The sequence below is a fragment of the Hafnia psychrotolerans genome (assembly GCF_014639435.1).
GTDB classification, from domain to species: Bacteria; Pseudomonadota; Gammaproteobacteria; order Enterobacterales; family Enterobacteriaceae; genus Ewingella; species Ewingella psychrotolerans.
Map to the genome: position 1 here is coordinate 1 of NZ_BMFZ01000015.1, position 57,671 is coordinate 57,671.

The 57,671-nt window shown below is 52.3% G+C and carries 50 protein-coding genes, 1 other RNA gene and 2 pseudogenes (1 of these 53 running past the window's edge); 42 read left to right on the forward strand and 11 right to left on the reverse strand.

Going from position 1 to position 57,671, the window contains the following annotated elements; all coding sequences use genetic code 11:
* The first annotated feature begins 44 nt into the window (after positions 1-44).
* The 4 genes and pseudogenes from IEV89_RS20205 (at position 45) to IEV89_RS20220 (ending at position 5,625) form a co-directional block, all read left to right on the forward strand.
* Positions 45-2,888 (forward strand): annotated as a pseudogene (locus IEV89_RS20205) (beta-galactosidase).
* A gap of 216 nt (positions 2,889-3,104) precedes the next feature.
* Positions 3,105-3,992, forward strand: a complete 888-nt coding sequence (gene mscS / locus IEV89_RS20210) for a small-conductance mechanosensitive channel MscS (RefSeq protein ID WP_188475316.1) — start codon at positions 3,105-3,107, stop codon at positions 3,990-3,992.
* 196 nt (positions 3,993-4,188) lie between these two features.
* On the forward strand, positions 4,189-4,806 hold the full coding sequence (gene argO / locus IEV89_RS20215) for an arginine exporter ArgO (RefSeq protein WP_188475317.1): 618 nt from the start codon (positions 4,189-4,191) through the stop codon (positions 4,804-4,806).
* Positions 4,807-4,905: 99 nt separating this feature from the next.
* Positions 4,906-5,625: an oxidative stress defense protein gene (locus tag IEV89_RS20220; RefSeq protein ID WP_188475318.1), complete on the forward strand. Its 720-nt coding sequence runs from the start codon at positions 4,906-4,908 to the stop codon at positions 5,623-5,625.
* Positions 5,626-5,691: 66 nt separating this feature from the next.
* On the opposite strand, the gene IEV89_RS20225 is transcribed toward IEV89_RS20220, so the two are convergent.
* The gene (locus IEV89_RS20225) at positions 5,692-6,594 is read right to left on the reverse strand and encodes a LysR family transcriptional regulator ArgP (RefSeq protein WP_188475319.1); all 903 of its coding nucleotides are present in this window, start codon (positions 6,592-6,594) and stop codon (positions 5,692-5,694) included.
* A 213-nt stretch (positions 6,595-6,807) separates the two neighbouring features.
* Here IEV89_RS20225 and rpiA point away from each other — a divergent pair, with 213 nt between their 5' ends.
* Entirely contained in the window at positions 6,808-7,470 is a 663-nt protein-coding gene (gene rpiA, locus IEV89_RS20230; protein WP_188475364.1) for a ribose-5-phosphate isomerase RpiA, read from the forward strand.
* Positions 7,471-7,866: 396 nt separating this feature from the next.
* Positions 7,867-9,105, forward strand: coding sequence for a phosphoglycerate dehydrogenase (serA, locus tag IEV89_RS20235; RefSeq protein ID WP_188475320.1), 1,239 nt, complete (start codon positions 7,867-7,869; stop codon positions 9,103-9,105).
* A gap of 144 nt (positions 9,106-9,249) precedes the next feature.
* Here serA and IEV89_RS20240 read toward each other — a convergent pair whose 3' ends face one another.
* The 3 genes from IEV89_RS20240 to zapA all read right to left on the reverse strand — a co-directional run bounded on the left by IEV89_RS20240 (position 9,250) and on the right by zapA (position 10,464).
* Positions 9,250-9,846, reverse strand: a complete 597-nt coding sequence (locus tag IEV89_RS20240) for a 5-formyltetrahydrofolate cyclo-ligase (RefSeq protein WP_188475321.1) — start codon at positions 9,844-9,846, stop codon at positions 9,250-9,252.
* 39 nt (positions 9,847-9,885) lie between these two features.
* Positions 9,886-10,069, reverse strand: a non-coding RNA gene (gene ssrS / locus IEV89_RS20245) — 6S RNA.
* A 65-nt stretch (positions 10,070-10,134) separates the two neighbouring features.
* On the reverse strand, positions 10,135-10,464 hold the full coding sequence (gene zapA / locus IEV89_RS20250) for a cell division protein ZapA (RefSeq protein WP_034793021.1): 330 nt from the start codon (positions 10,462-10,464) through the stop codon (positions 10,135-10,137).
* Positions 10,465-10,725: 261 nt separating this feature from the next.
* Here zapA and IEV89_RS20255 point away from each other — a divergent pair, with 261 nt between their 5' ends.
* From IEV89_RS20255 to gcvP, 7 genes are all read left to right on the forward strand, one after another.
* Positions 10,726-11,298, forward strand: a complete 573-nt coding sequence (locus tag IEV89_RS20255) for a YecA/YgfB family protein (protein WP_188475322.1) — start codon at positions 10,726-10,728, stop codon at positions 11,296-11,298.
* A gap of 56 nt (positions 11,299-11,354) precedes the next feature.
* On the forward strand, positions 11,355-12,671 hold the full coding sequence (gene pepP / locus IEV89_RS20260; protein ID WP_188475323.1) for a Xaa-Pro aminopeptidase: 1,317 nt from the start codon (positions 11,355-11,357) through the stop codon (positions 12,669-12,671).
* A gap of 1 nt (position 12,672) precedes the next feature.
* Positions 12,673-13,851, forward strand: a complete 1,179-nt coding sequence (gene ubiH / locus IEV89_RS20265) for a 2-octaprenyl-6-methoxyphenyl hydroxylase (protein ID WP_188475324.1) — start codon at positions 12,673-12,675, stop codon at positions 13,849-13,851.
* 27 nt (positions 13,852-13,878) lie between these two features.
* Positions 13,879-15,105, forward strand: coding sequence for an FAD-dependent 2-octaprenylphenol hydroxylase (ubiI, locus tag IEV89_RS20270; RefSeq protein WP_188475325.1), 1,227 nt, complete (start codon positions 13,879-13,881; stop codon positions 15,103-15,105).
* A 452-nt stretch (positions 15,106-15,557) separates the two neighbouring features.
* Complete coding sequence (gcvT, locus tag IEV89_RS20275; RefSeq protein WP_188475326.1) at positions 15,558-16,655, forward strand: glycine cleavage system aminomethyltransferase GcvT; 1,098 nt, start codon at positions 15,558-15,560, stop codon at positions 16,653-16,655.
* A gap of 91 nt (positions 16,656-16,746) precedes the next feature.
* Positions 16,747-17,133, forward strand: a complete 387-nt coding sequence (gene gcvH / locus IEV89_RS20280; RefSeq protein WP_188475327.1) for a glycine cleavage system protein GcvH — start codon at positions 16,747-16,749, stop codon at positions 17,131-17,133.
* Positions 17,134-17,241: 108 nt separating this feature from the next.
* Positions 17,242-20,115: an aminomethyl-transferring glycine dehydrogenase gene (gene gcvP, locus IEV89_RS20285; protein WP_188475328.1), complete on the forward strand. Its 2,874-nt coding sequence runs from the start codon at positions 17,242-17,244 to the stop codon at positions 20,113-20,115.
* 868 nt (positions 20,116-20,983) lie between these two features.
* Here gcvP and IEV89_RS20290 read toward each other — a convergent pair.
* Positions 20,984-21,169, reverse strand: coding sequence for a hypothetical protein (locus tag IEV89_RS20290; RefSeq protein WP_188475329.1), 186 nt, complete (start codon positions 21,167-21,169; stop codon positions 20,984-20,986).
* Between IEV89_RS20290 and IEV89_RS20295 the strand changes: the two genes are divergently transcribed.
* From IEV89_RS20295 to IEV89_RS20350, 12 genes are all read left to right on the forward strand, one after another.
* Complete coding sequence (locus IEV89_RS20295; RefSeq protein WP_188475330.1) at positions 21,168-21,914, forward strand: SDR family oxidoreductase; 747 nt, start codon at positions 21,168-21,170, stop codon at positions 21,912-21,914. The two genes, IEV89_RS20290 and IEV89_RS20295, sit on opposite strands and share 2 nt — an antisense overlap.
* A 332-nt stretch (positions 21,915-22,246) precedes the next feature.
* Positions 22,247-23,104, forward strand: coding sequence for a DeoR/GlpR family DNA-binding transcription regulator (locus IEV89_RS20300; protein ID WP_188475331.1), 858 nt, complete (start codon positions 22,247-22,249; stop codon positions 23,102-23,104).
* 19 nt (positions 23,105-23,123) lie between these two features.
* The gene (locus tag IEV89_RS20305) at positions 23,124-24,110 is read left to right on the forward strand and encodes a substrate-binding domain-containing protein (RefSeq protein ID WP_373283430.1); all 987 of its coding nucleotides are present in this window, start codon (positions 23,124-23,126) and stop codon (positions 24,108-24,110) included.
* 2 nt (positions 24,111-24,112) lie between these two features.
* Positions 24,113-25,645, forward strand: a complete 1,533-nt coding sequence (locus tag IEV89_RS20310) for a sugar ABC transporter ATP-binding protein (protein WP_188475332.1) — start codon at positions 24,113-24,115, stop codon at positions 25,643-25,645.
* Complete coding sequence (locus tag IEV89_RS20315) at positions 25,638-26,627, forward strand: ABC transporter permease (protein ID WP_188475366.1); 990 nt, start codon at positions 25,638-25,640, stop codon at positions 26,625-26,627. The genes IEV89_RS20310 and IEV89_RS20315 overlap by 8 nt, the downstream gene beginning before the upstream one ends.
* 11 nt (positions 26,628-26,638) lie before the next feature.
* Positions 26,639-27,724, forward strand: a complete 1,086-nt coding sequence (locus IEV89_RS20320; protein ID WP_188475333.1) for an ABC transporter permease — start codon at positions 26,639-26,641, stop codon at positions 27,722-27,724.
* A gap of 41 nt (positions 27,725-27,765) precedes the next feature.
* Positions 27,766-28,446 (forward strand): D-allulose 6-phosphate 3-epimerase, encoded by a 681-nt coding sequence (gene alsE / locus IEV89_RS20325; protein ID WP_188475334.1) that lies wholly within the window; start codon positions 27,766-27,768, stop codon positions 28,444-28,446.
* Positions 28,447-28,461: 15 nt separating this feature from the next.
* Entirely contained in the window at positions 28,462-29,406 is a 945-nt protein-coding gene (gene alsK, locus IEV89_RS20330; RefSeq protein ID WP_188475335.1) for an allose kinase, read from the forward strand.
* Positions 29,403-30,335 carry a ribokinase gene (gene rbsK / locus IEV89_RS20335; protein WP_188475336.1) on the forward strand — a complete coding sequence of 311 codons (933 nt, stop codon included), beginning with the start codon at positions 29,403-29,405 and terminating at the stop codon, positions 30,333-30,335. Before alsK ends, rbsK begins: the two co-directional genes overlap by 4 nt.
* 343 nt (positions 30,336-30,678) lie before the next feature.
* Positions 30,679-31,164 carry an Hcp family type VI secretion system effector gene (locus IEV89_RS20340; protein ID WP_188475337.1) on the forward strand — a complete coding sequence of 162 codons (486 nt, stop codon included), beginning with the start codon at positions 30,679-30,681 and terminating at the stop codon, positions 31,162-31,164.
* A gap of 3 nt (positions 31,165-31,167) precedes the next feature.
* A complete protein-coding gene (locus IEV89_RS20345; protein ID WP_188475338.1) occupies positions 31,168-31,584 on the forward strand; it encodes a polymorphic toxin type 44 domain-containing protein in 417 nt (138 codons plus the stop codon).
* On the forward strand, positions 31,562-31,963 hold the full coding sequence (locus IEV89_RS20350) for a hypothetical protein (RefSeq protein ID WP_188475339.1): 402 nt from the start codon (positions 31,562-31,564) through the stop codon (positions 31,961-31,963). The genes IEV89_RS20345 and IEV89_RS20350 overlap by 23 nt, the downstream gene beginning before the upstream one ends.
* A 348-nt stretch (positions 31,964-32,311) precedes the next feature.
* On the opposite strand, the pseudogene IEV89_RS21835 reads toward IEV89_RS20350, so the two are convergent.
* Positions 32,312-33,442: pseudogene (locus IEV89_RS21835) on the reverse strand (restriction endonuclease); the annotation flags it as partial.
* 283 nt (positions 33,443-33,725) lie between these two features.
* Here IEV89_RS21835 and hsdR point away from each other — a divergent pair.
* The 4 genes from hsdR to IEV89_RS20380 all read left to right on the forward strand — a co-directional run bounded on the left by hsdR (position 33,726) and on the right by IEV89_RS20380 (position 41,094).
* Positions 33,726-37,241, forward strand: coding sequence for a type I restriction-modification system endonuclease (gene hsdR, locus IEV89_RS20365; RefSeq protein ID WP_188475342.1), 3,516 nt, complete (start codon positions 33,726-33,728; stop codon positions 37,239-37,241).
* A 134-nt stretch (positions 37,242-37,375) separates the two neighbouring features.
* Positions 37,376-38,962 carry an N-6 DNA methylase gene (locus tag IEV89_RS20370; protein WP_188475343.1) on the forward strand — a complete coding sequence of 529 codons (1,587 nt, stop codon included), beginning with the start codon at positions 37,376-37,378 and terminating at the stop codon, positions 38,960-38,962.
* Positions 38,962-40,419, forward strand: a complete 1,458-nt coding sequence (locus IEV89_RS20375) for a restriction endonuclease subunit S (protein WP_188475344.1) — start codon at positions 38,962-38,964, stop codon at positions 40,417-40,419. The genes IEV89_RS20370 and IEV89_RS20375 overlap by 1 nt, the downstream gene beginning before the upstream one ends.
* A 354-nt stretch (positions 40,420-40,773) precedes the next feature.
* Positions 40,774-41,094, forward strand: a complete 321-nt coding sequence (locus tag IEV89_RS20380) for a hypothetical protein (RefSeq protein WP_188475345.1) — start codon at positions 40,774-40,776, stop codon at positions 41,092-41,094.
* Between the two features lie 76 nt (positions 41,095-41,170).
* On the opposite strand, the gene IEV89_RS20385 is transcribed toward IEV89_RS20380, so the two are convergent.
* Together IEV89_RS20385 and IEV89_RS20390 are read right to left on the reverse strand one after the other, a co-directional pair.
* Complete coding sequence (locus tag IEV89_RS20385; protein ID WP_188475346.1) at positions 41,171-42,094, reverse strand: nucleotidyl transferase AbiEii/AbiGii toxin family protein; 924 nt, start codon at positions 42,092-42,094, stop codon at positions 41,171-41,173.
* Positions 42,081-42,860 carry a type IV toxin-antitoxin system AbiEi family antitoxin domain-containing protein gene (locus tag IEV89_RS20390; RefSeq protein ID WP_188475347.1) on the reverse strand — a complete coding sequence of 260 codons (780 nt, stop codon included), beginning with the start codon at positions 42,858-42,860 and terminating at the stop codon, positions 42,081-42,083. Before IEV89_RS20390 ends, IEV89_RS20385 begins: the two co-directional genes overlap by 14 nt.
* A gap of 328 nt (positions 42,861-43,188) precedes the next feature.
* Here IEV89_RS20390 and IEV89_RS20395 point away from each other — a divergent pair, with 328 nt between their 5' ends.
* Genes IEV89_RS20395 through IEV89_RS20415 form a run of 5 tightly spaced genes read left to right on the forward strand, consistent with a single transcriptional unit; the run spans position 43,189 to position 48,224 of the window.
* A complete protein-coding gene (locus tag IEV89_RS20395) occupies positions 43,189-44,061 on the forward strand; it encodes a carbohydrate ABC transporter permease (RefSeq protein ID WP_188475348.1) in 873 nt (290 codons plus the stop codon).
* The gene (locus tag IEV89_RS20400; RefSeq protein WP_188475349.1) at positions 44,051-44,941 is read left to right on the forward strand and encodes a carbohydrate ABC transporter permease; all 891 of its coding nucleotides are present in this window, start codon (positions 44,051-44,053) and stop codon (positions 44,939-44,941) included. The genes IEV89_RS20395 and IEV89_RS20400 overlap by 11 nt, the downstream gene beginning before the upstream one ends.
* 26 nt (positions 44,942-44,967) lie before the next feature.
* On the forward strand, positions 44,968-45,792 hold the full coding sequence (gene gpdQ, locus IEV89_RS20405; RefSeq protein WP_188475350.1) for a glycerophosphodiester phosphodiesterase GpdQ: 825 nt from the start codon (positions 44,968-44,970) through the stop codon (positions 45,790-45,792).
* 4 nt (positions 45,793-45,796) lie between these two features.
* Positions 45,797-46,924 carry an ABC transporter ATP-binding protein gene (locus tag IEV89_RS20410; RefSeq protein WP_188475351.1) on the forward strand — a complete coding sequence of 376 codons (1,128 nt, stop codon included), beginning with the start codon at positions 45,797-45,799 and terminating at the stop codon, positions 46,922-46,924.
* A complete protein-coding gene (locus tag IEV89_RS20415) occupies positions 46,902-48,224 on the forward strand; it encodes an ABC transporter substrate-binding protein (RefSeq protein WP_188475352.1) in 1,323 nt (440 codons plus the stop codon). Before IEV89_RS20410 ends, IEV89_RS20415 begins: the two co-directional genes overlap by 23 nt.
* 91 nt (positions 48,225-48,315) lie before the next feature.
* Here the strand turns inward: IEV89_RS20415 and IEV89_RS20420 are convergent, their stop codons facing one another.
* A complete protein-coding gene (locus IEV89_RS20420; RefSeq protein WP_188475353.1) occupies positions 48,316-48,924 on the reverse strand; it encodes an HD domain-containing protein in 609 nt (202 codons plus the stop codon).
* Between the two features lie 336 nt (positions 48,925-49,260).
* Between IEV89_RS20420 and trhA the strand changes: the two genes are divergently transcribed.
* Positions 49,261-49,905 (forward strand): PAQR family membrane homeostasis protein TrhA, encoded by a 645-nt coding sequence (gene trhA / locus IEV89_RS20425; protein WP_188475354.1) that lies wholly within the window; start codon positions 49,261-49,263, stop codon positions 49,903-49,905.
* 46 nt (positions 49,906-49,951) lie between these two features.
* Here the strand turns inward: trhA and ygfZ are convergent, their stop codons facing one another.
* Complete coding sequence (ygfZ, locus tag IEV89_RS20430) at positions 49,952-50,944, reverse strand: tRNA-modifying protein YgfZ (RefSeq protein ID WP_188475355.1); 993 nt, start codon at positions 50,942-50,944, stop codon at positions 49,952-49,954.
* 281 nt (positions 50,945-51,225) lie between these two features.
* Between ygfZ and sdhE the strand changes: the two genes are divergently transcribed.
* Positions 51,226-51,492 carry an FAD assembly factor SdhE gene (gene sdhE / locus IEV89_RS20435; protein WP_188475367.1) on the forward strand — a complete coding sequence of 89 codons (267 nt, stop codon included), beginning with the start codon at positions 51,226-51,228 and terminating at the stop codon, positions 51,490-51,492.
* Positions 51,473-51,919, forward strand: a complete 447-nt coding sequence (locus tag IEV89_RS20440; RefSeq protein WP_188475356.1) for a protein YgfX — start codon at positions 51,473-51,475, stop codon at positions 51,917-51,919. Before sdhE ends, IEV89_RS20440 begins: the two co-directional genes overlap by 20 nt.
* Positions 51,920-51,926: 7 nt before the next feature.
* Here IEV89_RS20440 and fldB read toward each other — a convergent pair whose 3' ends face one another.
* Positions 51,927-52,448 carry a flavodoxin FldB gene (gene fldB, locus IEV89_RS20445; RefSeq protein WP_188475357.1) on the reverse strand — a complete coding sequence of 174 codons (522 nt, stop codon included), beginning with the start codon at positions 52,446-52,448 and terminating at the stop codon, positions 51,927-51,929.
* Positions 52,449-52,533: 85 nt separating this feature from the next.
* Between fldB and xerD the strand changes: the two genes are divergently transcribed.
* From xerD to lysS, 5 genes are all read left to right on the forward strand, one after another.
* Positions 52,534-53,439 carry a site-specific tyrosine recombinase XerD gene (gene xerD, locus IEV89_RS20450; protein WP_188475358.1) on the forward strand — a complete coding sequence of 302 codons (906 nt, stop codon included), beginning with the start codon at positions 52,534-52,536 and terminating at the stop codon, positions 53,437-53,439.
* 25 nt (positions 53,440-53,464) lie between these two features.
* The gene (gene dsbC, locus IEV89_RS20455; RefSeq protein WP_188475359.1) at positions 53,465-54,181 is read left to right on the forward strand and encodes a bifunctional protein-disulfide isomerase/oxidoreductase DsbC; all 717 of its coding nucleotides are present in this window, start codon (positions 53,465-53,467) and stop codon (positions 54,179-54,181) included.
* Positions 54,182-54,187: 6 nt separating this feature from the next.
* Positions 54,188-55,921, forward strand: coding sequence for a single-stranded-DNA-specific exonuclease RecJ (gene recJ / locus IEV89_RS20460; RefSeq protein ID WP_188475360.1), 1,734 nt, complete (start codon positions 54,188-54,190; stop codon positions 55,919-55,921).
* A gap of 142 nt (positions 55,922-56,063) precedes the next feature.
* Positions 56,064-57,162 (forward strand): peptide chain release factor 2 gene (gene prfB / locus IEV89_RS20465; RefSeq protein ID WP_188475361.1). Its coding sequence is split into 2 segments (ribosomal slippage): positions 56,064-56,138 and positions 56,140-57,162, totalling 1,098 coding nucleotides; the frame shifts between segments, so codons are not numbered across the junction.
* 9 nt (positions 57,163-57,171) lie between these two features.
* Positions 57,172-57,671, forward strand: partial view of a lysine--tRNA ligase gene (lysS, locus tag IEV89_RS20470; protein WP_188475362.1) — the start only. The gene runs 1,030 nt beyond the window's last position; 500 of the gene's 1,530 nt are visible here — the first part of the coding sequence; the start codon lies at positions 57,172-57,174; its stop codon lies beyond the right edge, outside the window.

Consider the following 57,671-nt stretch of genomic DNA (forward strand, 5'->3'; position numbering starts at 1 on the left):
GTTCATTCTTATTGTGAGCGCATAACAATTTAAGGGGATAAATCATGAGTACATCAAAGGATGAGAAACTGTCATCGCTGGCTGTGGTTCTGGCCCGTCGTGACTGGGAAAAACCGGCATCGACGCAGGTCAACCGCCTCGTGGCGCATCCGCCTTTCAATAGCTGGCGCGATACCGCCGAAGCCAAACAGAATCAGCCCTCCTCATGTCTTCGCTCCCTGAACGGCGAGTGGGGATTCAGCTATTTTACCCGACCAGAAGCTGTGCCTGAACAGTGGCTGCAACAGGATCTTCCTGATGCTGACCCGGTTCAGGTGCCATCAAACTGGCAGTTGGCAGGGTACGACGCACCGATTTATACCAATGTTCAGTACCCGATCCCCATCAACCCACCATTTGTACCGGAAGAAAATCCTACCGGATGTTACTCGCTCACAGTTGATGTGGATAAGACATGGCTGAGCCGCGGTCAGACGCGTATTGTGTTCAACGGCGTCAATTCAGCATTTTATCTGTGGTGCAACGGTCAGTGGATGGGGTATTCGCAGGATAGCCGATTACCGGCAGAATTCGACCTCAGCGGTGTGTTGGATCTTCCGCGACGTCGTTCTGATGCACAAACCGGCGGAGCAGATCACCGATTATCAGGTCCGCACGCACCTGTTCCACGATTTCACGCAAGCCGAACTGGAAGTGCAGGTCAGCGCCGCCGTACCGCAGGAAACGGCCAGAGATTATCAGGTACATGTCCAGCTGTGGTTGGGAGATGAATTTATCGCGGAGCACCAGCAAGCGCTCGGTAGTGAGATCATCGATGAACGCGGCCATGCGTTCGACAAAACCACCGTGCGTCTGCCGGTCAGCCATCCCGCGTTATGGAGCGCCGAGCAGCCTGCGCTATACCGCGTGGTGATTTCCCTGATTTCGCCGACCGGTGAATTGATCGAAGCTGAAGCTTGCGACGTCGGATTCCGGCAGGTGGAAATCAGCAACGGGCTGTTGAAAGTGAACGGCCAGCCGGTATTGATTCGCGGCACTAACCGCCATGAGCATCATCCTGAAAACGGCCAGGTGATGGACGAAGCCACCATGCGTCGTGACATCGTGAATATGGTCTATACGTGGTGGATGAAGCCAATATCGAAACTCACGGTATGCAACCGATGAACCGTTTATCGGACGATCCTGTCTGGTTCAACGCTTTCAGTGAACGTGTTACCCGCATGGTTCAGCGCGACCGTAATCATCCTTGTATCATCATCTGGTCGCTGGGCAATGAGTCCGGTCACGGCGCGAACCATGACGCCATGTACCGCTGGATCAAGTCTGTCGATCCGACCCGTCCGGTGCAGTACGAAGGCGGCGGCGCAAACAGTGCCGCGACCGATATCATCTGCCCGATGTATTCCCGCGTAGAACAGGATCAGCCGTTCCCGGCGGTACCCAAATGGTCGATCAAAAAATGGATCAGCATGCCAGATGAAATGCGCCCACTGATCCTCTGCGAATACGCCCATGCGATGGGCAACAGCTTCGGCGGTTTCGATCAATACTGGAAAGCCTTCCGCCAGTTCCCGCGTTTGCAGGGCGGTTTTGTCTGGGACTGGGTCGATCAAAGTTTGTTGCGCACCGGCGAAGGCGGCGAACGTTATATGTCGCTGTTCGAAGCGCAACGCGCCCAGCAGTTCTTCCAGTTTTCACTGGTCAGCACTGCGCCACTGACACTGCACATTCAGAGCGAATACCTGTTCCGCCACAGCGATAACGAGCAACTGGTCTGGCGCATCGAGCGCGATGGCGACGTGATTGCACAGGGCGAGGTCGCGCTGAAGATCGCGCCGAACGGCACGCAAACGCTGGAACTGGGGCAGATCCCGCAGGCGCAAGGGGATTTATGGCTGAACGTTGCTGTGCATCAGCCGCAAGCGACGGCGTGGTCAGAAGCTGGGCATCGCAGCGCGTGGGATCAATGGCAGTTGCCACAGGCGTTGAGCCTGCCGGTACCGAAGAAAGTCACCGCAGATGCACCGGTTCTCGACATACAGGGCGATAAGATTTTCGTTGCACACGGCAAGCAGCGCTGGCAGTTCAGCCAGCAGACCGGTTTGCTGGAACAGTGGTTTGATGGCAAAACGCCGCGCCTGCTTTCTGCGCTACGAGACCAGTTTGTGCGTGCGCCGGTGGATAACGATATCGGCGTCAGCGAAGTCACTCGCATCGACCCGAATGCGTGGGTGGAACGTTGGAAAGCCGCCGGGATGTATCAGTTGGAATCCCGCACGCTGAGTGTGATGGCCGATCAGTTACAAGATCGCGTGGTCATTGTTGCCAGACACGCCTTCCTCGCCGGAGATGAAACCCGCGTGCTGAGCAGCAAGGTTTACCGCATCGACAATCAGGGTGAACTGCATATCGACGTGGATGTGCGCGTCGCGTCGAACGTGCCGTCGCCGGGCCGCATCGGCATGACCTGCCAGTTGGCGGATACCGCAGAAAACGCAAGCTGGTTAGGGCTGGGGCCCCATGAAAACTATCCGGATCGCCGTCTGGCCGCACAACATGGTCGCTGGACGTTACCGCTGGCGGCGCTTTATACGCCGTATGTCTTCCCGACGGAAAGCGGTCTGCGCGGTGGCACCCGTGAACTGGATTATGCCGGATGGCAGCTGCGTGGCAATTTTCACTTCGGTCTGAGCCGCTACAGCCTGCAACAGCTGATGGACACCCGCCATCGTCACTTATTACGTGAAGAGCCGGGCACCTGGCTGAACATTGACGGCTTCCATATGGGCGTCGGCGGCGATGATTCGTGGAGCCCGAGTGTCAGCCCGGACTTCCTGCTGACCGCCGGTCATTACCACTACGCCTTCACCTGGAAACGCGTCTGACATCCCGCGCAGCGGTATTTATCCGCTGCGCGGGCGTTTCTCAATATCCGAGCGGTTAAAAAAACAGCCGTTCAGGTTCCCGATTTGATAGAGATCTTACCTGGGATGTTGGAACTTCATCGCATTGTTCGTTAATCTTAATGCACACTTGCTCCCCGTATATTGGGCAGCTTTGGTTTATTGCAGCCCGTCAGGGTACTATTTTGGAATAATTAAATGGATGATTTGAACGTTGTGGGTAGCATTAACAATGCTGGCAATTGGCTGGTGCGAAACCAGGATTTACTGCTGCATTATGCCGTGAACGTAGTGGCCGCTATTGCCATTCTGGTCATCGGTTTGATCATTGCACGCATACTCTCTGGCACCGTCAGCCGGGTAATGAAGCTGCGTGGCATTGACATGACCGTCTCCGATTTCCTGGCCGCCCTGGTGCGTTATGCGATTATTGCTTTCACCCTGATCGCGGTATTGGGACGTATTGGCGTACAAACCACGTCGGTGATTGCTGTTATCGGTGCCGCGGGTTTGGCGGTTGGCTTGGCGCTACAAGGGTCACTGTCGAACTTTGCCGCAGGTGTGCTTCTGGTTATTTTTCGTCCGTTCCGCGCTGGCGAATATGTCGATCTCGGCGGCGTGGCGGGGACTGTGACGCAGGTGCAGATTTTTTCCACCACCTTGCGGACGCCGGACGACAAAATAATTGTGGTGCCGAATGGTAAGATCATTGCTGGCAACATCATCAATAATTCACGAGAGCCTAACCGCCGTACCGAAATCATCGTCGGTGTGGGTTATGACTCTGATATCGACGTGGTGAAAAAAGTTCTCGGTGACATCATTGCTGCCGATAAACGTATTCAGCATGAGAAGGGCGTTACCGTCCGGTTGAACGAAATGGCGGCATCAACGCTTAACTTTGTGGTACGCGTCTGGACAACCAATGGTGATGCGATAGAAGTTAACTGGGATCTGCTTGAAGCCTTCAAACGTGCGTTGGATAAAAATAATATCAACATTGCTTATCCGCAGATGGATGTGCATTTATACCGCGTGGCTGATGCGGTAGGCAGCCAGCAGGAAGCGCAACGTTCAGTCGAATAGAAAGAGACGGTGTAATAACCTTGCCGTCTCTACATAGACATCAAGCGCCTGCGGGCGCTTTTTTTGTGGTTGTATCAGGCGAATAGGATTATTAGAAATCCTAATGAAGGATTAGAATTATCAATTTCCGCTAATGTAAAAGCTCACCTACACTGCACGTTATTATTCACCTGATTAACTGTTTAAGGATAACCACGTGCTGGCAATATTTCTGCAGGGACTGGCAATGAGCGCCGCGATGATTTTACCCATTGGGCCGCAGAATGCGTTCGTCATGAATCAGGGCATCCGCAAGCAATATCACTTGATGATCGCCACCCTCTGCGCCCTCAGCGATGCAGTGCTTATTTGTGCTGGAATATTTGGCGGTAGCGCCTTGCTGGACCAATCGCCGACGCTCTTAGCGATAGTCAGTTGGGGCGGCGTGATCTTTTTACTGTGGTACGGCTGGGGCGCATTTCGCACGGCATTGAGCAAAAATCCTGAACTGGCGCAGGCTCAAATGGTGAAGCAAAGCCGCTGGAAAATTATGCTCAGTATGCTCGCTGTCACCTGGCTGAATCCGCATGTCTATCTTGATACCTTCGTGGTGCTGGGCAGTCTGGGCGGTAGCCTCAGCAGCGATGAGCGTTCATGGTTTGCGCTCGGTGCGGTTTCGGGGTCGGGACTGTGGTTCTTCGGGCTGGCGATCCTCGCGGCGACCCTCTCACCCTGGCTTAATACCGGGAAAGTACAGCGCATCATCAATTTTCTCGTTGGGACGATCATGTGGGGTATCGCCTTGCAACTCGCCCGGCAAACCCGCCTTTTTTAAGGTTTTGTCACTAATCTTAGTTCTTGATGCCATCGAATATGCTACGGTTTTGCCGTTAATAAACGTAATGCCATATCTTAAATGATTAAAGGAGGCACTGTGAAATTGAAAGCATTGGCTATGGCCGCAATGTTGGGGTTAGGAACGTTACCTGCGGTACTTCAGGCTGCTGAAGTACCTGAAGGTCCACATGTGGTCACGTCAGGGACCGCCAGTGTTGATGCAACGCCGGACATTGCAACGCTGGCTATTGAGGTCAACGTTTCCGCCAAGGATGCTGCGTCAGCCAAAAAACAAGCTGACCAGCGGGTGGCCGAATATTTTGCCTTCCTGCAAAAAAACGGCATTGAGAAGAAAGACATTAACGCCGCTAATTTACGTACTCAGCCAGAATATAACTACCTGAAAGATGGCAGTAGCGAGCTGAAAGGCTACCGCGCCGTGCGCCAGGTTCAGGTAACGCTACGTCAGCTCGACAAACTGAATGATCTGCTGGACGGCGCATTAAGCTCCGGTCTGAATGAGATCCGTGCCGTTGAACTGGGGGTTGCTAACCCGGACAGCTTCCGCGATCAGGCGCGTCAGAAAGCCATCGACAACGCCATACAGCAGGCTAAATCACTGGCGGAAGGTTTCCACGCAAAACTCGGCCCGGTGTACAGCATCCGTTACCACGTGGCGAACTATCAGCCAATGCCGGTAGCGCGTATGTATAAAACGGCGGAAGCCGCAGGTCAGAGCTCCGCTGCCCAGACCTACGAGCAGCAGAGCATTCACTTCGATGATCAGGTTGATGTCGTGTTCGAAATCCAGCGCTAATACCCGTCTGGATGCCTAAAAAAACCCGCTACGGCGGGTTTTTTTAGGCTGATATGTCACGGGCAATCAGTCCTGACGCAACACCTTGTGGCCATGCGCCAGCAATGCGTCGGTGACTTTGCGCATCATGCGGCTTTCCGGCGCGAAGCGATGCCAGAACAGCATCCGGCGCTGGAACAGGCCTGGTGTGAGGTCGATCAGTTCGCCGCTTTCCAGCTCTTTTTCAATTTGCAGATGGGGAATCATACAGCAGGTGGTGCCCTGGCGAGCCAGCTGCACGAAGGCTTCTGACGAGCTAACGATATGGCACGGTACGCTGCCCGGCGACAGATCAAAGTTCTGCTGCAGGAAAGCCTGATGCATGTCGTCGAGATGGTCAAAGGCGACGGCGGGCGCTTTCAGCAGCGCACTACGGGTAACACCATTGGGGAAATAGCGGTCTGCAAAGGGTTTTGATCCAATGAACAGATAGTCCAGCGCGCCCAGTTGGTCCACCAGACAACTCGGCAGAGGTTGGGGCTGAATACTTACCGCACCCACGACTTCACCACGACGCAAGCGTTCTTGCGTACGTGTTTCATCTTCTACCTGCAAATTGAGGCGGATAGGCGAGTCAACCAGTACAGATTTCAGCGCTGGCAGCAGCCAGGTTGCCAGGCTGTCGGCGTTAACCGCCAGCGACAGCAGCAAAGGCGTGTCATTGCTGTCGGTACCGCTGTCATTACCCAGCCACTCCTCTTCCAGCAGTTCTACCTGATGCAGCAGCGCCAGCAATTTCTGTCCCTGTTCTGTCGGGCGGGGCGGCACTGTGCGGACCAGCAATGGTTGGCCGAATAAATTCTCGAGCTGCTTAATGCGTTGAGATACCGCCGATTGAGTGATGCAAAGTTTCTGCGCCGCGCGCTCGAAACCGCGCTCGCGGATCACTGCGTCCAGTGCTTGCAGCGTTCTATAGTCTGGGCGTTTCATCGGAGTTCTGTCTCCTGGATTTAATTTATCCGAATACTATGCCATAGATTTACGGCTTTAGTGGCGGACAAAATCTTCAGGGTGAACCGATCAATGAGATGATAAGTGTGATCTGGCGCGGATCCAGATGACCCAATTTTAGAGGACATGCATTATAATCACTGGCATTGTCATCTCCACGAAATCACCCGATCAGAGAGCAGAGAAGCCATGATGAATCAGGAAGAATTAAAGAAAGCTGTCGGTTGGGCCGCTTTGGATTATGTTACCCCCGGCACTATTGTTGGCGTTGGCACCGGCTCCACGGCGGCTCATTTTATTGATGCATTAGGCTCGATAAAACATCAGATTGAAGGTGCGGTATCCAGCTCAGATGCGTCCACCGCGAAACTGAAAAGCCTCGGCATTCACGTTTTTGACAGCAATGAAGTGGACCAGCTCGACGTATATGTTGATGGCGCCGACGAAATCAACGGACAGATGCAGATGATCAAAGGCGGTGGCGCGGCGCTGACCCGCGAAAAAATCATTGCAGCCATTAGCAAAAAATTTATCTGTATTGTCGATGCTTCCAAACAGGTCGGTGTGTTGGGTAAATTCCCGCTTCCGGTGGAAGTGATCCCAATGGCACGCTCCTACGTGGCTCGTGAACTGGTTAAGCTGGGTGGCCTGCCGGAGTACCGTCAGAATGTGCTGACAGACAACGGCAATATCATTCTGGATGTGCATAATCTCTCAATTCTCGATGCCATCGCGCTGGAAAATAAGATTAACAATATTGCGGGTGTGGTGACTGTGGGTCTTTTCGCCAATCGTGGCGCCGATGTCGCGCTGGTGGGCACTGCTGAAGGCGTAAAAACCGTCACCTTGAAATAATTGATGCTCAGGCCGTTTTTAATCTAACGAATGATAAGCAGAAGATCTGGCTGTGTGACTTCTGACGCAGCCAGTGGCTATGCGGTCATAACACTATGTTATGAAGATGATAATTTTCCTGTTGAATCATCTTTTCTTCAAAAGCTTAAATTTGGTGACTTATGTCACATTTCCCCTTCATACCTTGGTATCATCCGGTTTGGTTTTTCTTACCCAGCATTAAATTCTAAAATCCCCTGCGCTGATTGAGCCTTCTGCTGGGTGCCAGGCAATCGTTTGTATTGATGCTGGCGAATTTTTTGTTATGTTGACTGTGCTGCGGCCTTTAGGTCGCCACGTCAGCCGTAATAAATCGTCGGTCGAAAACATCGTCAGTCAGAAAAATAGGGTCGGGAAATGGCAAAAGTATCACTCGAGAAAGACAAGATTAAATTTTTGTTAGTGGAAGGCGTCCACCAAAGTGCGGTGGATTCACTCCGCGCAGCGGGTTACACCAATATTGAATTTCATAAAGGTGCTTTAGACACTGAATCGCTGAAAAAATCGATTCGTGATGCGCACTTTGTTGGACTCCGATCGCGTACCCAATTGACTGAAGATGTCTTTGCTGTGGCTGAAAAGCTGATTGCCGTGGGGTGTTTCTGCATCGGTACTAACCAGGTTGCTCTGGATTCTGCTACCCGTCGTGGGATCCCGGTATTCAACGCGCCCTTCTCCAATACCCGTTCCGTCGCTGAAATGGTGCTCGGTGAAATGTTGCTGATGATCCGCGGCATTCCCTCTGCCAACGCCAAAGCCCACCGTGGAGTGTGGCATAAGCTGGCGGTTGGCTCATTTGAAGCGCGCGGTAAACGTCTGGGGATCATTGGTTACGGCCATATCGGTACACAGCTCGGTATCCTGGCGGAAGGCTTGGGTATGCAGGTGTTCTACTATGATATTGAAAGCAAGTTACCACTCGGTAATGCGCAGCCGATTGCTAGTCTGAATGAGCTACTGAATACCAGCGACGTAATAACGCTTCACGTACCGGAAACGGCAAATACCAAAGACATGATTGGCGCGGACCAGTTGGCGCAGATGAAACCCGGCGCATTGCTGATTAACGCCTCTCGCGGCACGGTGATTGATATCCCTGCTCTGTGTGATGCGCTGCGCAGCAAACATATTTCCGGCGCGGCTATCGACGTGTTCCCGGAAGAACCGGCCACCAACAGCGACCCGTTCCTGTCGCCACTGTGTGAGTTTGATAACGTGATCCTGACGCCGCATATCGGTGGTTCCACTATGGAAGCGCAGGAAGGCATCGGTCTGGAAGTGGCGGGAAAACTGGCAAAATACTCTGACAACGGTTCAACGCTGTCAGCGGTTAACTTCCCAGAAGCATCACTGCCAGCGCATGGTGCCAATGCCAGCCGTTTATTGCATATCCACGAAAATCGTCCGGGCGTGCTGACCAGTATCAACCAGATTTTCGCCGAGAAAGGTATCAATATCTCCGCCCAGTATTTGCAGACCAGTCCGCAAATTGGTTATGTGGTGATCGACGCCGAGACAGACGTCGCGACGCTGACCAACGCACTGCAATTGATGAAGGCGATACCGGGAACCATCCGTGCGCGTCTTCTGTACTAATATGCTTGTCATCCTTCGCGCTACAGCTTCGTTAGTGCATTCGGAGAACCGAATCACTGGCTTAAGCCAGCTCGAATGATTGAGGGCATTAGCGTCAAAAGTTCTCGCCAAGGCGCCTACGGGCGCCTTTTTGCTGTATTTTATTCACCACTTCCACACTCTGCTTGGGGTAATAACCTCCGGCAGCGGTACGTCCCACTCTTCCACTGGCAAGTCGCTGACCTGCTGGCAATCATGCGCCAATCCTATCGGATAGGGACCACCGTGTTGCCAGTTTTCCAGCGTGCGGTCGTAGAAGCCGCCACCCATTCCCAGGCGTTGTCCGTGCTGATCAAATGCCACCAGCGGTGTCAGGATAATATCCAACTGCGAAAGTGGGACGACCTGGGTGACGTCTAACTGCGGCTCGAGGATTTTTAGCCGATTGCGGACGAGTCTGGTCTCTGGCGTATAACGCAGAAATAACAAGTTTCCGGGGATGAAGGGGTGCAGTACCGGCAAGCAAAGCTGTTTGCCGTCTTGCCACAGACGTAAGAGCAGCGGTGCGGTATCGAGTTCGCCATCAAAAGAGAGAAAGACTGAAATCGCTGAAGATGCCTGAATTTGCGGGTGTGAGGCAACGCGTTCAGCAGCCCGATGAGCAAAATTGGATTGCTGTTCGGGGGTAAGATTTTTTCTGCGTTGGCGGATTTCAGTTCGAAGAATTTGTCTGATTAAAGCATGTTGAGGAGTGTGCGACATAGATACAAGAACCAAAATGGATTGTACCGGAAGAAAGGGGGGATCTCCGAGATGCCGTCGCAGGCTGTAACCCTTGAACCCATGGTTCAAGGTGAACGCGCTGTCGCAGTCTTTAGGCTTCTCGGACGGGCCGAGCATGCGCACCGATTACGGATCATCACATTCTGTTGGTACTAATTATCGGCTCAGGGGACGGGCCCGCTGGCGAACATCTCAGAGAATTCTTTTACTCGTTGCTGACTGCCTGTGACAAGCGAATCAACCCCTTAAGTTATTCGTAAATTACCGTTATTCGAAAGGTGCCCCTTCACGTTCAGAGATCTTACCTTGCTCGAGCAATGCCTGCTCGATGGTTTGTTGCAGCATCCGAATACGTTGTTCCATATTGGAGGCATAGTCACGGGTTTTCAACCGTTCTTGAGCAAGTTCGTGACATACATTCAATGCCGCGATAAAAACTAATTGCTCTGTATTGGTGACTCTAGTGCGTACTTTTAGATCTTGCAACCGCTGATTAAGATCTTCAGCAGCCATGTTCAACGCTTCTTGTTGTTCTGGCGGACAATTCACTCGTAACGAGCGGCCAAAAATTTGAATATCTACTGGTTGTGCAGACATGCCACCTTCCTGCCTTCTTTGTACGCCGCCCCAACCTGAGCACTGTGTCTCGACACAGGATGTTGGAAGCGACATCACTATAACTATCTCAATACCAGGTTACAACCCTATCACGAACTGACTGCTGGATATTTGTCCAGTGCATTTGCCGGCCAAGGTAAGGCTTAACAACTGCCGTTCGCTGGTCTGCTAATCTGGTACTACGACTGACCTTGGTGGTAGCATAACACGAACTTAACTGGCCAACGATGGCGAATACGCATGTCTATTGATAATACTTATCCTACTTATGATTCGTTGGAAAACGCACTGAAACAACAATCAGTCGCCTTGACGGCAGCAGAAATGCACGGACTGATCAGCGGCTTACTCTGTGGCGGTAACCGTGACGGCAGTTGGCTGACGCTGGTCCATGATCTGACCAACGAAGGCATAGCGTTCCCGCATACGCTGGCTGACTTGCTGCAACAACTGCGAAAGATCACGGCAGATACGCTGGAAGATGACAGCTTTGAATTCAAAATGCTGATGCCTGATGATGAAAAACCGATCTTCGAACGCGCCGATGCGCTTGCCGGATGGGTCAACCATTACCTGCTCGGTTTAGGCATGATGCAACCGAAGCTTGCCAAAGTGAAAGGCGAAGTCGGCGAAGCGATTGACGACCTGCGCAGCATCGCGCAGCTTGGATATGAAGAAGATGAAGATCAGGAGCAACTGGCCTCGTCGCTCGAAGAAGTGGTCGAATATGTCCGCGTTGCCGCGATTCTGTGCTTTGGCGAATTCAGCCACAGCCATCCGCTCGCACCCGAAAGTCCACGCACATTGCATTAAGTACTTCATCAATGGCTTTATAACCATGAACTAAAACGGTTTCAGGAGAAGGTGAGATGACTTTGCACGAATACCAGAATCGTCGTCAGGCGCTGTTAGCCAAGATGGCACCGGGCAGCGCAGCCATTATTTTCGCCGCGCCAGAAGCAACACGTAATGCTGATAGTGAATATCCTTTCCGTCAAAGCAGCGATTTCTGGTATCTGACCGGTTTTAATGAACCAGAAGCAGTGCTGATCCTGGTGAAGAGTGATGAAAACCATAACCACAGTGTCCTTTTTAACCGCGTGCGCGATCTGACGGCGGAAATCTGGTTTGGTCGCCGTCTGGGTCAGGATGCGGCTCCGGTAAAACTGGGCGTCGATAAAGCCCTGCCTTTTGACGACATCAACGAGCACTTGCCCCTTCTGCTGAACGGCCTTGACGTGCTGTACCACGCACAGGGTTATTACGCCTATGCGGACGAGATTGTAAACCGTGCGTTGGAAACCCTGCGTAACGGTTTTCGTAAGAATCTGGCCGCGCCGGACACCCTCATCGACTGGCGTCCCATTGTGCATGAAATGCGTCTGTTCAAATCGCCGGCGGAGATTGCCATTATGCGCCGCGCCGGTGAGATCACGGCCAAAGCCCATACCCGCGCAATGGAAAAATGCCGTGCAGGTCTGTTTGAATACCATCTCGAAGGCGAAATTCATCATGAATTCAACCGCCACGGTGCGCGTTATCCTTCCTATAACACGATCGTCGGCAGCGGTGAAAACGGCTGTATTTTGCATTACACCGAAAATGAGTCCGAACTGCGCGAGGGTGACTTAGTACTGATTGATGCCGGTTGTGAATATCAGGGTTATGCGGGTGATATCACTCGTACCTTCCCGGTCAGTGGCAAATTCAGTAAAGAGCAGCGTGAAATTTATGACATCGTACTGGCGTCTGAATATAAAGCGTTGGATGTCCTGCGCCCAGGCAGCAGCATTCAGGAAGCCACCGAAGCTGCGATTCGCGTGATGATCGCAGGGTTGGTGAAGTTGGGGATCCTCAGCGGCGACGTCGAGACGCTGTTCAACCAGCAGGCGCATCGCCCGTTCTTTATGCATGGTTTATCTCACTGGCTGGGGATGGATGTGCATGATGTCGGCCATTATGGCACCGCCGATCGCAGCCGTACGCTGGAGCCCGGCATGGTCTTGACCGTTGAGCCGGGCCTGTATATCGCGCCAGATGCCGATGTGCCAGAAGCCTATCGCGGCATTGGTATCCGTATCGAGGACGACATTCTGATCACCGCCACGGGGATTGAGATCTTCACTGGCAACGTCGTTAAAGAAGCCGATGATATTGAAGCGCTAATGGCGGCGGCACGGAAATAATATGAGCATCATTATTGTCGGCGGCGGAATGACCGGCGCCACTCTGGCACTGGCGATTTCCACGCTGACGCAGGGTCGTCTGCCAGTGCATCTGGTGGAAGCTACAGCGCCAGAACATCATGGGCATCCGGGTTTTGATGCCCGCTCGATCGCACTGGCGCAGGGGACTTGTCAGCAACTGGCGCGTGTCGGCATCTGGCCAGCGCTGGCGAAAATCGCCACGCCGATCCGAGATATCCACGTCAGCGATCGCGGCCATGCGGCCTTTGTGCATCTCAATGCTGCCCATTACGGCGTCGAAGCCTTGGGTCAGGTGGTTGAGTTACATCAAGTCGGCAAGCGTCTGTTTACACTGCTGAACGAAGCGCCGGGCATCACGCTGCATTGTCCGGCGAAAGTCATTGATGTCGCGCGTACAGTGGATTCCGCCACCGTGACGCTGGACACCGGAGAAACGCTGACCGCGCCACTGCTGGTCGCCGCCGACGGTTCGCACTCTTCGCTGGCGAAGGCCTGCAATATTGGCTGGCAGCGGGAAGACTATGGTCAGATCGCGGTCATCGCCAATGTCGCGACTTCCGAACCGCATCATGGCCGCGCGTTCGAACGCTTTACACAACACGGACCGCTGGCCTTATTGCCAATGTCCGACGGGCGCAGCTCGCTGGTGTGGTGCCATCCGCGTGACGCTAAAGCGGAAATCGATGGCTGGAGTGAAGCGCAATTTCTCAGCGAACTGCAAAAAGCCTTCGGCTGGCGACTCGGCACCCTGAAACAGGCCGGCACGCGCTTTAATTATCCGCTGCAATTACAGAAAGCCAACAGTCATATTAGCCACCGTCTGGCGCTGGTCGGTAATGCGGCGCAAACGCTGCATCCGATCGCTGGACAGGGTTTTAATCTGGGCTTGCGTGACGTGATGACGCTGGCAGAAACGCTGGCCAGCGCTGTTGCACACGGAACCGACATCGGCAGTTATCGCGTGCTGAGTGAATACCAGCAGCGCCGTCAGCCCGATCAACAGGCTACCATTGGCGTTACCGATGGCCTGATCCACTTATTCGCCAATCGCTGGCTGCCACTCATGGTCGGACGTAATCTCGGTTTACTGGCAATGGAAGGTATTACGCCCTTACGCGATGCCTTCACTCGCAGAACGCTAGGATGGGTTGACCGTTGAGTATGCTCAAGCCTTACAGGAATTATTATGCAATCTTTTGATGTGGTTATCGCGGGTGGCGGCATGGTTGGCTTAGCGCTGGCTTGTGGATTACAAGGCAGCGGGTTGCGTGTTGCAGTACTGGAGAGCCAGCAGCCGGATCTCGCCTCGACCTTACCTGAACAGCCTGGCCTGCGCGTATCGGCGATCAACGCCGCCAGCGAACGCCTGCTTAAATACGTTGGCGCATGGGAAAATATCATGGCGCAGCGGGCGAATGCTTATCAGGGTATGGAAGTCTGGGACCGCGACAGTTTCGGAAAAATTGCTTTCCGCAGCGAGGAATATGGCTTCAGTCATCTGGGCCATATCATTGAAAACCAGGTGATTCATCGCGCTCTGTGGCAGAAAGCGGAGCAGTCGTCAGACATAACTTTGCTGGCTCCCGCGACGCTGAAAAATGTCGCCTGGGGCGAGAACGAGGTCTTTATCACGCTGACTGATGGTCGCCAGCTTAGTGCCCGTTTGGTGGTGGGCGCGGATGGTGCTCAGTCATGGTTGCGCCAGCATGTCGACATCCCGCTAACCTTCTGGGATTACGGCCATCATGCGCTGGTTGCAACTATCCGCACCGCAGAGCCGCATCAATCAGTGGCGCGTCAGGTATTTCATGGCGAGGGTATTTTGGCGTTTCTGCCGCTGGCTGATGCCCATCTGTCGTCTATCGTCTGGTCAGTCTCACCGGATGAAGCACAGCGTCTGACCGCCTTGTCGGAGGACGCGTTCAACAAAATACTCGCCACGACTTTTGACCTACGCCTTGGTGTTTGTCAGGTGGAAAGTGAGCGTCAGGCCTTCCCGCTGATGGGGCGCTATGCGCGCAGCTTTGCGGCGCAACGGCTGGCACTGGTGGGCGACGCTGCCCATACCGTGCATCCGCTGGCCGGTCAGGGCGTCAATCTTGGCTTTATGGATGCCGCCGAACTGGCATCTGAAATTAAACGTCTGCAACGTGAAGGCAAGGATTTCGGTCAACATATGTATTTGCGCCGCTACGAGCGCCGTCGCAAACACAGCGCTGCGCTGATGCTGGCCAGTATGCAGGGCTTCCGTGAATTATTCAGTGGCGAGCATCCAGCCAAAAAATTGCTACGCGATATCGGCCTGACGTTGGCCGACTCCCTGCCGGGCGTGAAGCCAACGCTGGTTCGTCAGGCGATGGGCCTGAATGATTTACCAGAATGGTTGCAGGAAGATGCGCTTCGATTGAAATAATCTAATTTTAGGCACATTTTTGCATTACATTTTTTAATGCGAGGCCAGAAATCTAATTCTGCAAATGGTGAGAAATCTGGTCTCCGCGTTATATAACATCGATATTTTGGTCGTCCATTTGTAGGTTTTGCGCTACAAACCCCATTTTCCCAGTCAAAAACTCTGCACAATCCCTCAGCTCATTCACTGTCATTCCCTTTGCTCTGCATATTTTAACTTATGGTTAGTGAGCTTATTCAGTGGTAAGTTCAAGCAAGGGTATCGTTTGCGCCACCACGCAAAATCCCGTCATCATTCGAGCTATCTCCGCGTTGGCTTCCTTCGCGAACCCCGGTCACATACTTATGTATGCTCCCGGGGATTCACTCAGTTGCCGCCTTGATCTAACACGAATGATTTTGGGTTTTTACGTGGTGTGCCGTTTATGCATTTGTATTCAAATGAGGAATAAGATGGTTAAGCAGACTCAGCTTTTTGAACAACACGTCGCGTGCGGTGCGCGTATGGTCGATTTCCACGGCTGGATGATGCCGTTGCACTATGGTTCACAGCTGGATGAACATCATGCGGTGCGTCAGGATGCCGGTATGTTTGATGTCTCGCACATGACCATCGTCGATTTGCACGGTGCCCGTACCCGTGAATTCCTGCGTTATCTGGTGGCCAACGATGTTGCCAAACTGACCGTCCCCGGCAAAGCGCTTTACACCGGCATGCTCAATGCCTCCGGCGGTGTGATTGATGACCTGATCATCTACTTCCTGACGGAAGACTATTTCCGCCTGGTGGTGAACTCCGCCACCCGCGAGAAAGATCTGGCATGGATTTCGCAACAAGCACAGGCCTACCACATCGAATTGACCGTTCGTGACGATCTGGCGTTGATCGCCGTTCAGGGACCGCAGGCCAAAACGAAAGCTGAAACCCTGTTTACTGACGCGCAAAAAACCGCCATTGCAGGTATGAAGCCGTTCTTCGGTGTGCAGGCGGGTGACTTGTTTATCGCCACCACCGGTTATACCGGCGAAGCAGGCTATGAAATTGCCTTGCCACAAGAACAGGCGGCGGTTTTTTGGCAAAAATTACTGGCGGCGGGCGTGAAACCTGCCGGTCTGGGCGCACGCGACACGCTGCGTCTCGAAGCAGGCATGAACCTGTATGGTCAGGAAATGGACGAAAGCATTTCCCCGCTGGCGGCTAATATGGGATGGACCATCGCCTGGTTACCTGAAGATCGTGATTTTATTGGCCGTGCTGCGTTGGAAAGACAGCGTGAGCAAGGCACAGAACAGCTGGTTGGCTTGGCCATGACCGAAAAAGGCGTATTACGTAATGAGCTGCCGGTGCGTTTCACTGATGCAGCAGGTAACGTGCAGGAAGGCATTATTACCAGCGGATCATTCTCGCCGACGCTGGGTTATAGCATTGCACTGGCTCGCGTTCCGGCCGGTATCGGCGAAGACGCCGTGGTGCAAATCCGTAACCGTGAGATGCCGGTGAAGGTCACCAAACCCGGTTTTGTGCGTAACGGAAAACCGCTGGCGCAGTAACGAATTTATCATCGGCAATGAGCCAACAAACACTTATTTCAATACCCGGCGTCATTCTAAGCAAAGGATGAACGGGATTTAGGAGAAAATCATGAGCAACGTTCCAGCAGAATTGAAATACGCCGCATCACACGAATGGGTGCGTTCAGAAGGCAACGGTGTCTATACCGTGGGTATTACCGAGCACGCACAGGAATTACTGGGCGACATGGTGTTTGTTGACCTGCCAGAAGTCGGCCGCGAAGTGGCTGCTGGTGAAGACTGTGCCGTGGCTGAATCCGTCAAAGCGGCTTCTGACATTTATTCACCAATCAGCGGTGAAATCATTGCTATCAACAGTGAGCTGGAAGGTTCTCCTGAATTGGTCAACAGTGCGCCTTACGGTGACGGCTTCCTGTTCCAGATTAAAGCTTCAGACGAAACTGAGATCGCCAAACTGCTTGATGCAGAGGCATACGCCGCTTCTGTAGACGAATAAGCAACATGGCACGGCCGCCCCGCAACCTATTCGCGGGGCATATTCAAGACCCGTCGCTTTTGTCAGTACCCCAAGACACCTCCAGCAGATTTCAGGAATGCGTAGCAAATGACTCAGACTCTCAGCCAACTCGAACACAGCGAAGCCTTTATCGGCCGTCACATTGGTCCCTCTTCTCAGCAGCAACAGCAAATGCTGGAGACGGTCGGTGCCGGCTCGCTAGATGCCCTGATCCAGCAAATTGTGCCAGTCGATATCCAATTGCCGGGGCCACCCGCGGTCGGTGATGCGGTAACAGAACATCAGGCACTGGCTGAGTTGAAAGCCATTGCCAGTCAGAACCAACGCTACAAATCCTATATTGGTATGGGATACACCGCCGTGTTGATGCCACCGGTTATCCAGCGCAACATGCTGGAAAATCCGGGCTGGTACACGGCGTATACCCCGTATCAGCCTGAAGTGTCACAGGGCCGTCTGGAATCGTTGCTGAACTTCCAGCAACTGACGCTGGACCTGACCGGTCTGGATCTGGCCTCGGCTTCTTTGCTTGATGAAGCGACCGCGGCTGCCGAAGCCATGGCTCTGGCAAAACGCGCCAGCAAACTGAAGAATGCCAACCGTTTCTTTGTGGCTGACGATGTGCATCCGCAAACGCTGGACGTGGTTCGCACTCGCGCAGAAACTTTCGGTTTCGACATCATTGTCGATAAAGCCGAAAAGGTGCTCGATCTGGAAGGCGTGTTCGGCGTGCTGTTGCAGCAGGTGGGCACTACCGGTGAAGTGCATGACTACCGCGCGCTGCTGGCTGAACTGAAATCCCGCAAAATTATTACCAGCGTTGCCGCTGACATCATGGCACTGGTTATGCTGGCTGCGCCGGGCAAGCAGGGCGCTGACGTGGTCTTCGGCTCCGCGCAGCGTTTCGGTGTGCCTATGGGCTACGGTGGTCCGCACGCGGCCTTCTTCGCCTGTATTGACGAATTTAAACGCTCCATGCCGGGCCGCATCATCGGGGTTTCCCGCGATGCTGCGGGCAAAACGGCACTGCGTATGGCGATGCAGACCCGTGAGCAACATATTCGCCGCGAAAAAGCCAACTCCAATATTTGTACCTCGCAGGTTTTATTGGCCAACATCGCCAGCCTGTATGCGGTCTTCCACGGCCCCGAAGGCCTGAAGCGCATTGCGTCACGCATTCACCGCCTGACCGACATTCTGGCCGCTGGCCTGAAACAGGGCGGTCTAACCCTGCGTCACGACACCTGGTTTGACACGCTGACCGTGGAAGTGAAAGACAAAGCCGCCGTGCTGGAACGCGCGTTGAGCTTTGGCCTGAATCTGCGCACGGATATTCATGGTGCGGTCGGTATTACACTCGACGAAGCCACCTCACGTGAAGACATACAGGTCTTGTTCGCTGCCTTGTTGGGTGACAACAACGGTCTGGACATCGACAAACTGGACGACATTGCGTCGACTGACAGCCATTCCATTCCTGCGGCGATGCTGCGTGTGTCTCCTATTCTCACTCATCCGGTATTCAATCAGTACCATAGTGAAACCGAGATGATGCGTTACATGCACCGTCTGGAAAAAAAGGATCTGGCGCTGAATCAGGCAATGATCCCGCTGGGTTCCTGCACCATGAAACTGAACGCCGCCGCGGAGATGATGCCCATCACCTGGCCGGAGTTCGCTGACCTGCACCCGTTCTGCCCAACGGAACAGGCAGGCGGTTATCAGCAAATGATCGGCCAACTGTCACAATGGTTGGTGCAATTGACCGGTTACGATGCCGTTTGTATGCAACCGAACTCCGGTGCGCAGGGTGAATACGCGGGTCTGCTGGCGATCCGTCGTTACCACGAAAGTCGTAACGAAAGCCGCCGCCATATCTGTTTGATCCCAAGCTCTGCGCACGGTACCAACCCGGCATCTGCCCAGATGGCGAGCATGACCGTAGTCGTGGTGGGCTGTGACAAGCAGGGCAACATCGATTTGAACGATCTGCGTGAAAAAGCGGTGCAGGCGGGTGATGAACTCTCTTGCATCATGGTGACATACCCGTCAACGCATGGCGTTTACGAAGAAACCATCCGCGAAATCTGCCAGATTGTGCATCAGTACGGTGGTCAGGTTTACCTTGATGGCGCGAACATGAATGCGCAGGTCGGCATTACGACGCCAGGCTACATCGGCGCGGACGTTTCGCACCTTAACTTGCATAAAACGTTCTGTATCCCACACGGTGGTGGTGGTCCGGGCATGGGTCCTATCGGCGTGAAAGCCCATCTGGCGCCGTTTGTTCCAGGTCATAGCGTGGTGCAGATTGATGGCGTGCTGACGCAAAATGGTGCAGTTTCTGCGGCACCTTTCGGTAGCGCTTCGATTCTGCCAATTAGCTGGATGTACATCCGCATGATGGGCGCAGAAGGCTTGAAACAAGCCAGCCAGGTGGCGATACTGAATGCCAACTACATTGCAACCCGTCTGAAAGACGCCTATCCGGTACTGTATACCGGTCGCGATGGCCGTGTGGCACACGAGTGTATTTTGGATATCCGCCCGCTAAAAGAAGCCACCGGCATCAGCGAAATGGATATCGCCAAGCGTCTGATCGACTACGGCTTCCACGCCCCAACCATGTCCTTCCCGGTTGCGGGTACACTGATGGTTGAGCCAACTGAATCGGAAAGTAAAGTGGAGTTGGATCGCTTCATCAACGCGCTGCTGGCAATCCACGCGGAGATCGACCGCGTGGCCCAGGGCGAATGGCCGCTGGCCGATAATCCGCTGGTGAATGCGCCGCACGTGCAGGACGAACTGGTCAGCGAGTGGAACCATCCGTACACCCGCGAACTGGCGGTATTCCCGGCAGGTAGCGAGAATAAGTACTGGCCAGCGGTGAAGCGTCTGGATGACGTATACGGGGACAGAAATTTGTTCTGTTCATGTGTACCGATGAGTGATTACGAGTAATTAAACACCTTGGGCTGGCACCCAAACTGGCTTTTAAAATTCAAGGTCAAGACCTTGGGTTGCCACCCAAACCGGCCTTAAGGTCAAGACCTTGGGTTGCCACCCAAACTGGCCTTAAGGTCAAGACCTTGGGTTGCCACCCAAACTGGCCTTAAGGTCAAGACCTTGGGTTGCCACCCAAACCGGTCTTAAGGTCAAGACCTTGGGTTGCCACCCAAACCGGCCTTAAGGTCAAGACCTTGGGCTGGCACCCAAACTGGCTTTTAAAATTCAAGGTCAAGACCTTGGGCTGCCACCCAAACCGGCCTTCAGGTCAAGACCTTGGGTTGCCGCCCAAACCGGCCTTAAGGTCAAGACCTTGGGTTGCCACCCAAACCGGCCTTAAGAGGCGCCTATCGCCGCGCCTCTTAAGAATCTCCGGCTCTTTAAAACACGTGCTGTCGCTAGGCCGATGGACGTGTTCTGGTACTTCCGCGTGTGGCGCAAAACCCTGCCGCTGCGCGGTTCCCTCTCTCGGTCTTCGAGCCTATGGTCTCGAAGCCGCTCCGTTCAGCAGGATTTTTGATCGCGCCATCCCACCTTTTTTAAAAACAAAACAAATATAAATTAAGCAAAGAGTTTGGTTTTTTTGAAATGATCTGAGTGGGTGAAGTTGTGACCTAAAAAGCTTTGGCCGCGTTCAAAAATCACGCCGGAGGAAGAGGTGGAAAACCGCGCGTGTTTTATGCGCGGGTTGTAACCCGACGTAGGGAACCGCGCAGCGGCGGGATTTTGCGGCAATAGTGAAAGCCGCTGAAACATAGCCGGTCTGCATGGCACATGTTTTAAAGAGCCCGGGATTCTTAAGGGGGGCGGCGATAAGCCCCTCTTAAGGCCAGTTTGGGCGGCGAGCCCAAGGTCTTGACCTTGAATTTAAAGCTAAAGCTAAAGCTAAAGCTAAAGCTAAAGCTAAAGCTAAAGCTAAAGCTAAAGCTAAAGCTAAAGCTAAAGCCGAAGTTGTAATTGAAACCATCCCCTCTATGATTTGCTCACTTTCCGAAAAGGAGATACCCATGAACAGCGTAGCGTTAGTGACCGGTGCCAGCCGCGGCATCGGTCGTGCAACGGCGATATTACTCGCCGAACAAGGTTACGCCGTCGGCGTCAATTACCTCAATAATGAAGCTGCTGCGCAATCTGTCGTCGATGAAATCATCTCTGGCGGCGGCAATGCGATTGCCATAAAAGCCGATATCGCCGACGAGGCGCAGGTGGTTGCCATGTTCAAGCGGCTAACCGATGAACTCGGCACGCTCACCGCGCTGGTCAATAACGCCGGGATCTTATTCCAGCAATCGACCATTGAGAATCTCACCGCTGAGCGCATCAACACCGTGCTGTCCACTAACGTGACCGGCTATTTCCTCTGCTGTCGCGAGGCGGTGAAAATCATGTCGCATCGTCATGGCGGAAAGGGCGGCGCGATGGTCAATGTCTCCTCGGCGGCCTCCCGTCTGGGCGCGCCGGGTGAATATGTCGATTACGCGGCATCGAAAGGCGCGGTTGATACGCTTACCACTGGTCTGGCACTGGAAGTGGCGGCCTACGGTATTCGTGTTAACTGCGTGCGCCCCGGTTTGATTTACACTGACATCCACGCCAGCGGCGGTGAGCCGGGGCGGGTGGACCGCGTGAAAGCCAACCTGCCGATGCAGCGCGGCGGGCAGCCGGAAGAGGTCGCGCAGGCGATTTGCTGGCTGTTGTCGGATTCGGCCTCTTACGTCACCGGCAGTTTTATCGATCTGGCTGGCGGCAGATAATCAGCGTAAATCATCGATAACGGGGACCGCTCCCCCCGTCACTCCCCCAAAACGGTCAAATCCACACAAACGGTCATATTCGGTCACCACAGGCTGCGAGGAATTGTGACCGTTTGCAAATCTGCGGTTGTCTTGTTGCAGTCTAAATGACGATTTAATGCCGTTCCCGCCACAGATCCAAACTTTAACATTTCATCTCTTCTCATCTTTTTGTGACAACTGTCACATGACGACGGCGGCGAAAAAGGCACGCGGTCGCTTTTGAGGCACTGCGCATTCCGTAAGCATCCGGCTGCGTATCCTAATTGACATCGGGAAAGAGGAATCACCACATGCTGCCTGTAGAACGCCATCGTTTTATCACTGAAATCCTTAGCCAGCGCGGACGCATTCTGGTGCAGGAAGTGGCGCAGTTGTGCCGTATCTCGCTGGAGACGGCAAGGCGCGATCTGGCGATGCTGGAAAGGCGCGGGATTTTGCAGCGCAGCCACGGCGGCGCGGTGTTTGCCCAACACGCGGCGCCTGAGAAAGCGGTGGTGCCTTCGCAGATTGAGCAGGGAGAATCGTTTCGCGATCGCAGCAACCAGTCACCCGACAGCAAAACCCGCATCGCCAAGCACGCGCTGCAGCTGATCAACCCCGGCGATTGTCTGCTGCTCGACAGCAGCTCCAGCAGCTGGTTTTTAGCCCGGCAGCTGCCGGACATTCAACTGGTGGTGCTGACCAATTCGGTGCACATCATTCAGACGCTGGCGGTGAAAGCCAATGTGCGGGTGATCGGGCTGGGTGGCGAATATTCGGCAAAGTACGAGGATTTTGTCGGCGTTCTGGCCGAACAAATGCTGAAAGAGTTTGTGATCAACAAACTGTTTTTCTCCTGTCACGGCATCAGCCACGAAGGCGGAATCCGTGAAAGTAACGAGCATCACGCACGGCTGAAACAGCAAATGCTGCTTTCCTCCGAGCACAAAATTTTGCTGGCTGATGCCAGCAAATTCGGCCGGCGCTCTTTTGCGCGGATCTGCCACTACCGGGAAATAGACACACTAATAACAGACCATCTGGAGGATGAAGAATTCCGACAGGAACTGGCCTGGAGCAACGTCAATGTCATTGAGGTTGCTCCTTTACCCCTACAGAAAAAAACTAAAAACAGCCGTAACGGCCCTTTCGCTGCGGCCAATAACTGAACCTCTTTGGAGAGAAAACATGATCAAGAAATCCGTTCTTGCCTGCCTGTTCGCCACAGCCATGTTGTCCCTGTCTGCCCACGCCGCCGACAAAATCCGCATGGGCGTGGTGGTAAAAGTCGGCGGTAACGCCTGGTTCAACGCCATGGAAGCCGGGATCAAAAGTGAAGCGGCCAAACGCGGGATCGACGCCTGGCAGGTCGGTCCGACCAGCGCAGATCCGGCGTTGCAGGTGCGTGCGATTGAAGATCTGATCGCGCAAAAAGTGGATGTGATCGGCGTGGTGCCGAACGACGCCCGCGTGCTCGAACCGGTATTGAAACGTGCGCACGATGCCGGGATCAAAGTCATCGTCCATGAATCGCCGGATCAGAAATACGCCGACTGGGATTTTGAAATGGTCGATGCCACACAGCACGGTATTACCCACATGGTCGCTCTCGCGCAGTGCATGAAAGAGAAAGGCGATTACGCGGTGTACGTCGGCAGCTTAACCGTGCCGCTGCATCAGAAATGGGCCGATGCCGCCATCAATTATCAGAAAGAGCACTACCCGAATATGCATCTGGTCGGTGACAAATTTGGCGTCGGTGAATCCCTCGATGACAGCATTCGTACCACCAATGACCTGATGTCCAAAGATGCCAACCTGAAAGGCATTCTGGCCATCGGTTCACAAGGCCCGATTGGTGCAGGCCGCGCGGTGCTTAACCGCGGCAAAACCGATGACATCTGCGTCTTTGGGCCGTTCAGTCCGGGTCAGGGCGCCAGTCTGGTGAAAGCCGGGGCCATCAAAGGCGGCTTTATCTGGAATCCCATGGTCGCCGGTGAAGTCTTCGTACGCATCGCTGAGAAGCTGGAAAAAGGCGAAAAAATCACTGACGGCATGACCATCGAAGGCATGGGCAAAGTGAAAGTGGATGACGCCACACACACCATTCTGGGCAATGAAACCGAAAGTCTGGACAAAGCCAACCTGCCGAAACTGGTCAAAATGGGGCTGTAATCATGGCAATCTCCGAGATCATTCAAACAGACAACGCGCCGCTGATTGACGTGCAAAATCTGTCGGTGACCTTTGGCGGACAGCGTGCGCTCAACGATATCTCCCTGCGGCTGATGCGGGGCGAAGTTCACTGCCTGGCGGGCACCAACGGCTGCGGGAAAAGTACGTTGATCAAAGTGATCTCGGGGGTTTATCAGCCGGATAACGGCTGCCAGATCACGCTCAGTTCGCCTTCACAAGGCAGCCAGAGTTTCAGCAGGCTGTCGCCGGATCAGGCGCGGCAATTTGGCGTGCAGGTGATTTATCAGGACTTATCGCTGTTCCCGAACCTCAGCGTGTTCGAGAACATCGCCTTCGACCACAACCTGCAGGGGTTGATGGGCTGGTATCGTCCGTCGCGCCTGCGGGACACCGCACAGCGCATTCTTACCGAACTCAATTACAGCTTAAATCTCGACAGCAAAGTCTCGACGCTGCCGATTGCCCAGCGTCAGCAGGTGGCGATTTGCCGCGCGCTGGTGGCTGAGGCGCGGCTGGTGATCATGGATGAACCGACCGCCTCGCTCACCCGTACCGAAGTCAACCAGCTGTTGCGCACCGTGCATTACCTGAAAAACAAAGGCATTAGCGTAGTGTTCGTCAGCCATCGCCTTGACGAAGTGCTGGAGATTTCCGACAGCGTGACGGTGATCCGCGACGGCAAAAAAGTCGGCACTTTTCCGGCTTCTGAGGTCAGCAGCGAACGTCTGACCGAGCTGATGACCGGCCTCAAACTCGATTACCGCCTGAAAGCCGCCAACATGAATGACGAACGCATCATGCTGGAAGCCGACAAACTCACCCGCGAAGGCCAGTACCACGACGTTAGTTTCAAACTGCACGCCGGTGAAGTGCTTGGCCTGTGCGGCCTGCTCGGGTCGGGGCGCACCGAACTGGCGCTCAGCCTGTTTGGGATGACCAAACCGGACAGCGGCAAAATTTATCTCGACAGCAAACCGGTGCGTTTTCGCAGCCACGAAGACGCCATCAAATCCGGCATCGGCTACGTGTCGGAAGATCGCCTGACGCTTGGCCTGATCCAACAACAGTCGGTCGGCGACAACACGGTGCTGGCGATCATGGATCAGCTACGCAGCCGTTTTCATCTGATCGACGAATACCGCAAAAACAAGATCATCCAGCAGTGGATCGAAAAACTCGGCGTCAAAGTCGCCAATCCGGATCAGGCGATTTCCACGCTGTCCGGCGGCAATCAGCAAAAAATCGTGCTGGCGAAATGGGTGCTGACCCAGCCGAAAATCCTGATCCTCGATTCACCGACCGTCGGCGTGGACGTCGGCGCCAAGGCCAGCATCTATCAGTTGATCCACCAACTGGCGGAAGAGGGGATTTCGATCCTGCTGATTTCCGATGAAGTACCGGAAGTCTATTTCAACTGTGACCGCGTGCTGCATTTCAGCGAAGGCACAGTGGTGGGCGAATACCTGCCGCGTGGCATCACTCAGCAACAGCTTGCGGAGGCGGTCAATGCTTAAGCTCAGCCGGTTACGCCCGTCCAGCAACGAAGGCTATTTAGCCTGGGTATTGCTGGTGGTTATTGTCACCTTTTCCCTGCTCACCAACCAGTTTCTGACCTTACAGAACTTGCTGGATCTGACCGAAAGCTACGCCGTCAGCGGCATTTTCGCGCTCGGCCTGTTTGTGGTGCTGGTCACTGGCGGCATCGACATTTCCTTCGCGGCGGTGGCGTCGGTGGTGCAGTACCTCATCGCCACGCTGGCGATCCACTACGGCTTGAGCAGCCCGATAGGCAGCATCTTGCTGGCGGTCGCCATCGGCACCGTGCTTGGGATGATCAACGCGATTCTGATCTACTGCCTGCGCATCGTGTCGATCATCGTCACCATCAGTATGCAGTCGTTGCTGTTCGGGATGTTGATGTGGCTGACCAACGGCACCAGCCTGTATGACCTGCCGGACTGGCTGACCACGCCGATCCGTGTGCTGCCGTTCAGCGTGGGCGAGCACCATTATCAGATTGGCCTGCCGGTGGTGGTGATGCTGGGCGTCGCCGGGCTGAGCTGGATCCTGCTCAACAAAACGCACCTCGGGCGGCAGCTGTTTGCGGTCGGCGGCGATCAGGAATCGGCGCGCCGCATCGGGATCCGCGTCGGCCTGCTGCATCTGTTCGCCTACGGCTATCTCGGTGCGATGGCGGCCATCGGCGGGCTGGTGCAGGTCTATCGCGTCGGTGAAGTGGTGCCGAATGCGCTGGTCGGCGGCGAGCTGGATGTCCTTGCCGCTGCGGTGCTCGGCGGTGCCAGCCTGAACGGCGGTAAAGGCAGCGTGGTCGGCACACTGATGGGCGTGTTCCTGATCGGCGTGCTGAAAAACGGCCTGAACCTGATCGGTGTGTCCAGCTACTTCATGAACATTGTCATCGGTGCGGTGATTGTCGCGGCCATCACCGTCACCCATTACAAAAAACGCAAAGAAACCGAAGTCGGCTTCGCGTGAGGAAACCCGCTATGTTCGCGAAAAGCAGAAATTTGAACCTGAAAGCTAAGCCTGACGCCCGGCCACGCCTGAAAATAGGCAGCCTGAAGATCGACAACACCACGCTGGGATTATCGCTGTTACTGCTGGTGGTGATCGTCGGTTTCAGCCTGGCGATGCCGGGACGATTCTTCAGTGATGCGACCTTCATGAGCGTCGCCTTCCAGCTGCCTGAGCTCGGTTTGCTGACGCTGGCGATGTTTATCCCGATCCTCAGCGGCGGCCTGAATCTGTGCATTATCGCCACCGCGAATCTGACCAGCTTACTGATGGCGTGGGTGTTTCTGACCTGGCTGCCGCCGGATGCCAGCATGGCGATGCAGGCGGTCTGGCTGACGCTGGCACTGGTCGGCGCGATGATTCTGGCGCTGGTGATCGGCATGCTGACCGGCGCGCTGGTGGCCTACGTGGGGGCGCATCCGATTCTGGTGACGCTGGCAACCATGACCATGGTGAACGGTGTCGGCATCTACCTTTCACACGGCGCGGCGATCAGCGGTATGCCGGACATCGTGCGCTTTATCGGCGCGGAAACCCTGCTCGGCATCCCGGTGCCGCTGATTGTCTTCCTGCTGACAGCGGCGCTGGTGGCGGTGTTCTTAGAGCGCACACGCCTTGGCAAATACATCTACATGAGCGGCAGCAACATCAACGCCACCCACTTCAGCGGTGTGAATACCCACCGCGTGCTGATCGCCATCTACGTCATCTCCAGCATGTTATGCGTGATTGCTGGGCTGATCATGATGGCGCGCTTCAACTCGGCGCGCATGGGCTACGGCGATTCGTATCTGCTGCTGACAGTGCTGGCGATCATTCTCGGCGGCACCGACCCCAACGGCGGATTCGGCAAGGTGGCGGGCGTGGTGCTGTCGCTGATCGTCTTACAGGTGATCTCCACCGGCCTGAACCTGATGAACGTCAGCCCGCATTTCAGCCTGGCGATGTGGGGCGCGGTGCTGATTGTGGTGCTGGCGCTGAAATTCTTCCGTGCGCGCTATTTGCAAAAACGTGCCGGGCGCATGAGCGCCGCCAAAGCGCGCGCGGCGCAACCTTAACGCTTTCATTGACTTATTGCCTCTGACCCAAGGACAACATCATGGAATACAAAATTTCTCCGTCGCTGATGTGCATGAGCCTGATCGACATCAAACAGCAGTTGGCCGTACTCAACCGTCGTGCTGACATGCTGCACATCGACATCATGGACGGCCATTACGTCAAAAATATCACGCTGTCGCCGTTCTTTATCGAGCAGATCCGCCCGCACACGCCGCTGATCCTGGACGTGCACATGATGGTGGAGAACCCGTCGGACTTTATCGAGCCGATTGCCCTTGCCGGTGCCGATTTTATCTGCCCGCATGCCGAAACCATTAACCGCGATGCATTCCGCATCATTAATCAGATCCGCTCACTGGGGAAAAAGGTCGGCGTGGTGCTGAACCCTGCGACGCCGGTGGAGTACATCCAGCACTACATTCATCTGCTGGATAAAATCACCGTCATGACCGTCGATCCGGGCTACGCGGGGCAGCCGTTCATCCCTGAGATGCTGGGAAAAATTGCCCAGCTGCGCGATCTCAAACAGCAAAAAAATTACCGCTATCTGATCGAGATCGACGGTTCCTGCAACTTGCGGACTTATCAGGATCTGCTGGCGGCGGGTGCGGAAGTGCTGATCGTCGGCAGCTCCGGCCTATTCACGCTGGACACCGATCTCGATGTTGCCTGGGACAAAATGCTCGATCAGATGCGTCAGGCGCGTCACGCAGCCTGAGGGCAGGAGAGCCGTATGCCGCATTTTCTCGGAGTCGACGTCGGGGGTACCAACACCCGTTTAATGCTGATGGACAGCCAGCAACATTTTCGCGGCTATCACAAAATCCCAACCCAAAGCTGGGCGGGGCAGACCGCCCCGTTACGCGGTCTGGAAGCGCTGATCGTTGAGTATCTGCGGACGCAGGATCCACAGGCTCAGGTTGCGCAGGTGATGCTCGGCCTGCCGGGGATCCTCTCCCGTGACCGGAACACCGTGCTGTCGCTGCCGTTCATTTCGGCGCTGGATAACCAGCCGGTGGCGGCGCTGCTGTCCGGGCATTTGCATCTGCCAGTAACGATGGATAAAGACGTTAACCATCTGATGTGGTGGGATTTACATCAGCACGGTGAACTGCCGGACGTCGCGGTCGGGCTGTATCTCGGTACCGGGCTGGGCAATAGTTTGTGGATCAACGGTGATTTTTATCACGGTGCACACGGCGGTGCGGGCGAGCTCGGCCACATTCCGCTGGCAGGCAATCCGCTGCTCTGCCCTTGCGGTAAAACCGGCTGCGTCGAGACGCTGACTTCCGGCAACTGGCTGACCGGGTGGGCACGGCAACATGCGCCGCAAACGCCTTTCGCCGACCTGTTTACGCGTCACGCCGGGCATGTGGATTTGATTGAATTTATAGCGCGTCTGGCGCGCACCGTCGCCAGCGAAATGAACATTTTGGATCCGGAATTCCTGGTGCTGGGCGGTGGCGTGCTGGCGATGGACAACTTCCCACTCGCTCAGCTCGAACAGCAGTTACGCAGCCATTTACGCAGCCCGTATCCGGCCAACGGACTGAGTATTCACTTTAGCGCCATTACCGACGAGACCGGCTGCCGGGGAGCATGTTTAGCCGCACAGCGCGTTTTTCAGTCGCAGCCTGCCGTTGCAGCGCGACCGTTTTCCTTCAGGAGAGAGGCATGAACAAAGGCAAGGTATGCGTATTTGGTTCTTTCAACCTCGACATCGTCGCAGGCATGGCACGCTTTCCACAGCCGGGGGAGTCCTTGATTGCCCGTAACAGCATGATGGGCGCGGGCGGTAAGGGCGCGAATCAGGCGGTCGCCGCGCTGCGTGCCGGTGCGCGGGTGCATTATATCGGCAAAGTGGGACGCGATGACTTCGGCATGTTCGCCCGCCGCCATCTCGACAACGCCGGTTTCGACGCCGTCACGCTCTTTACCACCAGCGAATGCCCGACCGGCAACGCGCTGATTTACGTCGCCGGTGCCGACGCTGAAAACATGATCGCGGTCGATCCGGGCGCCAACCTGACGGTCACCGAGGACGAGGTTGAACAGTGCCGTCCGGCAGTCGCGGCGGCAGATATCCTGCTAACACAACTGGAAAATAACTTATCGGCGATCGAAAAACTGATCGGCATCGCCAAAGACAACGGCACCTATATCATCCTCAACCCCGCGCCGTTTCAGCCGGTTTCTGATCATCTGCTGGCACAGGTGGATTTGCTCACGCCGAACGCCACGGAGTGTACGCTGCTGACCGGCATCGAAGTGCGTGACGTTCCCTCCGCAAAGCGCGCCGCCCACGCGCTGCACGCCAAAGGTATTCAGGCGCTGATCATCACGCTCGGCACGCAGGGCGCGGTGCTGTCAGTGGACGGTGAAACCCAGCTCATCGCCGCCTGCCCGGCCACCCCGGTCGATACCACCGGCGCGGGCGATGCCTTCAACGGCGCGCTGGCCTCACAGCTCGCCGCTGGATCCACGCTGCAAGATGCCGCCCTGTTTGCTTCCGCCTATGCGTCCGTATGCGTCGAACGCGCAGGTGCCGCCGCATCGATGCCGACCTATGAGGAAGCGCGGGAAAGGATGAAGGTGGCGGTGGCGTGAGGAAATGCAGGATGCGTTTTGCTCCTTCTCCTGTTAACTGAGGAGCAAAACGGCGTCATTCCTGCGAGACATCTTCCAGATTTCATCTTGAACGCTATTACAACTTCATTTGAACCATATATATAACAATATACTCATACATCCAGAATCAATACGGAGGTATTGGCTGGGATATAATAAAGATATTCTCATTTTATATAAAAATTTATTATATTAAATTTTATTATTATTATTATTATTTTATATGGATAAGCGAAAGCATTACTGTTTCAGGTGATTGATTTTTAAATTATAAAGAAGTAATGTTTGTATGGTGATTTTTTATTTTAATAAGGATGTTTAAATGGCAATCCCAGCTTATTTATGGTTGAAAGATGACGGTGGTGCGGACATCAAAGGTTCTGTGGATGTAAATAATAGAGAAGGTAGTATTGAAATTACAAGTTTTTCACATAATTTACGATTGCCTATAGACCCTTTAACAGGAAGCATTACAGCAACGCGCCATCATTCTGCGATGGTTTTCCAAAAAGAGTTTGATCCATCATCACCTTATTTATATAAAGCAGTTTCAAAAGGCCAAACTTTAAAGTCAGCAGAAATTAAATGGTATCATATCAATGATGCAGGGCAAGAAGTTGAGTACTTCAATATGTTAATCGAAGGCGTTAAGGTTGTGAGCATTTCCCCTCTGATGCATGATGTTAAAGACGCAACTAAAGAAAAGCACAATCATCTTGAAGTTATTGAACTCCATTACGAGAAAATAACGTGGAAACATTGCGATGGGAATATCATGTTCACAGACTCATGGAATGAAAGGGCGTAAACTATGTCCAGATACCCTGTAGAAGGTGTAAATCAACATCCTCCTTATGATATATCTGCAATCACGCCCCCCGGTATATCTATGATCAATCATATGATGATGGCTCGTTTACACAAAGGTCCATCTGCATTAACTTATATATGGTTCTATAATCAAGTCAGGAATCATGGGCCCTGGGACTATAAAAAGTTGGGCGGAAAATATGAAAATTTCGGCAATTTTCATTATGGGGCAGTAGGAACAGCAGCAGGTATGTCACCAGGTGTTTTATTAAGAGGCGCTGGCGTGGCTCAAAAACTTGCAGGTACAAATGATCCTGAATGGGATACTTATGAGGGGCCAAACTCCCATTGGGATGATCCTAAAGATCAGACATGGATAAGAGCAGGAATTGATTATGCAAAAAGAACGGGTTTTTAGGAAAAAATATATTTTCATCGTGTTTTTTATAGCTTTTCTGGGATGTTTAACTAAGGTGGCCTTAGATTTTTCACCTTATGAACAAACGATTATACGAAGGGAAAGTATAGGCGAGTTTAATACTCTTTATGTTACTGAAGGTAGTGCGGGTGCAACGACGAAAAACACTTATAAATATTATCTTTATCCATCTGTAAAAACAGAGAAAGAGTTTCTGGCGGATGTCAGCGATTATCCTTCAGTTCTTTTTACTTCAGATTCAAATGTTAAAATGCAATTGAAGGGAAGAGATCTCTATTTTACAGTTAAAGGAACTATTTATAGTTTTACCAACCAATCTGATTCTGTCTTTATATATCTCAACGCAACCCCATTTTAATGGGATTGTATCGCGCTGTTACTGTTTGATCTGACATCCAACCTCTATTTTGTTCAGTAACATTCATCTGATTTTATACAAGAAACCATCACATCACTGCCACATAACTGACATGAAGAGCGCTTGAAGAGCGCTTAGGGTAGGTACCTTGTTTGACTGACCGGTAACAAGAGATGCGCCGTTCGTTGTTTCCTTATTTGGTGCTACTGCCCACCCTGATTTTTCTGTTTTTATTCACCTATTACCCGCTGTTTCAGTCGGCGATGGACAGTCTGTATGACAGCGGTCTGAATTCCGATGCGCCGCCGTTTGCTGGCTTACATAATTATGTCCGGCTGCTACAGGACAACGTATTTTGGCGTGCAGTGCGACCAAATCTTCGACTTGTTCAAGTTGCGAATCAGCAAGGAACCATACGCTGTCGGTCGTTTTATCGAAGACCGCGGGTTCACGGCGATTTTTATAATCAACGGTTTTGGACTCTGGCACCGTATATGACTGTAATGCTGTCCAGGCCGTTTGAGATAAGTAATCTGTTCGGCCATTCAATAATGCTTTTCGCTGGAACCAGCTATGCTCAACGATATCTCGGACTTTACCGCGCTTGTTAAGGTCGACTAAAACCAATGTAATCACCTGCATCCAGTTTAGTGACTCCAGATGCGAATCAAGCCATGCGTCCAGATCGGCGTGTTCGGCCTGCGTGGTATATTCCTTCATCTTGCTTTGTAAAATGAACGTTTTACCGGTTCCCGGCGGCCCGAAATAAATTTGATTTTGGGGAATGTGCTGCGAAATGAGCGGGAGCCGTTATGACTCTTTCTCTGTGCCAGAGATGCTGATTTGCCCTTTAGGTGTTTTATTATTTTCGTGCTCGCATAATTCCTCATAAGTGTGCCACATCGCCATATTCACATAATGAGGATCTCTATGCGGTAAGCGTACATTTATCGCTTGTTTGAACTCCTGGTTTTTTTCTAACCAGCTGCCATTAAGTGCTAACTCCAGACGATAATGTTTATTTAAAAAGCCCACTACGTTATTAAATGCGTTCTCATCCACAATTGTCGTAAAATTTTCAGCAGAAAAAGCGGCAAAGACGCGGTTCCTCAGGCTCCAGTACATCCTGCTGATGGCCTGTAACATTCTTTTTGTGACTTGCTGATAAGTGGCTGCATCAGGATTTTTTCTTATTATTTCAGTGAGTTCGCGCAATAAAGGAATGTTTTGATGGTATTCTGCTGAAGAGGGAACCCCTTGTTTGATACTGGCGACGCCGTTATCTCGTTCATACCATAAGCGTTTGAGTAAATCGTCGTGTTCTGGCCCGGTGAAACTTTGGGCTTTCCCCACAACCTCAGTCAGTTCATGGTAGCGTTGGCTCCATACTAAGCTGGAATAATCCCAGTCTTTGGACAGAGTGTTAACCAATTCAGAGAGAGATAACGTTCCGGCTTCAATTTGTTCAATAATGTCCATTATGCGGATCCTTTATTCAAAAAATTTGGTTAATTAAAGTCGTTTCTTGTCTGCCATAACAAATAGCGTGATTGTGTAACACAATACAATCATCGGGATATCAGGTGTTGAAGGCATTCAACCTTTTAAAATAATTAATTGTGTCTATCTTACGCTTTCTAGTACTCTACAAGGTTATCTCTTTTCTTACATTTGACGCGTTGCGGTGCATGATGAGCCCCTGTGTTTTCAACTGACAGCTTCAAAAAACTAATTTTCGTTTCTGGATGGAAATGGAACAACAATGAAAAATTCTAACTTTGATTTTTTGAAAGGCGTTAACGACTTCATTTACGCTATTGCGTGCGCAGCAGAAAATAATTATCCCGACGATCCGAATACTACTCTCGTTAAAATGCGGATGTTCGGTGAAGCCACTGCCCGCCATTTGGGTACGTTATTAGGCGTGAAAGATTCCCCCGAAACTCAACACGATCTGTTACGTGAACTGGGCAAAATCTCTTTTGTTGATGATAACATTCTGGCTGTTTTTCATAAGCTGCGCCGTATTGGCAATCAGGCTGTCCACGAATACCATAATGATCTTGATGATGCGGCGATGTGCCTGCGTCTCGGGTACCGGTTGGGTATCTGGTATTACCGCCTGGTCACCAAAGATTACGATTTTCCGGTTTCGGTATTCGTCCTGCCTGAACATGGGCAAAACAATTATTACGATGAAATCGTCCAGTTGAAAAATACGCTGGAACTCACCAACCGTGAGAAATTGCAAACCGCCGCAGATATTGAAGCGCAGCAACAGAAGCTGATTTCGCTTAACGGTTACATTGCGATCCTTGAAGGCAAGCAGCAGGAAACGGCAGCGCAAACGCAGGCCAGGGTAGCCGCGCTGGAAGCGCAGCTGGCAGAGAAAAATGCGGAACTGGCGAAGAAAACCGAGCAGGAACGCAAAGCCTATCAGCAGCAAATCACTGAACAGGCTATCCGTCGTTCAATCGATCTTAACGAAAGCGAAAGCCGTTTTCTTATTGATGCACAGCTTCGTAAAGCGGGTTGGGAAGCCGATACCAAAGAGCTTAATTTCGCCAAAGGTACACGCCCGGAAATGGGTCGTAATTTAGCTATCGCTGAATGGCCGACCGGCAAAGACGAAACCGGTAAACAGGGCTTTGCTGACTACGTATTGTTTGTTGGCCTGAGGCCGATGGCGGTGGTGGAAGCCAAGCGCACCAATATCGATATCCCCGGCAAATTACCGGAGTCTTATCGCTACAGTAAATATTTCGACCTGGATTTCCTGCGTGATGAATTGCAAAGCCGTGCTGATCAAGGCCTGCTCCTGCATGAAGATATTCCCGTCTATCAGGTGAGCTGGCGCGATACCAGTGGCAGCCAGACGTTTAAAATTCCTTTCTGTTATTCCACCAATGGCCGTGAATATCGCTCTGCCAATAAAAACAAAAGTGGCATCTGGTATCGCGATGTGCGCGACACCACCAATATGCCCAAAGCCTTGCCGGAATGGCATCGTCCGGAAGAGCTGAAGGCAAGACTCGGCAGGAATCCTAAAAACGACAATCTCTGGTTTGCTAAAAACCCCAATATGGACGAGCTCGGCCTGCGTTATTACCAGCAGGACGCCGTGCGGGAAGTGGAAAAGGCGATCGTTAACGGCCAGCAGGAAATTTTGCTGGCAATGGCGACCGGCACAGGGAAAACGCGTACCGCCATTGCCCTGATGTTCCGGCTGATTCAGTCTCAGCGTTTTAAACGCGTGCTGTTTTTAGTGGACCGCCGTTCGCTGGGTAAGCAGGCATTAGATGCCTTTGAAGACACCCGAATTAATGGCGACACTTTCAACAGTATTTTCAACGTACAGGGTTTGACGGATAAGTTTCCGGAAGACAGCACTAAAATTCACGTAGCAACCGTACAGTCTCTGGTGAAACGGACATTGCAGTCGGATGAACCGATGCCGGTCGGGCGTTACGATTGCATCATCGTCGATGAAGCGCACCGTGGCTATATTCTGGATAAAGAGCAAACCGAAGGTGAGGAGCAATTCCGCAGCCAGTTGGATTACGTGTCGGCTTACCGTCGGATTATCGATCACTTCGATGCCGTCAAAGTCGCGCTGACTGCCACGCCCGCTTTGCATACGCGGGAGATTTTTGGCGATCCAGTTTACCGCTATACCTACCGTGCTGCCGTCATTGATGGTTATCTGAATGACTACGATCCGCCGATTAAAATCACTACCATGCTGTCGCAGAAGGGTGTGCATTTCTCGCTGGGCGAGCAGGTCGAGCGCATGAGTAATCAGGGGGAGCTGATTGCCGATACCTTGGCGGATGAACAGCAATTTGATGTGGCCGATTTCAACCGCAATCTTTTGATCACCGGTTTTAACAAAGCGGTGTGTCAGGAGTTAACCAAACACCTTGATCCGACCGGCCAGCAAAAAACGCTGGTGTTCTGCGTCAACAATACGCATGCGGATACGGTGGTGGAGGAACTGCGTAAAGCGTTCAAGGCGAAATACCCGCAGCTAGAGCATGATGCCATTATCAAAATCACCGGCAATGCGGATAAAGATTCCAATAAAGTGCAGTCTCTTATCACTCGCTACAACAAAGAGCGCTTGCCGAATATCGTGGTCACGGTGGATTTGCTGAGTACCGGCGTGGACATCCCAAGCATCTGCAACATCGTATTTTTGCGCAAAGTGAAAAGCCGCATTTTGTACGAGCAAATGAAAGGCCGTGCCACACGTCTTTGTCCTGAAGTGGGTAAAACCAACTTTAAAATTTTCGATGCTGTCGATCTTTACGCCACACTGGAAGAGGTCGATACCATGCGGCCGGTCGTGGTTCGCCCGTCGGTATTGCTGCAAACGCTGGTCAATGAAATCACGGATTCAGAAACCTATAAAACCACTGAAGCCGATGGCCGCAGTTTTGCCGAGCACAGCCATGAACAACTGGTGGCGAAGTTGCAGCGGATTGTCGGGCAGGCGCAGTTTAACCGCGACCGCAGCCCGGCCATCGACAACCAGATCCGCCGTTTTGACGAACTGTGCCGGGACGCCGCCGGGACAGATTTCGCCAGCCTGCCGCGTAAGCTGCATGAAAAAGGGCCGCAGTGGAGCGCAGAAATCTTTAATAAATTGCCGGGCTTCGTCGCACGGCTGGAAAAACTCAAAGTTGATATCAACGATCTGCGCGATTCGCCCATTTTCCTCGATATCGACGACGAGGTGATTGAGGTCAAACATCTGTACGGCGACTATGACAGCGCCAAAGATTTCCTCGAAGCCTTTGACGATCTGGTCAACCGCTCGCCAAACGCCATGCCTGCATTGCAGGCCGTGATTTCGCGGCCACGGGATTTAACCCGTAAAGCGCTGGTGGAATTACAAGAGTGGTTCGATGCGCAGCATTTTGAGGAATCCTCACTGCGGGCCGCGTGGCGTGCGCAAACCAATCAGGACATCGCCGCACGTCTGGTCGGGCACATCCGCCGTGCTGCGGTCGGTGATGCGCTGAAACCCTTTGAAGAGCGGGTGGACAGTGCACTGAACCGGATCAAAGCCGAAAACGCCTGGAGCGCGGAGCAGACGGTCTGGTTAGATCGTTTGGCCTCCGCCTTGAAAGATAAGGTCGTGCTGGATGACGATTCTTTCAAAATCGGCAATTTTAAACGTAACGGCGGCAAGCCTGAGCTGGCGAAAGTTTTCGATGATCAACTGGATCCGCTGCTGGGCAAATTCAGTGATTACATCTGGGATGCGCTGGCCTGAGGTTGTATCATCCATACCCGTCATCCTTCAGGTGCCTTCAGGCGACCCGAATGATTTTGGGGACAATTTTCTCAAGCGGCCCACATGTGGGCCGCTGTCTGTTTTAACGCGAACGAAACTCACCGGAACTCAAGATGAATAATAACGATCTGGTCGCCAAACTGTGGAAACTCTGTGACAATCTGCGTGACGGCGGTGTCTCTTATCAGAACTACGTCAACGAACTGGCTTCCCTGCTGTTTCTCAAAATGTGCAAAGAAACCGGTCAGGAAGTGGATTTGCTGCCGAAAGGCTACCGCTGGGATGATCTGAAAATCCGCATCGGGCAGGAACAGCATCTGTATTACCGCAATATGCTGGTGCAGTTGGGCGCGGACGACCACGCGATCGTGCAGGCGATTTTCCAGAATGTGAACACCACCATCACCCAGCCTAAACAGTTGACAGAACTGATCAGCAATATGGATTCATTGGACTGGTACGGTAACAGCGGCCACAAATCCCGTGATGATTTCGGCGATATGTACGAAGGGCTGCTGCAGAAGAACGCCAACGAAACCAAATCCGGGGCCGGGCAGTACTTCACTCCACGTCCGCTGATCAAAACCATCGTGAACGTGATGAAGCCCCAGCCGCGCGAAGTGATCCAGGATCCGGCAGCGGGCACGGCAGGCTTTTTGATTGAGTCCGATCGTTTCATCAAAGCCAATACTAACGATATGGAAGATCTCGATTTAGACACGCAGGATTTTCAGGTCAGCCGAGCCTTTATCGGGCTGGAACTGGTGCCGGAAACCCGTCGTCTGGCGTTAATGAACTGCCTGCTGCACGACATTGAAGGTAACACCGACCACGGCGGCGCGATCCGTCTGGGCAATACGCTGGGAAGCGACGGCGAGAACCTGCCCAAAGCCCACCTGATTTTGACCAATCCGCCGTTTGGTAGCGCGGCAGGCACCAACATCACGCGCACTTTTGTGCACCCGACCAACAACAAACAGTTGTGCTTTATGCAGCACATTGTGGAATCCCTGATGCCGGGCGGTCGTGCTGCGGTGGTGGTGCCGGATAACGTGCTGTTTGAAGGCGGCAAGGGCACCGATATCCGTCGTGACCTGATGGATAAATGTAACCTGCACACCATTCTGCGTCTGCCTACCGGGATATTTTACGCCCAAGGCGTGAAAACCAACGTACTGTTCTTCACCAAAGGCAGCGTCTCCAACCCGGCGCAGGATAAACACTGTACCGAAAACGTCTGGGTCTACGACCTGCGTGCCAACATGTCGAACTTCGGCAAGCGCACGCCGTTTGGGAATCAGCACTTAAAACCGTTTGAAGACGTGTACGGCGAAGACCCGAATGGCCTGAGCCCGCGCACCGAAGGCGAGTGGAGCTTTAACGCCGAAGAGCTGGAAACACCGGACACCGCCGAAAATCAGAACGTCGACCACCACATGGCCACCAGCCGCTGGCGTAAATTCAGCCGTGAATGGATCCGCGACAGCAAAGGCGATTCACTGGATATTTCCTGGCTGAAAGACAACAACAGCATTGATGCCGCGAATCTGCCGGAACCTTCTGTGTTAGCCGCCGAAGCGATGGGCGAACTGGTGCAGGCACTGGGCGAACTCGATGCCCTGATGCGTGAGCTGGGTGCCGGTGATGACGCCGATGCGCAAAAGGTGTTGCTGAATGAAATGCTGGGCGAGGTGAAATGATGGCGGATGTTAAATTGCCAGAAGGGTGGTGTATTTCAGAAATAGGAGAGATCTCATTAAAGTGTACTCAGCGGGCTCCTAAAACCGGTGAGGATTTTATTTATGTTGATATCGGAAGTATTAATCGTGAATTGAAGATCATTGAATCACCGCAGTACTTATCCGGTGATAATGCTCCTAGCCGGGCTAGGAAAGTAATTGAAAAAGGTGATGTTCTTGTGTCGTTAACGAGGCCAAATCTGAACGCTGTTGCCTTAGTTACAGATAATTATGATGGTCAAATAGCTTCGACTGGTTTTGAGGTTATAAAACCACTTTTAGTTAATAGCGAATATATTTTTAGTTTGACTCGTTCCCTGCATTTCATTGATTCAATTTCTGGTGTTGTGCAAGGGGCATTATATCCTGCAGCCAAATCTAGTGATGTCCAAAAATATGAATTCCCTTTACCCCCATTAGCCGAACAAAAAGTCATCGCCGAAAAACTCGATGCTCTGCTGGCTCAGGTAGATAGCGCCAAAACTCGCCTCGAGCAGATCCCACAAATCCTGAAACGTTTTCGTCAGTCAGTGCTGACTGCGGCGGTGAGTGGAAAGTTGACGGAGGAATGGCGAAAAACAAAAACTTTAAAACCAGTTAGTGAATTATTTTCAAAGTATACGTATGTAAAAAACTCAGCGAATCTTGCTGAGAAACCATTCAGAGTCGATGAAATTGTTGAGACAATTCCAAATTCTTGGATGTGGGTTCGCTTAGCTAAGATTACTGAAATAGTTAGCGGTATTGCGAAAGGTTCGAAAAGTAACGAAGAAACTATGCTTCTCCCTTATCTGCGAGTCGCAAATGTTCAGCGTGGATATTTGGATTTAAACGAAGTAAAAAAAATACCTGTACCCGCAAGTAAATTTGAAAAATTAAAGCTAATATCTGGTGATATATTATTCAATGAGGGTGGAGACATTGATAAGCTTGGTCGAGGTTGGATTTGGCAAGAGCAAATAGAAAATTGCATTCATCAAAATCATGTTTTTAGAGCCCGTCCTTACTGTGATGAAATAAGCTCAAAATTCATATCATTTTATGGTAATTCTAATGGTAAAGATTATTTTCTTAGGGAAGGCACCCAGTCAGTCAATCTTGCCAATATTAATAAGACTACCTTGAGTCTCTTACCAATACCATTGCCCCCTATCGAAGAACAAACCGAAATCGTCCGCCGTGTTGAGCAACTTTTCGCCTTCGCCGATACCATTGAAAAGCAGGTGCAGGATGCTTTATTGCGGGTGAATAACCTGACGCAGTCGATTTTAGCCAAGGCGTTTCGTGGTGAACTGACGGAGCAGTGGCGTGCTGAAAATCCGGATCTGATCAGCGGTGAAAACAGCGCCGAAACGTTACTGGCGAAGATCAAAGCTGAACGCGAAACGGCTAAGCCAAAGAAAAAAACCGCCAAATAACCTGATCAAAACCCGTGCGTACCCTGCTGGTGCGCACGGTTCTGCGAGACATCTTCCAGATTTCAAAGCAACTTACTGTAATTCCATCCAGCATATTTCATTCAAAAATTCACGGGGATATAGTGCTCTCGCTGCGGCAAAATCCGTAGCCGGACTTGGAACTCCGAATATCTGGAACTGAAAAAACTTGTGTTTTTTCAGGGGCTACGTGCACACTCAATTCGTGGCTTAGGCAGGGCAATCTTAATGGTTGGCCGGTCGCTAGATCCGGAGTTCCAAACCTGCCTGAGTCACACCTTTAGTTTGGAACCTGAAGGCGTGATGAAACACAAATCTAGTAATGGAATGATCATCATGACTGAAATGAATACCGAAGCCACCTACCCAGAAAATTCTGTCACTGCTTTCCGCACCCTGATTGCCGGTCTGGATCTGAGCCACTTCACCGATCCCCAGCTATACGATCTCGGCAGTGTCGCCGCTGAATCCGCCGAAGGGCTTTGCCAGGGCTTGCTGTGCCTGAGTGAAGGGCTGGAAAATAGTGAGATATTACCGCCGGAAGGTGTGGTGCAGGTGAGCGCGTATCTGAAAGCCTCTGCACATCTGCTGCCTGCGCTGTTTGAGCTGTCAGAAAAGACGGGGATTGCGCTGGGGAGAAATAAAGCTCAGCCATAAACCGGAACATTGGCTCATTTAAAAGAAAGCTTTTGGCGATCGATTTAAGAACCCGATCGCCTTTGTTTCGCCGAGATTAAGCAAGCCACCCGTCTACGACGCCCCTGAGTTTTTCAATCGCCCGTTCCCATTTCTCCCGATCTTGTTCTTTCAGTTTGAGAAGATTTTGTTGTTTCCAGCGTATCGCCGGGAAGGTTGAAAGATCGTGCGGGAAAAGTGACCAGTCTGGTTGACCCTGTTCGTATGACAGCAAAAAGCGATGATCCTGCGCCGTGAAATGCTTCTTCAAAGCATCAGCCAAAGCAGGCGGAACCGCATTTAATTCCTCAAGTGTTACGGGGACTGTCGTCATCCCTTCAAATTCATTTTCAAAGGGTTGACGGAGATCTTTCCAGTTTGGATCCAGAACTTCTGCCATCGGGCGGGTATGTCCCAGCATATAAGCAAGGAACCCGTAATAGATTTCTCTGGTGATCCCGCTGTCTTCCAGAAGAAGTTTTACATCGAATAAATCTCGCGGATGCTGCCGGTCCATGGCGGCGCAAATCTTCCCGCCATACAGGTCCGGCATTGAAACCACACTGATTTCTGCAAACCCGAATTGATCAGCCACATCGTCCCGCACGTCCAGTTGTTCGGGCGGATTAAGCAATCCCCGCCAGACGTGGTTGACCTCAATCTTGATATTTACACCCTCTTTGTTTCTGACAAATATGCGGGCATCCGGACCATCGGTTTCCTGCATCTGAGCCTGGAATCCTGCGATATTCAGTCTTTGAACTATCCGTCGAAGCGCGCCCGAAATCTCGTCAAGCGTCAACTTTCTGTCCTGAACGGGCACATACGCTAAATCGATATCCACTGATAAACGGGGAAAGTTGCGAATAAAGAGATTTATTGCCGTTCCCCCTTTCAGGGCAAAACATTTTTCATCGCCGATTGAGGGCAGGCATTCAACGAGTAATTTGACCTGATTTCTGTAGTGCTCAGAATTGTTCATCTTCCCTGATACTCCTTATCAGACTGGCTGGAACGGTTATTTGATAGTCGGTATCCAGCCTGCCACCGGCTTCAATCTGTCGTGCGCCGCTGCCCATTTTTATCTGAGCGACTTTCAGGCGGTCAAACCACTTATGCTGATTTTTTTGTGCAAGAAACATGAATACGCGATTGGTTTTAACGGCATCACTTGCCGAAAGGATCAACTGCAGCTTTTTCGGATTGAGGCTGATCAGCCCCTGAAACAATTCGTTCGCATGCGTAAACCCGATAAGTTTTGGAACATTATTGGCGACTTCATAAGCCGCCAGTTCGGCAGAGCTGCATGTGATCTTCAGTGAGGAGACCGTGATCTCTTTCAGGAATGCGTTGTCGGCGCTTGCCAGACGATTATTAGCGGTGGAATACCATTTTACGTCTGGCACATGTTCCAACCATTTCGGCAAATAGACTCGCGGCGGAAGGTTGAGCCATATGCGTGCTGTGCTCAGTTCAAGATAATGAGAGCTGCCCTGCAGGTTCAGACTGGTTAATCCTGCAACGTGAACCGGCTTATTCCATTGTGTCTGCAGGCAATGTACGGCATCAACCCAGCCAGGTTCTTTGCCTGCGCGGCAATAGACGCCTGTATCCAGCCGTTTGAGTAAGCCTTCTTTAACGTATTTTGACGAACTGCTTCTTTCAATGCCCTGAGACGTCAGCCATGTCTGAAGCATGATCTGGCCGGGATAAGTATTCAGGAATAACCAGTTTATATTTTTTCTCATATGTCGCCTTAAGGATGACAGATTAAGAATAATGTAAAGCAGCATAGCGGCAGAAGTGAAAAAAAGGTAGAGAGTCAGCTTTTAAAAATGTTGGTATGTGTCGCTTATAAGGCAACATATCGTGATTTTTTTAAAGTAATAATTTACCGTTATTTTTAAGGGAGGTTGTTCGCTGGGCTAAATCAGTGCGAGATACAGAAGTCTACACCTCTATTTTGTTCAGTAACATTCATCTGATTTTATACAAGAAACCATCACATCATTGCCACATAACTGACATGAAGAGCGCTTAGGGTAGGCACCTTGTTTGACTGACCGGTAACAAGAGATGCGCCGTTCGTTGTTTCCTTATTTGGTGCTACTGCCCACCCTGATTTTTCTGTTTTTATTCACCTATTACCCGCTGTTTCAGTCGGCGATGGACAGTCTGTATGACAGCCGTCTGAATTCCGATACGCCGCCGTTTGCTGGCTTACATAATTATGTCCGGCTGCTACAGGACAACGTATTTTGGCGTGCACTGCTGAATAATCTCGCTTATATCCTGATGACGGTTATTCCCGGCATTGTGTTGGCGTTACTGCTGGCGGTGGCGCTGTGGGAGAACACTTCACTCAACCGCTGGTTACGCACCGCGTTCTTCTTCCCGATGATTATCCCGTTGGTCAGTGCCGCGACCTTATGGCTGTTTATTTTTATGCCGGGCATGGGCCTGCTCGATTACTACCTGGCGAAACTCTTCGGCCCGATGAACAATAATTACCTCGGCATGAGCGACAGCGCGCTGATTGCACTGAGCGTCATTGGCGTGTGGAAATTCGCCGGTTATTACATGCTGTTTTTCCTCGCCGGATTGCAGGCCATTCCCGCGTCGGCGCGTGAAGCTGCCACCATGGAAGGTGCATCGCGCACGCAGACTTTCTTCTACATCACACTACCGCTGCTGCGCCCGACCATCAGTTTTGTGGTCACCATCGCGCTGATTTACGCCATCACCCAAATTGACCACGTATCGGTGATGACCCAGGGCGGGCCGAACAATGCCACTACTGTGATGCTTTATTACATCCAGAGCCTCGCTAACGACACACACGATTTAGGCAAAGCTTCGGCGGCGACCTTCCTGACGCTGGTTTTGCTGTTTGGATTCTCGGTGATGAACCTGCGGGTACTGGAAAGAGGGGCGCACTATGAGCGTTGAAACCTCGAATAACCTGCTCTTCACCGCTAAAACACGCAGCCGTGCGCCCTCTTTATTATTGCGAGGTGCACGACGCTCCACACTGCCGGTGTTACTGGTGTGTGCCGCACTGCTGTGGATCGCGCCTTTTATCTGGATGATTTCAGCCGCCTTTAGCGCAAACAGTTTCGGGCCTGGTATGGCCTCTTTATTGCCGCGTTTTCCGCTGACCTTGCAAAACTTCCAGGATGCCTGGGAGAGCGCCGACTGGCTGCGTCTGTATGCCAACACAATTTTCTTCTCGTTCGGCACCTTTCTGGTTCAGTTGGTGACCATCACCACCGCCGGTTATGTCTTCGCCTATCACGAATTTCGCGGCAAACAAACGCTGTTCTACCTGCTGCTGATCCAACTGATGATCATGCCGGTGATCATGATGGTACCGAACATGATGATCCTCAAACAGTTCGGTCTCCTCAATACCCTGACCGGCGTGATGATGCCGTACTTTGCTTCGGCGTTTGGGGTGTTTCTGATGCGACAGGCATTCCTCAGTATCCCGCGTGAAATCGAAGAAGCCGCCTTGATGGAGGGCTGCCGTTGGTGGCAGGTGGTGTTCCGCGTACTCATCCCGATGTCATGGCCAGCCATTTTGGCTTTTGCCACGGTCAGTATCACTTACCACTGGAATGAATATCTCTGGCCGCTGATGGTGCTTAACGACCCGGATAAACAGGTGCTGACCATCGGGCTGGTGTCCTTCGCGATGGGTGCGGAGTCCGGCGGCCAGTGGGGGCTTATCACCGCCGGTACGCTGATGGTCTGTCTGCCGCTGATGCTGGCGTTCATTATTTTTCAAAAACAGTTTCTTAAAAGCTTCGGTTTTTCAGGCATTAAATAAACTGTCATCAAATAAAGAGGTTACCGATGTTTCTCGCACAAATTTCCGATATGCATTTTCGCAGTGAAGGTCGCAAGTTATATGATTTTATCGACGTCAACGCTTGTAACGCGGAGGTCGTCAACCATCTGAATGCGCTGGAAGAGCAGCCTGATGCGGTGGTGATCACCGGTGACATCGTGAACTGCGGGTTGGCGCAGGAGTATTTGGTGGCGCGCCGCACCTTGCAGAACTTGCACTACCCACTGTACATCATTCCCGGTAATCACGATGACAAGGCGCAGTTTCTGGATGCCATGTATCCGTTGTGCCCACATCTCGGACATGATCCGCAAAATATGCATTATGCGGTGGATGATTTCGACATGCGTTTACTGTTTATCGACAGCAGTCTGGCGGGCGAATCGAAAGGGTTCCTGACAGCTGAAACGCTGGCGTGGCTGGAAGATCAGCTTGAACAGGGCGGCGACAAACCGACAACTGTATTTATGCATCATCCACCCGTGAAGGTCGGTTCGGCGCAGATGGACGTGATCTCTTGCGAGAACGGCGACGAACTGCTGGCGCTGATTGACCGTTTTCCTGCGCTATGCCGCGTGTTCTGCGGCCATACGCATCGGCTGATTTTCACCCAATACAAGCAGGCGATCATCACGACCATCCCAAGTACGGTGCATCAGGTTCCTTATTATCATGACAACCCTGCACCGTTTTATAACCTTGAGCCCGCCGCTTGCGTCATGCACCGGCTGGTGGAGAAAACCGGGCTGGTCAGTTACCTGCATCCTCTGTCGCAGTATTCAGGGCCTTATCTATACGATGCGGCCATTAGCTGCCCGGTGGATGATTAACGCTATGTCGGCCATTCGTCTGGAAAATATCAGCAAGCAGTTTGAGGGCAGCACGGCGGTGAATAATCTGTCGCTGGAGATTGCCAATGGTGAATTTTTGGTGCTGGTGGGGCCATCGGGCTGCGGGAAGAGCACCTTATTGCGCCTGCTGGCTGGGCTGGAGCAGGTCAGCGACGGCAGAATTTTGCAAGATGGCGAAGATATCACCACGCTCGAACCGCGTGAGCGTAACTTCTCAATGATCTTTCAGAACTACGCGCTGTTCCCACACATGACCGTCGAGCAGAACATCACTTTTGGCATGCGGATGCGTAATGAGCCAAAGGCGTTGCACCGCGCGCGGGTTGATCGGGTGGCGGGGTTGTTGCAACTGGAGCCGCTGCTGAACAGAAAACCGGGGAAACTCTCCGGTGGTCAGCGTCAGCGTGTGGCGATGGCGCGCGCGATTGTGCGTGACCCGAAGTTGTTTCTGATGGATGAACCCTTATCGAACCTTGATGCACGGCTGCGTACCGAAGTGCGCGACGGCATTATGGCCCTACATAAACAACTGAAAACCAGCACGGTCTACGTCACCCACGACCAGATGGAAGCCATGACCATGGCGGACCGGATCGCCGTACTGGATAAAGGCCATCTGCAACAAATCGGCGCGCCAGAAACGCTGTATGCCCATCCGGCGAATCTGTTTGTGGCTGGGTTTATTGGTACGCCGTCGATGAACCTGTTCTTGCTGCCATGCGTCGATGGCGTGCTGACGGTAGAAAACCAGCCAGTGCAGTTGCCGCAGACAGAAATCTCACAGGCGCTCAACGAGGTGTATCTGGGCATCAGACCCGAACACATCAGTGATCAGCCGGTGGAAGGCGAGAGTCTGCAATTGCAGGCCACGCTGACCTATCGCGAACTGCTCGGCGCGGAGTATTTGTGCCACGCCGACACGGCGCTTGGGAAAATTCGTTACGTTCGTAAAAACCAGTTGCGGGAAAATAGCGGGGATATTCCACAACCCGGCGACCGCATCACTTTGTACTTCTCTTTGCACGACCTTCATCTTTTTTCAGGCCAAAACCAGCTGAATTTAAAACACAGTCACCGGGAGAATCACCATGCGTTGTACCAACAAGCATAAATTGCACGTGCTGACGCTGGCCATCGGCTTTATCGCCGTAGGCTCTGTATCCGCCAAAGAAAATATCGATTTCATGTTTCCCGCGCCAGTTGACGGCAAACTGACCATGGAAATGACCCGCGTTATCAAAGAATTCAATGAATCGCAAAATGATATCGAAGTGCGTGGTATTTTTACCGGCAACTACGACACCACTAAAGTCAAAGCCGAAGCCGCCGCCAAGTCAGGCCAACCTCCGGCGCTGGCGATCATGTCAGCTAACTTCACGACAGACCTGGCGATTAAGGGTGAGATCCTGCCGATGGACGATTTGTTCAAATATGGTGACCAGAAAGCCACGCCATTTTTGACTGAAAACTTCTGGCCAGCCCTGCGCCAGAACGCCCAACTTAATGGTGTGACTTACGCCATTCCGTTCCATAATTCGACGCCGATTCTCTATTACAACAAAGACTTGTTTGCCAAAGCGGGGATTTCAGCACCACCGGAAAACTGGGACCAACTGCTGGAAGATGCCAAAAAGCTGACCGACCAGGCTAAGGGGCAGTGGGGCATTATGTTGCCGTCAACCAATGATGATTACGGCGGCTGGATCTTATCCGCGCTGACCCGCGCCAACGGCGGCCAGTATGCCAATGCCGACTATCCGGGCGAAGTGTATTACAACACGGCATCGACGGTGGGTGCATTGCAGTTCTGGCAGAATCTGGTTTATCGCGACAAAGTGATGCCAGCTGGGGTGCTTAATTCCAAGCAGATCAGTGCCTCCTTCTTTTCCGGCAAACTGGGTATGACCATGCTCAGTACCGGCGCGTTGGGCTTTATGCGGGAAAATACCAAGGACTTTGAGTTGGGCGTTGCGATGATGCCGCAAAAAATACGCAATGGCGTAAGCATCGGCGGCGCAAGCCTGGTGAGCTTTAAAGGGATCTCGGAAGATCAGAAAAAGGCAGCCTATACCTTCCTACAGTATATGGTTAGCCCGAAAGTGAACGGGGCATGGAGCCGTTTTACCGGGTATTTTTCACCGCGTATGGCGTCTTATGACACACCGGAAATGAAAGCGTATTTGGCAAACGATCCCCGTGCCGGTATCGCGCTGAAACAGCTGAAATATGCCTATCCGTGGTATTCGACTTATGAAACCGTTGCGGTGCGTCAGGCGATGGAAAACCAGCTGGGGGCGCTAGTCAATGATCCTAAGTTGACGCCGCAAGACGCTGCCGCCGCTGCGCAACAGAAAGCCGATGCCATCATGAAACCTTACGTCGATTCCACCGCATTGAGCGTACCGAAGTAAGTTTATAAGAGATTCAATGAGCGAATAAAAAAGCCCCAGATTCATAGTCTTGGGGCTTTTTCTTTGGCACTTTAGCGTTAAACGCCAGGCGTTACTTCAACCAGCCCTGCGCGTGGGCATTATCCAGATGGCCACGCACGTGTTGCCACAATTCAGGGTTAATGTCGCCGATGAATGCATTGCGCGCCAATACCTGTTCCAGACGAATGTTATTTTCCACCCAGCTCTGGCCTTGATTATTCAGATTCATCACCACGGGCAGAATGCGGTCAATCACCAGCGCAAAGCATGCCTCCGGCGTCTCACCTTCTTCATACTCGTTCCATAAGTCGAGAAACTGCTGGTTCAGCGGTGCTGGCAACATGCCAAACAAACGTTTGGCGGCCAGCACTTCCTGGTCGTGTACGGCTGCGCGTGCAGCGAGGTCATACACCAGCACATCGCCAGCATCGATCTCTACGATGTCATGCAACAACGCCATACGGATCACTTTCTGAATATCGACATCTTTTGGTGCGTAGGGAGCAAGAGTCATGGCGGCGACGGCGAAATGCCAGCTGTGCTCCGCGGAGTTTTCTTGCCGCTGAGTTCCGAGAACTTTAGTGCGGCGTTGCACGCTTTTCAGTTTGTCGATTTCCATCAGGAACTGAAAAACTTCGGTCATTGTGCCGAAATTCAGCGTGGGAGAAGCTTCAGACATATTCAAACCTCAATCATTGTTGACATCATTTTCGGATTATTGGGCTATACGATAATCCGATGATGCCCAAAAATCATGTTTATGCATGACGGATCGAAGCCCATGGGAATCAGTGATATATCGATCTTGTCGATAAAGTGAGTATTTATAATTGCTTAACAAGAATTTAAACATTAAATAAATATCAAGAAGAGAGGCGGTTACATCAGTTAATACTAATTTTAGCGTACACGTGTACACTGGAATAGTTCTCAGTTAATCTACTTTACAGGTCTATTTATTGACCGTTCTAATAAGGCGTTTTTCTCCATCATTACTTTCGGGAATTGTGAATTTATGAGTAAAACAGTGCGTCAGGATTATCCCTGGGCTGAAGAGATCGCCAACAGCCTGAGCCACGGCGTGGGGTTAGTGTTGGGTATCGTAGGATTAGTGCTGTTGCTGGTACAGGCAACGGCCGAAAACGCCGGTATAGTGGCGATAACCAGTTACAGCCTGTACGGCGGCAGCATGATTTTGCTGTTTCTTGCCTCAACGCTTTATCACGCGATCCCGCACGAAAAAGCCAAATATTGGCTAAAAAAACTCGATCATTGTGCCATCTATATTTTGATCGCAGGAACTTACACGCCATTCTTGCTGGTCGGGCTAAACTCACCGCTGGCAAAGGGGTTGATGGCAGTGATTTGGGGGTTGGCGCTGTTTGGGGTGATCTTCAAAATGGCCTTTGCTCACCGATTTGAGGTGCTGTCACTGGTGACTTACCTGACTATGGGCTGGCTGTCGCTGATTGTGATTTATCAACTGGCGGTAAGGTTGTCGGCAGGCGGTGTTACTTTACTGGCGGTAGGTGGTTTGCTCTATACATTGGGGGTGATTTTCTACGCCTCGAAGCGAATTCCCTTTGGTCATGCTATCTGGCACGGGTTCGTGCTTGGCGGATGCGCATGTCACTTTTTTGCCGTGTATTTTTATCTCTAGTTTCTCGCTGGGCATCCCGTATGGGGCCCAGCGAGTAGGGTTTAAATCACTTTTCTTCAACCAGCGAATACGGCAACGGCTGAATGCTTAATTGACTGGCGGCGTCATCCCGCACGCGCAGTTTGGCGTCGGTTTCAAGGTCATTATTCAGCACGGCCTGCACCCATATGCTGCCATCGTTAAGCTGACTTGCGGCCAGTATGCTGCCTGTCCGGCGCCAATTCTCCCCCAGCTGTAACTCCAGGTCATCCCCGGCGGCAGGCAGTTTGCTGGCATGACCGGCTAACCAGTAGAGCGCACGTTTATTGGCACCGCGATATTTGGCGCGGGCGACCATCTCCTGGCCTGCGTAACAACCCTTGGTGAAACTGATGCCGTCCAGCGCCTGAATATTGGTGGCCTGCGGAATAAATTTTACGCTGTTGACGGTGTCAATCACTGGATAACCGGCCTCGATCTCCAGCGCAAGCCATTGCTGACTGTCATTGAGCTGAGCATGCTCGCCCAACTCTTCCACCACTTGTTGTGCTTTTTCGGGGCTGGTGACAATCAGGTAACGCTCGGCGGGCAACGACAGATGCAGCAGCGTGCTTTCATCTTGCTGCACGACAGGTTGTTCTGCGCTCGGCAGCGTAGAGAACAGATCTTTCAGCGCATTACTGGCCTCGAAACCGGCGACACCCAGTAGCACCACGTCATCATCTTCGGTAAAGGTCACTTTTGAGAATACGGCATACTTCTTCATTTCGGTCATCTGTTGGTTGCGCAGATTACGGCGTTCTATAAACGCCATGCCGTCACCGCGCTTAAACAGACGCATGTTGCTCCACATTTTGCCTTTCGCATCACAGTGGGCGCAAAGCGTGTGCTGGTCTGGCGCGAGGGCTTCGACATCGACAGTCACCTGACCCTGTAAATATTTCATCGTATCGGCGCCGGTCATGGAGACCATTGCCCAGTCTTCCAGTGAAATTAAGGTCAGCGGCAGATGAGAAGAGGCCGAAGGTTTTTGCGGTGGAAACGGAAATGTGTACGCCATAATGCAATCCTGGGCTGAGAGAAATGAACGGTTAGCCTCATGGTAAAAGAGCCCGCCCGCTTTGCAAACTCAATTTATGCCATTTACGGGATGCCTCGCTGCGAATCTCTTTGTGACATGAAAATGTCCTGGATTTTTGAGATGCGTGATGGGGAAGTGAACATCGGGGCATGTAAAGGTTACGCACAGGGCGCCTGGGCTGTTAGAATCCTCTCCGACCGATAAAAAACATTGTCAATGTACCTTAAAAAAAGAGTCAGCTTATGGAAAGCAAAACCCCACTGGACATTCATAACAGATCCCGTATTCACTGGGCATGCCGTCGCGGTATGCGTGAACTGGATATCTCCATCATGCCGTTTTTCGAACACGAATATGACAGCCTTGATGACACTGACAAGGTGCTGTTTGCGCGCCTGCTTACTTGCGACGATCCCGATTTATTTAACTGGTTGATGAATCACGGCGAACCTCAGGACGTCGAATTACAGCGCATGGTGGCTCTCATTCAGAAGCGAAATAAAGACCGTGGCCCTGTGGCAATGTGATTTACGGGTTTCATGGCGCAGTCAGCTCATGTCGCTGGGTATTCATGGCGGAATAATGCTGGCGATTTTGCTCGCGCCATGGCCTGCAGGTTATTGGCCGGTATGGATGACGCTGTTGTTGGTGGTGATATTCGAATGTATCCGGAGCCAACGGAGGATCACCTCGCGGCATGGCGTGATCAGTCTGCTCGATAACAACCGGCTGATTTGGCAGCACGAGGAGTGGGTGATCAAACAACCGGTCTGGATGATCGACAGCGGAATATTACTGTCTTTGCACCGCGAGAAGCGCAAAGGCGGACTACGTCAGGCGATGCGCCGGTCGCGACGGAAGCTTTGGCTGGCATCCGACAGCATGAGTCAGGAAGAGTGGCGTCGGTTGCGCCAACTATTGCTTAATGCGCAACCCGAAAGAGAGATCCACTGACGTCGTTTTAGCCCAACAAAGCATCCATCTCCAGCAGGATTTGGTCGCACCACGCTTGCAGGCGTTCGTCACTGAGATCGAACTGGTTAACCTCATCTAACGCAAGCCCGACAAAGTGTTTGCCATCCGGGCTCAGAGGTTTAGGGCTGGTGAATTCAAAGCCTTCGATTGGCCAAAAACCGATGAACTGTACGCCAAGCGGCACTAATTTGTCGTATAACATGCCAAGTGCATCGAGGAACCATTCACCGTAACCAAATTGATCGCCCATGCCGTACATGGCGATGATTTTATCGTGCAGATTCAGCGTCGGGAGCTTATCCCACACCGCTTCCCAATCTTCTTGAATTTCGCCAAAATCCCAGGTTGGGATGCCGAGGATCAGAATGTCGTACTCTTCCATTTTGACCGGATCGACATCTTTTAAATTGTGTAAATCGACCAGCTCTTCACCGAGGATCTCGCGAATTTTTTCCGCAGCCATTTCGGTATAACAGGTGCTTGAGCCGTAAAAGAGACCAATTTTCATGCTTGTTGCCGCAACGTCATAAGAATGTGAATGGGGTGCATTCTATACCTAATGAAACAGCGTTTGAATGAAATAAGGAATCAACGTGTCCGATGCCGACTATGATCAGGCTCTGTGTGAGCAGTTTCTGGATATGCTATGGATCGAGCGGAATCTCGCCGAAAATACGCTGGCATCTTATCGTCAGGATTTAAAATCGCTGCTCGGATGGCTGCATCATCACGAAACTGACTTGCTGCATGTCCAGGCCGATAACCTAAAATCTTTCCTCGCAGAAAGAGTGGAAGGGGGCTACAAAGCCACCAGTTCAGCCCGTCTGCTTAGCGCGATGCGCCGCCTTTTTCAGTATATGAATCGGGAATCTTTGCGCCACGATGATCCGACTGCGCTATTATCCTCACCGAAACTGCCACAGCGTTTACCCAAGGATCTCAGTGAGGCGCAGGTCGATGCACTCCTGGGATCTCCCAGCATAGATATTCCCCTTGAACTGCGTGACAAAGCCATGCTTGAGCTGCTGTATGCCACCGGATTGCGTGTATCTGAACTGGTCGGGCTGACGCTCAGTGATCTCAGTCTGCGCCAAGGGGTAGTGCGGGTTATCGGTAAAGGCAATAAAGAACGGCTGGTGCCGCTCGGTGAAGAAGCCGTGTATTGGATTGAGTACTATTTTGAGCACGGGCGGCCATGGCTGCTTAACGGCGTGTCTCTGGATATCGTGTTTCCCAGCAACCGTGCGCAGAAAATGACCCGGCAGACTTTCTGGCATCGCATCAAACACTATGCGATCCTTGCCAATATTGATGCTGAACGGCTGTCTCCCCATGTGCTCCGGCACGCTTTCGCCACGCATTTACTGAATCACGGAGCGGACCTGCGTGTTGTACAAATGCTATTGGGGCACAGTGATTTATCGACCACCCAAATTTATACTCATGTAGCGACTGAAAGGCTCAGACTGCTGCATCAACAACATCATCCCCGCGCTTAAATGCGGACGGATAAAGGACCCAATGATGAAAAAAGGTTTAATGCTGTTAACGTTACTGGCCGCGAGTATGACCACCACTGCTCAGGCTGACGATGCGGCGATCCAGGGAACCCTAAATAAACTGGGCATGAAAAATGCCGAGATCCAGACTTCTCCCGTTGCTGGTCTGAAAGCGGTGAGCACAGAGAATGGTGTGATTTACATCACCGACGATGGTAAACACGTGTTGCAAGGCCCGATGTACGACGTCAGCGGCGCGCAGCCAGTCAACGTGACGAATAAAGCGTTGATCACTAAGCTTGATGCGCTGAAAAGCGAGATGATCATCTACAAAGCTAAAAACGAAAAGCACGTGATCACCGTGTTCACTGATATCACCTGCGGTTACTGCCACAAACTGCATCAACAGATGCAGGACTATAACGATCTCGGCATCACCGTGCGTTATCTGGCGTTCCCACGTCAGGGTCTGAACTCTAAAACTGAAAAAGATATGCAGTCCATCTGGTGCACTGGTAACCGCAAGCAATCTCTCGATGCTGCCATGCGTGGTGATGAAATATCTCCTGCCAGCTGTAAAACCAATATTGCTAAACATTTTGAATTGGGTGTGCAATTTGGTGTGTCCGGAACCCCGGCTATTGTGCTGGAAGACGGCACGATGATCCCAGGCTATCAGCCGCCAAAAGAGATGGCTGCGATGCTCGATGCTCAAGATGTTTCAAACAAAACCGGTGGTTGATTTTACGTGACTTTGCTGACCCAACTTCGCCGCCGTAAGGCTGCTGACGGTACTTCCCTTCCGGCCGAACTCTCTCCCTTATTGCGACGGTTATATGCCGCGCGTGGTGTTCAGAACCCGCAAGAGCTGGAGCGCGGCGTGCGCGGGCTGCTGGGTTATGAGCGGCTTGATGGTATGGACACGGCCGTGGTTCTGCTGCAAAAGGCGCTGCGGGATCGTCTGCGTATTATCGTGATAGGCGATTTTGATGCCGACGGCGCGACCAGTACCGCCCTTACTGTACTGTCCTTGCGTAGCATGGGGTGCAGCGAGATAAATTACCTGGTGCCTAACCGTTTTGACGACGGCTATGGCCTTAGCCCGCAAGTTGTCGAACAGGCCGCTGCGCGGGGGGCGGAGCTGATCCTGACGGTCGATAATGGCATTTCGTCGCACGCAGGTGTAGACCTCGCGCACGAGAAGGGCATTCAGGTGTTGGTCACTGACCACCACTTGCCGGGCGAGACGCTGCCTGCCGCCGAAGCCATCATTAACCCTAACCTGCACGGCTGCGAATTTCCTTCCAAGTCACTGGCGGGGGTTGGTGTAGCGTTCTACTTAATGCTGGCACTGCGTGCCGCATTGCATAAAAGCGGCTGGTTCGAAGAGAAAGGGCTGCCGATTCCGAATCTGGCCGAATGGTTGGATTTAGTTGCGCTCGGCACTGTAGCTGACGTCGTGCCGCTCGATGCTAACAACCGCATTTTGGTCTATCAGGGATTGAACCGTATTCGCGCGGGGAAATGCCGTCCGGGTATTCGTGCTTTGCTGGAAGTCGCCAACCGCGAGGCACGAACGCTCGGTGCCAGTGATTTGGGTTTTGCGCTTGGGCCGCGTCTGAACGCGGCCGGGCGTCTGGATGATATGTCGATCGGCGTGGCATTGCTGCTCAGTGATGACATTGCACAGGCTCGTGCTCTGGCCAGCGACCTGGATGCGCTGAATCAGACCCGCCGTGAAATCGAGCAGGGAATGCAGGTTGAGGCGCTGGCGTTGTGTGACAAGCTGGAAAGCAGCAGCGACGAACTGCCTTATGGGCTGGCCATGTACCATCCTGAGTGGCACCAAGGCGTGGTCGGTATTCTGGCTTCCCGCCTGAAAGAGCGCTTCAACCGGCCGGTGATTGCGTTTGCCCCTGCCGGTGATGGCATTCTTAAAGGGTCGGGTCGTTCGATTGCCGGTTTACATATGCGCGATGCGCTGGAGCGCATCGATACGCTCAATCCTGGGCTGATCATGAAGTTTGGCGGGCACGCCATGGCGGCGGGGCTGTCGCTTGAAGAGAGCAAATTTGACCAATTCCGCGCCTGCTTTGCTGAGTTGGTGGGCGAATGGCTGGATCCTTCGCACCTGGAAGGGGTCATCTGGTCAGATGGCGAACTGGCGGGTAAAGAGCTGACTATCGATACTGCCGAAATACTGCGTGACGGCGGGCCCTGGGGGCAAGCTTTCCCAGAACCGACTTTTGATGGTCGCTTTCGCATTCTGCAACAAAAACTGCTCAAAGAGCGCCACCTGAAGTTGATGATTGAACCTATTGGTGGCGGGCCGTTGCTTGACGGTATTGCGTTTAATATCGATCCGACCTTCTGGCCGGATAGTAGCGTGCGTGAAGTTGAACTGGCTTACCGCCTGGATATTAATGAATATCGTGGCAACCGCAGCGTTCAGTTAATTATTCAGCATTTATGGCCGAAATAAGCCTCTTTACCTCTTGTGGCAAAGATAAATAAACGGCGCTAAAAAAACGGCAACTTGCTATAAACTCGCTGCTAATTCCGTTAGAATTGGCGGTTCGAATGGCATTGGGCCAGCTCCGAATCAACGTAAGACGTGAAAAAATATGTTTGAAATTAATCCGGTAAAAAACCGTATTCAGGACCTGACTGAGCGGACTGACGTCCTCAGGGGGTATCTTTGACTATGATGCCAAGAAAGAACGCCTCGAAGAAGTAAACGCCGAGCTCGAACAGCCGGATGTCTGGAACGAACCTGAACGTGCACAGGCGCTGGGTAAAGAACGTTCCACGCTGGAAGCGATTGTCGAAACCATCGACCAACTGACCCAGGGCCGTGATGATGTATCCGGTCTGCTGGAACTGGCGATTGAAGCCGATGACGAAGAAACTTTCAATGAAGCTGTGGAAGAACTCGATACTCTGACGGCTAAACTTGAGCAACTAGAATTCCGTCGCATGTTCTCTGGCGAATATGATAGCGCCAGCTGCTATCTGGATATTCAGGCGGGTTCAGGTGGGACAGAAGCCCAGGACTGGGCCAGCATGTTGTTGCGCATGTACCTACGCTGGGCTGAGGCCAAAGGATTCAAAACGGAAGTGATTGAAGAGTCTGACGGCGAAGTCGCAGGCCTGAAATCTGCCACCATCAAAATCATTGGTGACTATGCCTTCGGCTGGCTGCGTACGGAAACCGGCGTTCACCGTCTGGTACGTAAGAGTCCGTTCGACTCCGGCGGCCGTCGCCATACGTCGTTCAGCTCCGCGTTTGTGTACCCGGAAGTAGACGACGACATTGCGATCGAAATCAATCCTGCCGACTTGCGAATCGATGTCTACCGCGCGTCAGGTGCGGGCGGTCAGCACGTCAACAAAACAGAATCTGCGGTGCGTATTACTCACCTTCCCACTAACATAGTCACCCAGTGCCAGAACGACCGCTCACAGCATAAAAATAAAGATCAGGCCATGAAGCAGATGAAAGCCAAGCTTTATGAGTATGAGATGCAAAAGAAAAATGCTGATAAGCAACAACTGGAAGACAATAAGTCTGATATCGGCTGGGGCAGCCAGATCCGTTCATACGTGCTCGATGATGCGCGTATTAAAGATCTGCGCACCAGCGTTGAGACGCGAAATACGCAGGCCGTTTTGGATGGCGACCTGGATAAATTCATCGAAGCCAGTTTGAAAGCCGGGTTATAAGGAACCAAAATGTCTGAACAGCAACCAAAAGTGCAGGGCGCAGAACATGTGCCGGATCTTAACAACGAGCTGAAAGCCCGTCGTGAGAAGCTGGCCGCCTTGCGCGAAACCGGCAACGCTTTTCCTAATGATTTCCGTCGTGACAGTATTTCTGACGACATTCATGCCAAATATGACAGCAAAGAGAACGAAGAGCTGGAAGCGTTAGGCATTGAAGTCACCGTCGGTGGCCGCATGATGACCCGTCGTATCATGGGCAAAGCCTCTTTCGTGACCTTGCAGGACATGGGAGGACGTATTCAGCTTTACGTTTCCCGTGACGATTTGGCCGAAGGTGTTTACAACGAGCAGTTCAAGAAGTGGGATCTGGGTGACATCCTGGGTGCACGCGGCAAGTTGTTTAAAACTAAGACCGGCGAACTGTCGATTCACTGTACTGAACTGCGTCTGCTCACCAAAGCGCTGCGCCCATTGCCTGATAAATTCCACGGCCTGGCCGATCAGGAAAC

Coding starts and splice junctions, on each gene's coding strand:
- mscS (WP_188475316.1), top strand. CDS start 3,105: ATGGATGATTTGAACGTTGTGGGTAGCATTAACAATGCTGGCAATTGG.
- IEV89_RS20225 (WP_188475319.1), bottom strand. CDS start 6,594: ATGAAACGCCCAGACTATAGAACGCTGCAAGCACTGGACGCAGTGATC.
- rpiA (WP_188475364.1), top strand. CDS start 6,808: ATGAATCAGGAAGAATTAAAGAAAGCTGTCGGTTGGGCCGCTTTGGAT.
- serA (WP_188475320.1), top strand. CDS start 7,867: ATGGCAAAAGTATCACTCGAGAAAGACAAGATTAAATTTTTGTTAGTG.
- IEV89_RS20240 (WP_188475321.1), bottom strand. CDS start 9,846: ATGTCGCACACTCCTCAACATGCTTTAATCAGACAAATTCTTCGAACT.
- zapA (WP_034793021.1), bottom strand. CDS start 10,464: ATGTCTGCACAACCAGTAGATATTCAAATTTTTGGCCGCTCGTTACGA.
- IEV89_RS20255 (WP_188475322.1), top strand. CDS start 10,726: ATGTCTATTGATAATACTTATCCTACTTATGATTCGTTGGAAAACGCA.
- pepP (WP_188475323.1), top strand. CDS start 11,355: ATGACTTTGCACGAATACCAGAATCGTCGTCAGGCGCTGTTAGCCAAG.
- ubiH (WP_188475324.1), top strand. CDS start 12,673: ATGAGCATCATTATTGTCGGCGGCGGAATGACCGGCGCCACTCTGGCA.
- ubiI (WP_188475325.1), top strand. CDS start 13,879: ATGCAATCTTTTGATGTGGTTATCGCGGGTGGCGGCATGGTTGGCTTA.
- gcvT (WP_188475326.1), top strand. CDS start 15,558: ATGGTTAAGCAGACTCAGCTTTTTGAACAACACGTCGCGTGCGGTGCG.
- gcvH (WP_188475327.1), top strand. CDS start 16,747: ATGAGCAACGTTCCAGCAGAATTGAAATACGCCGCATCACACGAATGG.
- gcvP (WP_188475328.1), top strand. CDS start 17,242: ATGACTCAGACTCTCAGCCAACTCGAACACAGCGAAGCCTTTATCGGC.
- IEV89_RS20295 (WP_188475330.1), top strand. CDS start 21,168: ATGAACAGCGTAGCGTTAGTGACCGGTGCCAGCCGCGGCATCGGTCGT.
- IEV89_RS20290 (WP_188475329.1), bottom strand. CDS start 21,169: ATGGGTATCTCCTTTTCGGAAAGTGAGCAAATCATAGAGGGGATGGTT.
- IEV89_RS20300 (WP_188475331.1), top strand. CDS start 22,247: ATGCTGCCTGTAGAACGCCATCGTTTTATCACTGAAATCCTTAGCCAG.
- IEV89_RS20305 (WP_373283430.1), top strand. CDS start 23,124: ATGATCAAGAAATCCGTTCTTGCCTGCCTGTTCGCCACAGCCATGTTG.
- IEV89_RS20310 (WP_188475332.1), top strand. CDS start 24,113: ATGGCAATCTCCGAGATCATTCAAACAGACAACGCGCCGCTGATTGAC.
- IEV89_RS20315 (WP_188475366.1), top strand. CDS start 25,638: ATGCTTAAGCTCAGCCGGTTACGCCCGTCCAGCAACGAAGGCTATTTA.
- IEV89_RS20320 (WP_188475333.1), top strand. CDS start 26,639: ATGTTCGCGAAAAGCAGAAATTTGAACCTGAAAGCTAAGCCTGACGCC.
- alsE (WP_188475334.1), top strand. CDS start 27,766: ATGGAATACAAAATTTCTCCGTCGCTGATGTGCATGAGCCTGATCGAC.
- alsK (WP_188475335.1), top strand. CDS start 28,462: ATGCCGCATTTTCTCGGAGTCGACGTCGGGGGTACCAACACCCGTTTA.
- rbsK (WP_188475336.1), top strand. CDS start 29,403: ATGAACAAAGGCAAGGTATGCGTATTTGGTTCTTTCAACCTCGACATC.
- IEV89_RS20340 (WP_188475337.1), top strand. CDS start 30,679: ATGGCAATCCCAGCTTATTTATGGTTGAAAGATGACGGTGGTGCGGAC.
- IEV89_RS20345 (WP_188475338.1), top strand. CDS start 31,168: ATGTCCAGATACCCTGTAGAAGGTGTAAATCAACATCCTCCTTATGAT.
- IEV89_RS20350 (WP_188475339.1), top strand. CDS start 31,562: ATGCAAAAAGAACGGGTTTTTAGGAAAAAATATATTTTCATCGTGTTT.
- hsdR (WP_188475342.1), top strand. CDS start 33,726: ATGAAAAATTCTAACTTTGATTTTTTGAAAGGCGTTAACGACTTCATT.
- IEV89_RS20370 (WP_188475343.1), top strand. CDS start 37,376: ATGAATAATAACGATCTGGTCGCCAAACTGTGGAAACTCTGTGACAAT.
- IEV89_RS20375 (WP_188475344.1), top strand. CDS start 38,962: ATGGCGGATGTTAAATTGCCAGAAGGGTGGTGTATTTCAGAAATAGGA.
- IEV89_RS20380 (WP_188475345.1), top strand. CDS start 40,774: ATGACTGAAATGAATACCGAAGCCACCTACCCAGAAAATTCTGTCACT.
- IEV89_RS20385 (WP_188475346.1), bottom strand. CDS start 42,094: ATGAACAATTCTGAGCACTACAGAAATCAGGTCAAATTACTCGTTGAA.
- IEV89_RS20390 (WP_188475347.1), bottom strand. CDS start 42,860: ATGAGAAAAAATATAAACTGGTTATTCCTGAATACTTATCCCGGCCAG.
- IEV89_RS20395 (WP_188475348.1), top strand. CDS start 43,189: ATGCGCCGTTCGTTGTTTCCTTATTTGGTGCTACTGCCCACCCTGATT.
- IEV89_RS20400 (WP_188475349.1), top strand. CDS start 44,051: ATGAGCGTTGAAACCTCGAATAACCTGCTCTTCACCGCTAAAACACGC.
- gpdQ (WP_188475350.1), top strand. CDS start 44,968: ATGTTTCTCGCACAAATTTCCGATATGCATTTTCGCAGTGAAGGTCGC.
- IEV89_RS20410 (WP_188475351.1), top strand. CDS start 45,797: ATGTCGGCCATTCGTCTGGAAAATATCAGCAAGCAGTTTGAGGGCAGC.
- IEV89_RS20415 (WP_188475352.1), top strand. CDS start 46,902: ATGCGTTGTACCAACAAGCATAAATTGCACGTGCTGACGCTGGCCATC.
- IEV89_RS20420 (WP_188475353.1), bottom strand. CDS start 48,924: ATGTCTGAAGCTTCTCCCACGCTGAATTTCGGCACAATGACCGAAGTT.
- trhA (WP_188475354.1), top strand. CDS start 49,261: ATGAGTAAAACAGTGCGTCAGGATTATCCCTGGGCTGAAGAGATCGCC.
- ygfZ (WP_188475355.1), bottom strand. CDS start 50,944: ATGGCGTACACATTTCCGTTTCCACCGCAAAAACCTTCGGCCTCTTCT.
- fldB (WP_188475357.1), bottom strand. CDS start 52,448: ATGAAAATTGGTCTCTTTTACGGCTCAAGCACCTGTTATACCGAAATG.
- dsbC (WP_188475359.1), top strand. CDS start 53,465: ATGAAAAAAGGTTTAATGCTGTTAACGTTACTGGCCGCGAGTATGACC.